We start from the raw sequence: 56797 nt of genomic DNA, 5'->3' as shown, positions 1-56797 counted from the left end.
CGCTTGCCGTAGAACGACAGCGACACCTTCGACTCGTCGGCCAGGTCGAAGGTCAGGTGGTCCGGACCCTCGGCGCCGATGCCCGAGCCGGTCGGGAACATCGACTTCGGCGCCTCCTTGAAGGCGATCGAGATGATCCGCATCCCCTCCGCCATGCGCTTGCCGGTGCGCAGGTAGAACGGCACGCCCGCCCAGCGCCAGTTGTCCACCCGTGCGCGCAGCGCGATGAACGTCTCGGTATCGGAGTCGGGGTGCACCCCCGGCTCCTCCCGGTAGCCGCCGTACTGCCCGCGCACGGCGTCTTCGGGGAGGATCGGCTCCAGCGAGCGGAACACCTTGTTCTTCTCCTCCGAGATCGCCCGGGGCTCCAGTGCCGTGGGCGGCTCCATCGCGACGAATGCCATGATCTGGAACAGGTGCGTGACCACCATGTCCTTGTAGGCCCCGGTCGGCTCATAGAACGCCGCCCGGGCGTCCAGGCCCAGCGACTCGGGCACGTCGATCTGGATGTGGTCGATGAAGTTGCGGTTCCAGATCGGCTCGAACAGACCGTTCGCGAAGCGGAACGCGAGGATGTTCTGCGCCGCCTCCTTGCCCAGGAAGTGGTCGATCCGGAAGATCTGCTTCTCCTGGAAGGTGCGGTGGATCTCGCGGTTCAGCGCCACCGCCGTCTCGAGGTTCTCACCGAACGGCTTTTCCATCACGACCCGTGAACGGGCGACGAGGTCCGCCTTGTCGAGCATCTCGATGACGGCGCTGGCCGCCCGCGGCGGCACGCTCAGGTAGTGCAGTCGCCGCACCCCGGTGCCGCCGAGCTCCTCCTCGGCGGCAGCGACCTTGGCCGCGAGCGCCTCGGGACCGGCCTTCTGCGACACGTACGACAGCAGCGGGGCGAACCGCTCCCACTGCTCGTCGCTGAGCTTGCGCGCACCGACCGCGGCGATCGAGTCCCGCGCGAACGTCCGGAAGTCGTCGTCGCTCATCTCCTCCAGCGACGATCCGACCACCCGGATGCCCGCGGTGAACCCCGACACGGCCAGGAACGCGATGCCGGACAGGAGCTTGCGTCGGGCCAGGTCGCCGGTCGCTCCGAAGAGCACGATGACGTGGGGTCCGGCCTCTGGCGCGTCCTGCTTTCCGCGGGCGGTCCGGCCCGGATAGGCGATCTGCTGAGCGGCGGCCTTCGGATCGGGACGGGACGCAGGGGCGGCCTGGCCGCGCTTGGCTGTCGGGGGCATGTCGGTTCTCCTGGAGGGTTGTCGGATGGGTCGGCGGGGATCAGCCGTGGTCCGCCTTGCGGCCGCCGGCCTCGAGGACGTCGCCGGCGGCGCGCTCCTGGTGGCCGCCGAACTGCAGGCGCATCGCGGAGAGCACCTGGTTGGCGAAGCGGTCCTCGTCGCGCGACGCGAACCGTTCGAACAGGGATGCCGCCAGCACCGGCACGGGGACTCCGATGTCGACGGCGGCTTTCACGGTCCAGCGCCCCTCGCCCGAGTCGGAGACCCGCCCGGCGAGCCCGTCGAGGGTGGGGTTGTGCTGCAGCGCCGCCGCGGTGAGGTCGAGGAGCCACGACGAGACCACCGATCCGCGCCGCCACAGCTCGGCGACCTTCGCGGTGTCGATCGGGAACTGGTAGTACTCCGGCTCCTCCAGCGGGGCCACCTCGGCGGAGTGCTCCGCCTCGCGCACCCCGGCGTCCGCGTTGTCGAGGATGTTGAGGCCTTCGGCGAAGGCGGCCATGATGCCGTACTCGATGCCGTTGTGGACCATCTTGACGAAGTGACCGGCGCCGCTGGGACCGCAGTGCAGGTAGCCCTGCTCCTCGGGGGCCAGCTCGCCCGTGCGGCCGGGAGTGCGCTCGATGTCGCCGGCGCCGGGAGCGATCGTCCGCAGGATGGGATCGACGTGCGCGACGGCATCCGCCGGGCCCCCGACCATGAGGCAGTAGCCGCGCTCCAGTCCGAAGACGCCGCCCGAGGTGCCGATGTCGAGATAGTGGATGCCGCGCTCGCGCAGGGCGGCCCCGCGGCGCACGTCGTCGCGATAGTTCGAGTTGCCGCCGTCGATGAGGATGTCGCCCGGTTCGAGCAGCTGCGAGATCTCGTCGACGATGCCCCCGGTGAGCGAGGCGGGCACCATCAGCCAGACCACGCGCGGGCCGTCGAGCTTGGCGACGAGGTCGGCGTAGCTGTCGGCGCCGGTCGCACCCTCCGCGGCGAGGGCGGCCACGGCGGCCGGACTCACGTCGTAGACCACGCACTCGTGTCCGTTGCGCATCAGGCGACGGACGATGTTCGCCCCCATCCGACCCAGACCGACCATTGCCAACTGCATGTGCTGCTCCTCGAAGCCTCGATGGGGCGGCGACTGCGTGCGCGAACGCCCGCGCAGCCCCGACTGACACCCAGCGTGCCCGACCAATCCCGGCGCGGTCAAGGAATTCGCCCAGAGAACCTGTGACCGATCACGCCCCCGACGTCAAGGGATGCGGTGCAGCCACTCGTCGGTGGCGAACTTCGACACCACGAGCGCCTCGGCCTCGGCATATTCCTCCTCGGTGATATGACCGGGGACGGCGCCGTAGAGCCGGGTGAACGTGTCCTTGAGGCGCTCCAGGATCGCCTCGCGCGGCAGCCCGGTCTGGCGGCGGAGCGGATCGACGCGCTTGGCCGCCGACACCGTGCCCTTGTCGCTGAGCTTCTCGCGCCCGATGCGCAGCACCTCGGTCATGACCTGGCCGTCCATGTCGTAGCTGAGCGTCGCGTGGTGGAGGACTCCCCCGCCGGCGAGCCGCTTCTGCGCGGCGCCGCCGATCTTGCCCTCCGGTGAGGCGATGTCGTTGAGCGGCTGGTAGGTCGCCTCGATGCCGAGCGAGCGCAGAGCCTGCAGCACCCAGTCGTCGAGGAATGCGTACGAGTCGGCGAAGGTGAGACCGGCCACGAGGGATGCCGGCACGTACAGCGAGTAGGTCACGATGGCATCCGCCCCCATGAGCATGGCCCCGCCGCCGGAGATGCGCCGCACGACGTCGTAGCCGTGGCGCGCAGCGCCCTCGGGGTCGACCTCGTTGCGATACGACTGGAACGAGCCGATCACGACGGCCGACTCGTTCCATTCCCAGATGCGCAGCGTGGGGCGTCGGCGCCCGTCGCCCACCCGCGCGGTCAGCACCTCGTCGAGCGCGAGGTTCATGCGCGCCGAGACGGCCGGCTCGTGCACGATCTCCCAATCCAGGTCTCGCCACGCCGGCGCCGTCACGAGCGCCCGGCGCACGGCGGTGCCGACCGACTCGGGCGTGAAGCCGAGCAGCTGCGCGCCGTCGGGGAGCGCGGCGCGCACGGCTGCGGCGATGGCGGGCACGTCGGCCGTGACGGGCAGGCCGTTCACGGCCGCGTCGATGTCGGCGAGAGCCTCGTCGGGCTCGAGGAAGAAGTCGCCCGCCAGCCGGAAGTCCGCGATGCGACCGTCGCGCTCCTCGAGGTCGACGACGACCAGCTTTCCGCCGGGGACCTTGTACTCGCCATGCATGGCCCCAGCCTACGGCCGGGCGCCCTGCACCCGCCTGCGCCCGCCCGCACCCGCCTACACCTGCGCGAGACATCAACGGCGCACCGAGACTGCACGCTGAGCATGCAGTCTCGGTGCACCAGTGCAGTCTCGCCGGCGGGCGCCGTACCGCGTCGACGAAGACCGTCACGCCATGTATCCGCGCTCGGTCATAACAAGCTCACTCTGCGCGCACGGGGAACCGGGCGTCGAGCCAGGCGACGAGGTCGGCGCGCACCTCGTCCTGCACCACGTCGTTGAAGATCTCGTGCCGCGCGTCGGGATAGACGAGCGTCGTGACGTCGGTGAGCCCGGAGCGCTCGCGGTAGGCGGCGGCCAGCCGATGCACGCTGCGGGGCCCGCCGACGGTGTCGTCGCGGCCGACCAGGAGCAGGATCGGCACGTCGCGGCCGAGATCGGCACGGGGCCTGCCGACGAGCCGGGCGGTGTCGATCGGACCGAACAGCTTCGCCAGCGGCGTCGTGGTCGTCAGCGGGTCATCGAGGAAGGCCCTCCCGACGGCGAGGTCGCTGGCGAGCCACTCGGTGCCCATGGCATCCTTCGCCTTCCAGGGCGCGTTGAGGTCTCCCGAGTTGAGCGATCCCGGCCAGCGCAGCGCCGAGCCCGACAGCACGACCGCGTCGTACGCCTCGGGGTGACGGTCCAGGAGCACCTGCGCGAGGAACGACCCCCACGAGTGCCCCAGCAGCACGAGCGGCACTCCGGGGTTCTCGGCGCAGATCAGCTCGGTGAACTGCCAGCACGCGGCCACCGCGGCGCGCAGGCCACCCGGTCCGAGCCTGCCGAGCTTCGCGGCATCGCCGTCCCACTGCTTCATGCCGGTGCGCCCGTGGCCGCGATGGTCGTCCGCGTACACGGTGTAGCCGGCGGCGTTGAGCGCGGCGATCGTCGCGCCGTATCGCCCGGCGTGCTCGCCGACGCCGTGGAGCAGCTGAACGATCGCGCGCGGTGCGTCCACGGGGTGCACGTCGTAGACGATCGCGATGCCGTGCGCATCGATGAACTCCGCCATGCGCACGAGTCTACGACGCACCCCCGACGCGGACGACGGGGAATGCAGGGCCTCCGATTTTGCTTAGCAATGCTAATGAGCTATGCTAACGAATACATGGATGCCGACCCCTCCGCCCAGCTCGCCGCCGAGGCCACGGAACTTCGCATCGCCACCTTCCGGCTCGCCCGGCGCCTTCGCGCCCAACGCGCCGTCGACACGATGAGCGACGGCCAGTACGCGGTCCTCGCGACCCTCACCGTGCACGGACCGCTCGCGCTCGGCGAGCTCGCCGAGCGCGAGCACGTCTCCGCGCCCTCGATGAACCGCACGGTGAACTGTCTGGAAGGGGCCGGCTACATCACCCGCACGCCCCACGCCGACGACCGGCGCAAGGTGACGATCGCCCTGACCGACACCGGGCGCGCCGTGGTCGCCGAGACCGCACGGCGCCGCGACTCGTGGCTCGCGGCATCGCTCGGCGAGCTCAGCGACCAGCAGCGCGCGGCACTGGCGGCCGCCGTCGCCGTCATGCAGGAGGTGGCGGCCCGATGACCTCGATGTTCCGCTCGTTCGCCGAGTACAACTACCGGGTCTGGTTCGTCGGCGCGTTCGTCTCCAACATCGGCACGTGGATGCAGGCGACCGCCCTCAGCTGGGTCGTGCTGACCGAGCTCACGAACAACGACGCCGGGGCCATGGGCGTCACGATGGGCCTGCAGTTCGCCCCGCCGCTCCTGCTGGTGAGCGTGACCGGCTGGGTGGCCGACCGGTTCGACCGGCGGCGGCTGATGATGATCACCCAGTCGGTGCTGCTCATGCTCGGCACCGCGATCGGGACGATGCTGCTGCTCGGGGCCATGACCCTGCCGCTGATGTACGCCTTCGCGCTCGCACTCGGCGTCGCGGGGGCTTTCGACACCCCCGCCCGACAGGCCTTCGTCTCCGACCTCGTCTCGCGCACCGACGCGTCCAACGCGGTCGCCCTCAACTCGGCATCCTTCAACGGCGCACGCATGATCGGCCCGGCCGCCGCCGGGCTCGTGATCGTCGCGGTCGGCACCGGCTGGGTCTTCCTGCTCAACGGCGTCACCTTCGTCGCGATGATCGTCGCCCTCGCGCTGCTGCGTCCCGGCTCGCTCGTCCCGCGCGTGCGCGCACCCGGCGCCGCGCGCCTCGCCGACGGCTTCCGCTACGTCGCGGGACGGCCCGACCTGCTCGTGATGTTCGTCATGGTCTTCCTCCTCGGCGCATTCGGCATGAACTTCCCGATCTTCGCCTCCACGATGGCCCTCGAGTTCGGGAGGGATGCCGACGGCTACGGCCTGCTGAGCTCCATCCTCGCGGTCGGCTCGCTCGCGGGGGCCCTGATGGCCGCGCGGCGCGAGCGCGCTCGCCTGCGCCTGGTCGTCGCCGGCATCGGCCTGTTCGCCGCGGCAGCGGCCGTCGCGGCGGCCATGCCGACCTACTGGCTGTACGCCGTGACCCTCATGGCCACCGGCTTCGCGGTCGTGACCGCGCTCACCACCGCCAACGGCTACGTACAGACGACCACCGACCCGGCACTGCGCGGCCGCGTGCTGGCGCTGTACATGGCGATCCTGATGGGCGGCACCCCGCTCGGGGCGCCGATCGTCGGCTGGGTCGCGGCGGAGTTCGGCCCGCGCACCGCGATGCTCGTGGGCGCGGCCGCCGCGGCCGTCGCGTGCGCGGTCGGCGCCGTCTGGATGCTGGCATCCGGGCGACTCCATCGGCACGAGTCGCGCCGCTTCGCCCTCACGATCGACCTCACCCGCCCCCTCGAGATCGTCGACCCCGAGGCGTTCAGCGACGAGGTGGCCGCGACCACCCCGATCGGCCTGCCCGCAGAATCCGCGCCGCACCGGTCGCGACGCTCGCGGAGCAGGCCGCTCATCCGCGCCAGGGGTCGATGACTCTCAGTCCGAGGCCGGCGAAGTCCCCGACGTTGCGCGTGGCGAGAGCCGCGTCATGGGCCAGACACACCGACGCGATCTGAGCGTCCGCGACGTCGATAGGGCGGCCCTGCCTGCGGCGCAGCTCGATCACATGGGCGAACGCGAAGGCTCCGGCAAGGTCGAAAGGCAGCACCCGCCCCGCGAACTCGTGCTCCAGCAGCAGGTCGAGAGCATCCTGGAGCTCGATGCGGCGGCGCCCCGGCGGCAGCACCGAGATGGCGCTGGCGACCTCGGCGACGACAGTCGCGGTGAGATACACCTCGGATTCCATGACCTCGGCCAGCCATGCCGTGACCCGACCGTCGGGGCGGCGCCTGCGCGCCTCGGAGACGACGTTCGTGTCGAGGACGATCACGACGACTCCGGGCCGACGATCCGTCCCGCTGCCCGGTCGCGCGCCACGTCTTCGGGCGAGACGGCCCAGTGCGAGGTGCGATCGGGCAGGAGCGCATCGACATCGTCGTCCCACCATGCTCCGGTCTGTTCCAGCCTCTCGCGCATGCGCCGGTACCACGCCCCCGGTTCGTCGGCGGGCTGATCGCGCACCGCTTCCGCGAGGATCGAGCGCACCTCCGCCTCCATGGAGACCCCTTTCTCGGCGGCCCGCACGCGCAGCCTCCGTTTGACCTCGTCGTCCAGGTCACGAATCGTCACTGTCGCCACGATCTCCTCCTCGCGCACGGCTGACTGCGTTGCAATCAATGCTAGCGAGGTGTCTCGGGCGCGGCCAGCCTAGCCCGATGCCGTCCGCCGGTGGGGCCGAGAGAGCAGACCGGGGACAACTCGCGCGAGAACGCCGCCTGTGGAGGAGTCCGTGCCTGCGGCGGCGTCTCAGCCGCGCGTGGACTCCCGCACGACGAGCTCGGGCTGGAACCGCACGGAGCGCTCGTCGCCGCCGTCGTGCGCGCGTCGACGCAGCAGCAGGTCGACCGCCGACGAGCCGATCGTTCGTGCCGGCTGACGGATGGAGCTCAGCGGAACCAGCGCGGCCGCCGCGAACTCGATGTCGTCGTAGCCGATGAGCGCGATGTCGCGCGGAACGCGGATCCCACCCACCGCGACGAGCCCCTGCAGCAGCCCGACGGCGAGCAGATCGTTGGCGGCGAAGATCGCGTCGGGGCGCCGGGCGGGCGGGCGGGTCGCGATCTCCTCCCCGGCGGCCCGACCGTGCAGCACCGTCAGAGAGGGCAGCTCGACCACCTCGAGCGTCGCATCGGCGCCCACGGCCGTCCGCGCCCCCTGCAGACGATCGGCCACCTGACGGATCGAGCGGGGTCCGCCCACGAAGGCGATGCGGCGCCGTCCGGACTGCAGCAGGTGGGACGCCGCGAGCCGGCCCCCCTCGACGTCGTCGACCGAGACCGAGTCGAACCGCTCCCCCGGCACGTCGCGATCGACGAGCACGAGCGGGAGGCCGGCGTCGCGCACGCGGCGCAGGCCGGTCACGTCGTCGGATGCCGGGGTCACCAGCATCCCGTTCACGCGCTGCTCCCGGAACAGCTCCAGGTGGGCCGCCTCGCGCGACGGCGTCTCGTCGCTGTTGCCGACGAGCACGGTCAGCCCGGCCTCGGCGGCCCGCGCCTGCGCGCCCCGGGCGACCTCGGCGAAGAACGGGTTGCCGATGTCGGGCACGACCAGGCCGATGCTGCGGCTGCGGCCGGCCCGGAGCTGACGGGCGGCGTCGTTGCGCACGAAGCCGAGCTCGTCGATCGCGCGCAGGACGCGCTCGACGGTCGCCGGCGCCACCTTCGCGGGGTGATTGAGCACGTTCGAGACGGTGCCGACCGAGACGGATGCCGCGGCCGCGACGTCCCGCACGCTCACCGCCATCGCGCCTCCCCGGTTTCGAGGATACGTCCGGCGGAGGGTCTCAGTGCAGCTCGATCGTCTCGACGGCGCGGATGCCGTCGCGGATGAACCGATTGGCGTGCGCGGCGAGATCGTCGGAGTCGGTCCACAGATTGCGCCAGATGCCGAGGGAACGGGTGAGCTGCTCGTCGACGACGGCGCTGGAGAACGACTCGAAGACGATCGGGCCGTCATAGCCGATGCGGTGCAGTGCCCGGAAGAGGCTGTCGAAGTCGACCGATCCCGAGCCGAGGTAGCCCCGATGGCTCTCGCCGATGTGCACGTAGCGAAGCCGATCGCCGCCATCGAGCACGGGCTCGAACATGCCCGACTCCTCGATGTTCATGTGGTACGTGTCCAGGTGCAGGTGCACGTTGTCATTGCCCACCTCGTCGAGGAATGCGAGCCCTTCGCGCGCCGTGTTGCACACGTTCGTCTCGTACCGGTTCACGATCTCCAGCGACAGCTGCACGCCCGCGCTGCGCGCGTAGTCGCCGAGTCGCGACAGCGCCTCGGCGCTGTTGCGCCTGCCCTGCGCGGTGGCCGGCGCGAAGTACTTCTGCAGCGCCGAGTAGATGACCCCGCACAGGTCGGTGCCGCCGACGGCCGCGACGACGTCGATCGCCCGGGTCAGCAGCTCCTCGCCGCGCCGAACGACGGCGGCGTTCTCACTGGAGAGGTCCGTGGCCGCCGAAAGCCCGAGCGACCCGGTCATCTCGATGTCGTGGTCGGCGAGGATGCGGGCCGCGGCGCGCTCGTCGAAGGAGAACGGATCCATGAGCGGCATCTCGATGAAGTCGAACCCGGCCCGCTGCACCCCCTCGATCGCGTTCGCGATGCCTCGTTCGTCGAAGCGCCCCGAGAAGACGAATCCGTGACAGCCGATGCGCGTCATCCTTGCCTACCTTTCCTCGGTCCCCGCGGAGACCTTTCCTTGATCGTCGCCCGCGCGCGGTGCCGCCGGCGCCGCGTCGGGAAGGCTCTTCGCCTTGCGGCGCAGCTGCGTGCGGCTCAGCAGCGCCGAGCCCACGAGCACGAGGCCGAGCGCGAGCAGCTGCACCTGGGCGCCGTCGTTGCCCGGCACCACCAGGAGGATCGCCGCGTTCAGCCACACGATGAGCAGCGCCGACAGCAGGATGCCGGACAGGCGGCCGATGCCGCCGGTGATCGCGACCCCGCCGAGCACTGCGATGGTGATGGCCGGCAGGGCCATGCCCGGTCCGCTGGTGCCCGCATCGGGCCGGGCCGAGGCGAACTGGGCGACCGTGTAGACCGCGACCAGGCCCGAGACGGACCCCGCCAGGGTGTAGGCGAGCATGCGGGTGCGGCGCGTGTCGATGCCGGCCCACTGCGCGGCGGTGTCGTTCGTGCCGATCGCGTAGAGGCGACGGCCGTAGGTGGTGCGGTTCAGCAGGAACCACGCGGCGACGGCCACCGGGAGCAGGAAGGTGAACACGCCCAGCGGCACCAGCGGCAACGAGCCCCCGATCAACGGGATCTCGACCGCTTTGGCGGCGCCGTACAGGTCGCGGATGGCGTCTCCGGAGATCGGCTTCTGGTTGCTGACGACGAGCGCGAGCGACCGGTAGGCGTAGAACGTCGCGAGCGTGGTGATCAGCGCCGGGAAGCCCACGTACGCCGTCAGATACCCGTTGACGGCCCCGAGGAGCGTCCCGGTGACCACCGCCAGCAGCACCGCGAGCGGCAACGGCAGACCGGCCTGCTGGTACAGCATTCCGAAGACGATGCCGCAGAGGGAGACCATCGCCCCGACCGACAGGTCGATGCCGCCCTTGCCCGAGGTGATCACGACCAGCTCGGCCAGCGCCAGCAGCGCCAGCGGCACGTAGGCGATGAGCGTCGAGGCCAGGTAGTCGCTGTCGAACCGACCGCTGGTCATGCCCACGCCGTCGAGGATCGCCATGACCACCAGGAGCACGACGATGAGTCCGAGCAGCAGCATGCCGCGTTCTTTGACGTTGCTCGCGAGCCAGAGCCTCGCGCGCTCGGCGACGCTCGGCGCGCCGGCCCGCCCGGTGGTCTCGACGGCGTTCATGTGCGCCTCCTGGCTCGTTCGCGGATGAGATCGGTGCCGACGGCGACGATGATGAAGACGCCGACGAACAGGTAGGACAGCTGCGAGGGCCACCCGAGCTGGGTCACCCCGGTGATGACGGTCTGCACGAGGATCGCGCCCAGGAGCGTCCCGATCACGCTGCCGCGCCCGCCCATGATCGAGGTGCCGCCGATCACGACCGCGGCGATGACCTGGAGCTCCTTGCCCGCGCCGACGGACTGGTCGAGCGTCGAGGTACCGGTCGCGATCACCATGCACGCGGCGAGCCCGGAGAACAGGCCGGTGGCCGCGTAGACCGACACCAGACGGGGCTGCACGTTGATGCCGGCGAGCCGCGCCGCGTTCGCGTTGCCGCCGATCGCGTAGAGGTTGCGACCCGGGCGCGTGTAGCGCAGGAACCACCACGCCGCGACCACGACCACGACGGCGATCACGAAGGAGTGCGGCACCCCGAAGGTCTGCCCGGCGGCGCCGCGCCCGAAGAAGGCGAGCGTGGCGGGGATGCCGTTCACCGTCGACGAGTCGAACACGCGCAGTCCGATGAACTGGAACAGGTTCGCCGTGCCGAAGGTGATGATGATCGGGTGCACCTTGCCGTAGGCGATGAGCGCGCCGTTGACAGCGCCGAGCACGAGGCCGATCGCCATGGCCATGGCCACCGCGACCAGCAGCGGCACGTCGGCCGCCACGAGCGTGCGCGCGGTGATCACCGCCGAGACCATGATCATGCCGGCCACCGACACGTCGATGCCCGCGGTGATGATGACGCACGTCATGCCCACGCCGATCAGCGCGATCGGGGACACCTGCACCAGCAGCGGACCGATCGAGCCGGGGGTGAGGAACGACGGGGTGAACACCGCCAGGAGCGCCCACAGCGCGCCGATCACGACCAGGAGCACGATCTCCTGGCCCGTCACCATCGGCGGGAGGATGCGGCGGAGGTCGACGCCCGACCGGTCGCCGCGTGCGGGGCTTTCGATCACGCTCATGCTGCGTCCTCCTCGTCGGTGGCCCCGGCCGCCGCGGCCAGCAGCTGCGCCTGGGTGGCGCCCTGTCCGAACTCGCGGGCGATCCGCCCAGCGCGGAAGACCAGCACCCGGTCGGACACGCGGATGACCTCGGCCAGATCGGTCGTGATCACCAGGATCGCGGTGCCCTGGTCGGCCAGCTCGCCGATCAGGCGGTGGATCTCCTCCTTGGCTCCCACGTCCACTCCCTGCGAGGGCTCGGCGAGCACGAGGAGCTCGGGCTTTCGGACGATCTGGCGCGCGAGCACCACCTTCTGCGCGTTCCCGCCCGACATCGCCGCGATCGGCTGCCGCTCGGTCGGGGTCTTCACGGCCAGGCGCTGGATGAGCTCGCGGGCGATGGTGCGCTCACGCGCGGGAGCGACCCAGCCGCGCAGCCGTCCGAGCAGGTCCAGCGATCCGATCGAGATGTTGAACGCGATGGACTGGAACGAGAACGCCCCCTGCGCCGCGCGGTTGGCCGGCAGCATCCGGATGCCGCGCCGCTGGGCCGCCGCCGGCGTGCGCACCGGATCGGCGCTGCCCACCACGCGCAGGGTGCCGCCGGTCGGGCGGCGCATGCCGTACGCGACCTCGCCGACCTCCGCAGCCCCGGAGCCGACCAGCCCGTAGAGCCCGACGACCTCGCCGGCGCGCACCTGCAGCGAGACGTCCGCGAAGTGGCCGTCCAGCGACAGCGCGTCGAGCTCCAGGAGCGGCTCGCCGAGCGACCCGGTGACGCGGGTCCCGTCGCTGAGCTCGCCGCCGACCATGTGCTCGACGATCTGACGCACGCTGAGCTCATCGATGGGCTTGGTCATCACCGTCTGCCCGTCGCGCATGATCGTGACGGTGTCGGTGATGCGGAACAGCTCGTCGAGCCGGTGCGAGATGTAGATGATCGACACGCCGTCGGCCGAGAGGCGCCGGACCACGCTGAAGAGCACCTCGATCTCGTTGTCGGTGAGGATCGCGCTCGGCTCGTCGAGGATGAGGATGCTGGCCTTGTCCAGCAGCGCCTTGGCGATCGAGACCTGCTGCTGCTGCGCGATCGACAGGTAGCCCAGCGGCTGCGCCGCAACGCGTCGGTCGAGGCCGACGAGGTCGAGCAGCTCGAGCATGCGAGGCGCCTGGGCGCCCCAGTCGATGACGGCGCCCTTGGTGAGCTCACGGCCGACGAAGAAGTTCTCCGCCACGGTGAGCTCGGCGAACAGCTGCGGTTCCTGGTAGACGGTCTGGATGCCGTGCTCGATCGCGGCGGCGGTCGAGCCGATCACGACCGGCGCGCCGTCGAGCTCGATGGTGCCCTCGTCGGCGTGCTCGGCCCCGGCGAGGATCTTGATCAGCGTCGACTTGCCGGCACCGTTCTCGCCGACGAGGGCGTGGACGCTGCCCGGCATCACGGTGATGTCGGCGTGCCGGATGGCGCGCACACCGCCGTACCGTTTGGCGATGCCGCGCATCCGCAGGCGCGGGGTGGGATCGGACATGATGCTCCCTGCATCGTGCGGCGTCGGCCGCGAGGTTCTGGGGGGTGCCGGGGTGCGGCGGCGCGCCGCACCCCGGCTGATCGTGCGATCCGAGGATCAGTAGTCGTACTCGGCGGCGTTCTCGGCGGTGAACACCATCGGCGGCCCGAGCAGCAGCACCTTGGAGTCCTCGTCGTACTCGACCGCGGGCAGAGCGTCGCTCACCTTGTTCGTCGCCTCGAATCCGGCGTCTTCGGCCAGCTGCACGCCCGCCCAGCCGGTGAGGTAGCCCAGCGCCTCGACGTCCCAGAGGATCGAACCGCTCGACGCGCCGGACTCGAGGTACGGGACCATCGACTTCGGCGTGCCCAGGCCCACGGTGAACACCTGCCCGATGCGTCCGGCATCGGTCACGGCCTGCGCCACACCGGGGGCGGACGAGGTGCAGACCCCGACCAGACCGGTCAGATCGGGGTGGGCGTTCATGAGGTCCGTCGCCATCGACGTCGCCGTGGCCTGGTCCTCGCCCGCGTAGACGACGTCCACGATCTCGGAGTCGGGGTAGGCCTCGGCGGTGTGCTCGCGCATCACCTCGATCCAGGAGTTGAGGTTCGCCGCGGTCTCGCCGCACGAGACGATCGCGTACTTGCCCGAGCCGCCCATCGCCTCCATCAGGGTGTCGACGAGCGTCTCGCCGATGCCCTCGCCGGATGCCTGGTTGACGAACACCTCACGCACCGAGTCGGGGGCGTCGGTGTCGGTGGTCGCGACGTGGATGCCGGCATCCTGCGCCTCCTGCAGGAGCGGGGCGAGCGAGTCGGGGTCGTTGGGCGCGACGAAGAGCACGTCGACGCCCTGCTGGATGTACGACCGGACGATGTCGGCCTGCGCGGCGGCGTCGGCCGTGGTCGGGCCCTGGTACAGCCAGGTGAAGCCGAGCTCGTCGGCCGCCTTCTGGCCTCCGGTGTTCATCGCCTCGAAGTAGGGGATGCCCTGCAGCTTCGGCACGAACGCGATGGTGAGGTCGTCGCCGCCGGCGGCGTCGCCCGAGTCGCTCTCGTCGTTGCGGGATGTGCAACCGGCCATGAGGACGGCCGTCGTCGCGGCGATCGCCACGACGGCGGAGATCTTGCGTGAGATCTTCATCGATGCTCCTTTTTGTTGGGTGTGTTGGTTGGGATGGACAGGCTGGGGACGGCTCACGGCCAGGCGGCGACCGCGGGCTCGGCCGCGCCGGACAGCGGGGCGAGCTCGACGTCGACGCCGAGGGCGCGCCAGAGGTCGGCGGTCTCGGCGTCGAGACCGTCGTCGGTGATGAGGCTCGTGACGGCGTCTGGGGGGCAGAAGGAGTGGAACCCGAATCCGCCCGCCTTCTCGGACGCGAAGACCGCGTGCACCTCGGTGCACGCGTCGACGAGCATGCGTTTGGTCGCGGTCTCGTCGAACGCGAACTCGAGCAGTCCACGCTCGACGGACAGGCCGGTCAGCCCGAAGAAGCCCTTGGAGATGCGGCCGAGTCCCGCCAGCTGGTCGAGGTTGGCCCCCACCAGTCCCGCCGACTCGTGCCGGACCGTGCCGCCGGGCATGAGGACGCGCGCTGTCGGGCGGCCCAGGAACAGCGTCGCCGTGGGCAGCGACGAGGTGACCACGACCAGGTTCTGCCGGTCGACGACCTCGCGGGCCACGAAGTAGGCCGTGCTGGAGGTGTCGAACGCGACCACGTCTCCGTGGGCGACGTGGCGCGCGGCGGCCACGGCGACCGCCTGCTTCGCGGCGACGTCGATCCGCAGTCGCTTGGGGAACTCCCCCTCGCGCAGTCCCGCACGAACGGCGCCGCCGCGGTTGCGGACGAGGTGGCCGCCCGCTTCGAGGTACTCGAGGTCCTTGCGGACGGTCACCGCCGACACCTCCAGGGTCGCGGCGAGCTCGTCCACCCGCACACTGCCCCGCTCGTCGAGGAGCTCGAGGATGCGCAGTTCGCGATGCCTCATCGGGCTCCTTCCTCGACGTCGCGGATGATGCTTGGTGGCATCCTATTCAGAGACTTTCGTTTTGTGCAAGCATCGAAAGATTTCGACAACGAAGTCGTTACGAAACCACCCTCGCCCCTTGAGCGCCCGCGAGGGCAGCGATACCCTTGAAACGATTCATGTCCCAAAGGAGATCGACATGGCCGCGCCGTTCACCGCGATCACGAACCTGCTGGAGCATCAGCGGATCGAACTGCCCAGCTGGGCGTTCGGGAACTCCGGCACCCGCTTCCGGGTCTTCACGACTCCGGGCACACCACGGGATCCTTTCGAGAAGATCGCCGACGCCGCCCAGGTCCACCGGCTCACCGCCCTCGCTCCGAGCGTGGCCCTGCACATCCCGTGGGACCGCGTCGAGGACTGGTCCGCCCTCCGCCGGCACGCCGAGGAGCTGGGAGTGAGCCTCGGCACGATCAACTCGAACACCTTCCAGGACGCCGACTACAAGTTCGGCGCCCTCACCCACGAGGACGACCGCATCCGCCGCAAGGCGATCGACCACCACCTCGAGTGCATCGACATCATGGATGCCACCGGGTCGCGCGATCTGAAGATCTGGCTGGCCGAAGGCTCGAACTACCCCGGGCAGAACGACATGCGGGCGCGCCAGGACCGCCTGCACGACTCGCTGCGGCAGATCTACGACCGCCTCACCGGTCCGCAGCGGCTCGTGCTGGAGTACAAGCTCTTCGAGCCCGCGTTCTATCACACCGACGTGCCCGACTGGGGCACGTCGTACGTGCACGTGTCCGCGCTCGGCGAGCGCGCCATGGTGTGCCTGGACACCGGCCACCACGCCCCCGGCACGAACATCGAGTTCATCGTCATGCAGCTGCTCCGGCTCGGCAAGCTCGGCGCGTTCGACTTCAACTCGCGCTTCTACGCCGACGACGACCTCATCGTCGGCGCCGCCGACCCCTTCCAGCTGTTCCGGATCCTCGTCGAGGTGATCCGCGGCGGGGGCCTCGGCAACCCCGACGTCGTCTTCATGCTGGACCAGTGCCACAACATCGAGGCGAAGATCCCCGGACAGATCCGCTCCGTGCTCAACGTGCAGGAGATGACCGCCCGTGCGCTGCTGCTGGATCGCGATGCCCTGACCGCGGCCCAGCACGCGAACGACGTGCTCGGCGCGCACGCCGTGTTCATGGACGCGTTCTCCACCGACGTCCGCCCCGCCCTGGCGGGCTGGCGCGAGGAGCGGGGCCTTCCCGCCGACCCGATGGCCGCCTACGCGGCATCCGGATACCAGGAACGCATCGAAGCCGAGCGCGTGGGCGGTGCCCAGGCGAGCTGGGGGGCCTGAGATGACCGTCGTCGACGAGCTGATCGCACGAAGCAACCGCCTGGGCGCCGACCCCCGGAACACCAACTACGCCGGCGGGAACACGTCGGCCAAGGGCGCATCCCCCGACCCGGCCACCGGCCGGCCGGTGGACCTCGTGTGGGTGAAGGGATCGGGCGGCGACCTGGGCACCCTCACCGAACGCGGGCTCGCCGTCCTCCGTCTCGATCGGGTGCGCGCGCTCGTGGACGTCTACCGGGGCCCGGACCACGAGGACGACATGGTCGCCGCCTTCGACTACTGCCTGCACGGCCGCGGCGGCGCGGCCCCCTCGATCGACACCGCGATGCACGCGCTCGTCGACGCCCCCCACGTCGACCACCTCCATCCGGACTCCGGCATCGCGATCGCGACCGCCGCCGACGGGCCGGAGCTGACCGCGCGCATCTTCGGGGACCGCGTCGCCTGGGTGCCCTGGCGGCGCCCCGGCTTCCAGCTCGGACTCGACGTCGCCGCGATCAAAGCGGCCCATCCGTCGGCGATCGGCTGCATCCTCGGCGGGCACGGGATCACCGCGTGGGGCGAGAGCTCCGAGGAGTGCGAGCGCAACTCCCGCTGGATCATCCAGACCGCCGCGACCTACATCGACCGGCACGGCGCCGCGGAGCCCTTCGGCGCCGCGCGCCCCGGCTTCGCGGCGCTGCCCGAGCCCGAGCGGCGAGCCAAGGCCGCGGCGCTGGCGCCGGTCATCCGCGGGCTCGTCTCGACGGACCGCGCCATGGTCGGCCACTTCACCGACAGCGACGTCGTGCTCGAGTTCCTCGCCGCCGAGAAGGCCCCCGCCCTGGCCGCGCTCGGCACCAGCTGCCCCGACCACTTCCTGCGCACGAAGGTCAAGCCGCTCCTGCTGGACCTTCCCGCAGGCGCCTCGGTGCCGGCATCCGTCGCCCGCCTGCACGAGCTGCACGAGGCGTACCGCGACGACTACCGGGCGTACTACGACGCGCACGCCACCGCCGACTCGCCGGCGATGCGCGGGGCGGATCCGCTCGTCGTGCTCGTCCCCGGTGTCGGCATGTTCTCGTACGGTGCGAACAAGCAGACAGCGCGCGTGGCCGGCGAGTTCTACGTCAACGCCATCAACGTGATGCGCGGGGCCGAGGCGCTGTCGACCTACCAGCCGATCTCGGATGCCGAGAAGTTCCGCATCGAGTACTGGTCTCTGGAAGAGGCCAAGCTGCAGCGGATGCCGCCGCCCAAGACCCACCAGGGTCGCATCGCCCTGGTCACCGGGGCCGCCTCCGGCATCGGCAAGGCCGTCGCCACGCGGCTGGCCGCCGAGGGCGCCTGCGTGGTCGTGGCCGACCTCGACCTCGCCGCCGCGCAGGCCGCCGCCGCCGAGCTCGGCGGCGCCGACGTCGCGATCGGGATCGCCGCGGACGTCTCCGACGCCGCCGCGGTCGCCGCGGCGATCGAGGCGACGGTGCTCGCCTTCGGCGGCCTCGACCTGGTCGTCAACAACGCCGGACTGTCGCTGGCAAAGCCCCTCCTGGAGACCACCGAGCAGGACTGGGACCGGCAGCACGACGTCATGGCCAAGGGCTCCTTCCTCGTCTCCCGCGCCGCCGCGCGCGTGCTCATCGACCAGGGCATGGGCGGCGACATCGTCTACATCTCGTCGAAGAACAGCGTCTTCGCCGGTGCGAACAACATCGCCTACTCCGCGACCAAGGCAGACCAGGCCCACCAGGTGCGCCTGCTGGCGGTGGAGCTCGGCGCCCACGGCATCCGCGTCAACGGGATCAACCCCGACGGGGTCGTCCGCGGGTCCGGCATCTTCGCGTCGGGGTGGGGCGCCGACCGGGCCGCGACCTACGGGGTCAAGGAGGAGGAGCTCGGCCAGTTCTACGCGAACCGGACGATCCTCCGGCGCGAGGTCCTGCCGCAGCACGTCGCCGACGCGGTGTTCGTGCTCACCGGACCCGAGCTGTCCCGCACGACCGGCCTGCACATTCCGGTCGACTCCGGCGTCGCGGCGGCGTTCCTGCGATGAGCGAGGGGGTGATCGCGGCGATCGACCTGGGCGCCACGAGCGGGCGGGTGCTCCTGGCCCGGGTGGGTTCCGACACGCTGACCTCGTCGACCGTCGCACGGTTCGCGAACGAGCCGGTCGCCACCAACGACGGACTGCACTGGGACATGCTCGCCCTCTACGACGCGGCCGTCCTCGGGCTGCGGACGGCCTTCCGCCAGGAGCCGTCGATCACCAGCATCGGGGTCGACTCGTGGGCGGTCGACTACGGGCTGCTGCGCGAGGGGCGCCTCCTCGGCGAGCCGTTCCACTACCGCGACGCGCGCACCGCGACCGGGGTGGAGCGCGTGCACGAGCGGGTGACGCACGCCGCGCTGTTCGCGCGCAACGGCCTGCAGTTCCTGCCGTTCAACACTCTGTACCAGCTGGCCGCGGAGCCGTCGGCGCTCCTCGGTGTCGCCGACACGGCTCTGCTCATCCCCGACCTCCTCTCGTTCTGGCTCACCGGCCGTGCGCGCGCAGAGCGCACGAACGCCTCCACGACCGGGCTTCTGCACGTCAGCAGCCGCGAATGGGACGACGAGCTCATCGCCGCCCTCGGACTGCCGCGCGGCATCCTCCCACCCCTCATCGACGCGGGCGAACAGGTCGGAACGCTCCTGCCCGGCGTCGCCGGGCGCATCGGCGCGCCCGACGGCACGCGGGTCACCGCCGTCGGCTCGCACGACACGGCATCCGCCGTCGTCGCGGTGCCGATGCGGCCGGAGGCCGCCGCCTACATCTCCTGCGGCACGTGGGGACTGGTCGGCGTAGAGGTCGAGCGCCCCGTGCTCACCGACGCGGCGCGCGAGGCCGGGTTCACGAACGAGGGCGGCGTGGACGGACGCGTCCGACTGCTGCACAACGTCATGGGCCTGTGGATCCTCAACGAGGCGGTGCGCGAGTGGGAGCGCGCCGACGGCGGGTCGATCGACCTCGCAGCCCTGCTGGCATCCGCACGAGATGCCCGCTGCGTGGTGTTCGATGCGAACGACCCGCGGTTCCTGGCCCCCGGCGACATGGTCGATCGCATCGACCACTGGTGCGACGAGCACGCCGTCGCACGTCCGCGCACGCGCCCCGAATACGTGCGGAGCATCGTCGACTCGCTGGCGGACGCCTTCGCCGCCGCGGTGTGGGACGCCGCGCGCCTCGGCGGGGTCGAGGTGACGACGATCCACCTCGTCGGCGGCGGCGCACAGGGCGAACTGCTGTGTCAGCGCACGGCCGACCGCGCCGGCATCCCCGTGCTGGCGGGCCCCGTGGAGGCGACCGCGCTCGGAAACGTGCTGGTGCAGGCCCGCGCGGCCGGGCTGATCTCGGGCTCTCTGGATTCGCTGCGCGACCTGGTCGCACGGACCCATCCGCCGCGGCGCTTCGACCCGCGGCGCTGATCGCGGCCGGGTCAGCTCCGGATGCCGACGCGCACCAGGTGCGCGTTCGCGAACCGCCCGTCGGGGTCGAGCCGCTCGAAGACGGCGCGCGCGTCGCCCAGGCGCGGGTGGACGGCCTCGAGGGCGGTGCGGTCGAACCCGTGCACCTTGCCCCAGTGCGGGCGGGCCGCGAACGGGCGCAGCGCCTCCTCGACGAACGGGATGACCGCGCCGACGCCGACCGGGTCCAGGCGCCAGGTGAAGTGGATGCCGACGACGTCGCGCTCGTAGGCGGGGCTGAGCCACAGCGTGTCACGGGCGGCGGTGCGCAGCTCGCTCGCGATGAGGCAGGGCCGGATGCGGTCGGCCTGGGCATGCACCGCCCGGAGCGCCGCCGCGGCATCCGTGCGGTCGACGAAGTACTCGGTCTGCAGCTCCTCCCCGGCGGAGGGCACCGCGTCGAGGCGGAAGTGCGGCAGGCGCAGCATCCACGGGCCCGGCACCCCGCCGCGGACCGTGAAGTTCTCCGCGTCGTCCGCCGAGGGGCCGGTGCGCCGCGTGCCGTCCAGCAGCGTGTCGGGAACGGGGTCGTCGTCGGTGTCGAGCCGGGTCTTGACCCACACCGGGCCGAGGTCGTCGGCATCCCACATGGTGAACGCCGACACGCTGTAGCCCGCGGAGGTCAGCGCGTCGAGGTCGGCGAGGGCCGCCCGCCACGTGATGCCGTCGTAGACGTCCTGGCGCACGCGGTAGGTCGGCTCGACGGCGAGGGTGAGGGCCACGACGACACCGAAAGCGCCCACGCCGACCACGAGGGCGTCGAAGTCGGGGTCGGCGGCGGTCGTGTCGTGCACGGCGCCGGCGGCATCCACCCAGCGCAGCGCGCGGACCGCCGACGACAGCACCCGGTTGCGGTCGCCCGAGCCGTGCGTGCCCGTGGCCGTGGCCCCGCCGACGTTGATGTGCGGCAGCGACCCCAGGTTGTGCAGCGCCCAGCCGCGCTCCTGCAGCCACAAGGCGAGCTCGCCGTAGCGGACGCCCGCGGCGACGGTCACCGTGCGCGCCTGCTCGTCGAGCGCGAGTTCGGGCGGCAGGCCCGTCACATCGATGAGCGTGCCCTCGGTGTCGGGGAGGTCGGTGAACGAATGCCGCGTGCCGAGGGCGTGCACCGGTCCGCTCGAGGAGGCGAGCAGCTCCTGCAGCTCGGCGACGCTGCCCGGCCGCACGATGCGCGCCGCGCGATAGGTGTGGCTGCCCGCCCAGTTCGTGGCCATGAGACCTCCTCCGACGGGCATCGTATCGCCCCGCCGCCGCCCGCTGCCCCGCCGCGCCCGCCCGCCGGCCGGCCCCGCCCGCCGCGCCCGCCGCCGCACGAAGTTCGGAGAGTCGCGCGAAGTTCGGAGGATTTCGCGCGGATGCGCCGAACTTCGCGCACTTCTCCGAACCTGGTGAGCGGGGCCAGGGGCGGGTCGGCGCGCGCCGACAGGGGCCAGGGGCGGGGGCGGGCGGCCGGGTCAGGCCTCGCGGGTGATCGTCACGCTCACGTGCAGGTCGCTCTTGAACGTGCCGGCGTAGACGCCGCGCAGGGGCGGCACGTCGGCGTAGTCGCGCCCGCGGCCCACCAGCACGTGCCGGTCGCCGATCTCGGTCACGTTCGTGGGGTCGAAGCCCTGCCAGACGCCGGCGAACCACTCCACCCACGCGTGCGACTCACCGGCAGCGGCAACGCCGATCTCGGCATCCGCCCGCGGATGCAGGTACCCGGAGACGTACCGGGCCGGGATGCCGACAGCCCGCAGCGCCCCGAGGGTGATGTGCGCCACGTCCTGGCACACGCCCTTGCGCGCCTGCCACGCCTCGTCGGCGGTCGACTGCACGCCGGTCACGCCGCGCACGTACTCGACGGCGTCGCCGAGGGCCGAGGCGATCGCCAGCGCCGCCTCGGCGGGTTCGTCGTGCTCGGCGGCGATCGTGCGGGCGAGGTCGACGACCTCGGCGTGCGGCTGCGTGCGCGGGGTCTGCGCGAGGTGCTCCACCACGTGGATCGACCGCTCCGCCTCGCGCTCCAGCCGGTCCCACGTGATGCCGGTGCGCTCCAGCGGTCGCGGGCGCACCTCCACGAGGGAGCGCGCCGTGATCCGCAGCGACGAGTGACCGGCCAGCACGTCGAACGCCGCCACCCGCGTGCCGAAGTAGTCGACGTAGTGGTTCACGCTCGTGGGCGGGTCGATGTCCAGCTGCGAGCTCAGCACGAACTGGCTGTCGGTGGAGCCGGGCAGCATGCGCGCCTCGTTGTACGAGGCGGCGACGTCGCCGGGGTAGCTGAACCCGGTGGCGTGCTCGATGCGCAGGCGCTTCATGAGGTCTCTCCGATCCAGCTCGGCTCGGCCTGGGTCGGGAAGAATCGCGCGCGGATGGCCTCGGATGCCTCGCGGGTGACCTCCTGGACCTGCTCCATGTGCGCGGGCAGCTCGTCGAGGATCTCCGCGAACGGGCGGTACTCGAGGTCGTTGCGGATGCGTCCGAGCGCTCGGAGCACCGTGTTGGAGTGACCGACCCGGTCGGCGACAGGGTCGATCGCGCTCATGCATTCCTCGGCGCGACGGATGGAGTGGATGATCGAGCGCGGGAACAGCCGGTCCAGCAGCAGGAACTCGGCCGCGTACTTCGCCCCGGTCACACCGCGATAGGTGCGCAGATAGGCCTCGTAGGCCCCGCACGAGCGCAGGATCGTCGTCCACGAGGGACCGGATGCCTCGGTGAGCGAGCGCGTCGCCAGGATGCGCGCCGTCATGTCGGTGCGCTCGATCGACCGCCCCAGGGTGAAGAACTGCCAGGCCTCGTCACGGCTCGTCGAGGAGTCGATGACCCCGACCGCCAGTGCGGAGCGCTCGCGCACCCACTTGAAGAAGTCGTGCACCTTCTCGTTGTTGAGCTTTCGCGGCATCCGCGCGTACGTCGTGTTGAGCGTCTCCCACAGGTCGGTGGAGACGATCTCGCGCGCGCGACGGGCGTTCTCGCGCGCCCCCTGGAGCGAGTACGCGATGCTCGACGGGTTGTTGCGGTCGACGGCGAGGCGGGCGAGCACGTCGCCGCGCGTCACGCGCTCCTGCGCCGCCGCCGGGAAGGAGCCCATGACCGACAGCAGCGAGCGGCAGGCGATGTCCTCGTCGATCCACGGGTCCTCCAGCAGCAGCTGGAGGTGCACGTCGAGGATGCGCGCGGTGCCGTCGGAGCGCTCGATGTAGCGCCCGATCCAGAACAGCGACTCGGCGATGCGGCTCAGCATGTCGGCGCACCTCCCTGCTGCTGCTGCTGTTGCTCCTGCTGCTCGATGCGGGACCGTGGCCGGTCCTGCGGCGAGAAGCTCGGCTCGGCCTGCTGCTCGTAGATGATCGGGATCGCCTGGGTCGGCGTGGCCTGCTCGTCGACGAGGTTTCCGACGTCCTTGGTCGTGCCGTACTCGACCGGTGCGGGGGCGGCACCGCCGACGATCCAGGTGTCCTTCGATCCGCCGCCCTGGCTGGAGTTGACCACGAGCTGGCCCTCCGGCAGCGCGACGCGGGTGAGTCCGCCGGGGAGCACCCAGACGTCGTCGCCGTTGTTGACCGCGAAGGGGCGCAGGTCGGCGTGACGCGGGCGCATGCCGTCCTCCACCAGCGTCGGGATCGTGGAGAGCATGACGACCGGCTGGGCGATCCAGCCGCGCGGATCGGCCTTCAGGCGCCGGCGGAGCCGGTCGAGCTCGGACCTGCTGGCATCCGGACCCACGACCAGCCCCTTGCCGCCGGAGCCGTCCACGGGTTTGACGACGAGCTCGTCGAGCCGGTCGAGCACCTCCTCCAGCGCCCCCGGATCCTCCAGCCGCCACGTGTCGACGTTCTTCAGCAGCGGCTGCTCGGCGAGGTAGTAGCGGATGAGGTCGGGGACGTACGTGTAGAGCAGCTTGTCGTCGGCGACGCCGTTGCCCACCGCGTTGGCGATCGTGACATTGCCCAGCCGCGCGGCGAGCATGAGGCCGGGGGCGCCCAGCATCGAGTCGGCGCGGAACTGAAGCGGGTCGAGGAAGTCGTCGTCCACGCGCCGGTAGATGACGTCGACGCGCTTGGGCCCACGGGTGGTGCGCATGAAGACGCGGCCGCCGACGCACAGCAGGTCACGGCCCTCGACCAGCTCGACGCCCATGAGCCGGGCCAGCAGGGTGTGCTCGAAGTAGGCGGAGTTGTACACCCCCGGCGTGAGCACCACCACGTTGGGGTCCTCGACTCCGGGCGGCGCGGAGGCGCGCAGGGCCCGCAGCAGCTTGTTCGGGTACTCGCCGACCGGGTGCACCTGCATGGACAGGAACAGCTCGGGAAGCGTCTGGGCCATCACGCGCCGGTTGGAGATCACGTAGCTCACGCCGGAGGGCACGCGGACGTTGTCCTCGAGCACCCGCATCTCGCCGTGCTCGTCGCGGATGAGGTCGATGCCGGCGACGTGGATGCGCACGCCGTTGGCGGAGTGGATGCCGGCCGCCTGGCGGTAGAAGTACTGCGACGAGGCGATGAGCTTGGCCGGCAGCACGCCGTCGCGCACGCAGTGCTGATGCCCGTAGGCGTCGTCGAGGAAGGCCTCCAGCGCCCGCACGCGCTGGGCGACGCCGGCCTCGATGCCCGTCCACTCCGCGTGGTCGATGACCCGCGGCACGGCGTCGAGCGGGAACGGCCGCTCCTCGCCGGCGAAGTCGAACGTCACACCCTGCGCGAGGTAGGAGCTGGCCAGCGACTCGGTGCGGCCCCGCAGCTCCTCCTGCGTCATCCTCGCGAGCGCGTGGTAGAGCTCGCGGTACGACGCGCGCGCATCGGCGGTCGCGCCGGCGTGGGCCGGCTCGTGGAACATCTCGTCGAAGGCGGGAACGCCGGAGGGGGTCTTCCGCGGTGCCAGCGTGGAACCGTAGCCGTCGAACAGGTCACCCATGCGCACGAGCCTAGTGGCCGGAATGTTACCGGGACATGACCGCGCCGAACGTTGCCCTCTGTTCGCGAGACCTCAGGTCTGCACCGTTTTCAACGTCAAAGCGTTGCAGACGGGAGGTTTCGCGAGGGCCGGATGGCGGCGGGCGCGGGGCGAGGGGCTCAGGGGGCTCAGGAGGCGCGCGAGGCTCAGGAGGCGCGCGAGGCTCAGATGACCTCTTCGCTCCACGGATCGGGGATGCCGTGGCGATGCGCCGTGATCGAGATCGCCTGCTCGCGCAGGAACGGCAGCAGCTCGAGGCGACCGGCCGTGGTGACCTCGTCGGCGAAGACGGGGAGGTCCGCACCGCCGGCGAGCGCGTCGACGATCGCCCAGCGCACCGTCGCGACCGCCCCCGGGGGGCCGATCAGCCGCACCCGCTCCGCACGCGGCGGGATGCCGTCCTCGTCCGCGTCGTCGGTACCGGGATCGGGCCGCGCCGGCGCGGCCGTCAGGCGCTGGATCCACTCCTCGTCGGTCTCCACGAACACCGGCACGCGGTGCTCGCCGAGCACGCGGCGCACCGAGGAGGCGAGCCCCGACGCCGAGCTGAGCGTGAACGGCGACCCCGCCCGCACCGCCGCGACGACCACGCGCAGCACGCGGTGCCACTCGGCATCCGTCGTCGCCCGGATGCCGACAGGCACCGGCCGATAGCGGAACAGATTCCGCTCGACGCCGAGCTGGGAGACGTCGCGCACCTGGCCGTACTCGCGGCTCCAGGCCAGCGCATCCGATAGGGCGCCGCGACGCAGCCACTCGAACCCGTCGTAGCCGAGCGTGGGCTGGGCCGCCTCGATGACCTCGGCGATGCGCGAGTCGAGGCCCCTCAGGTGCAGCGTGGAGGACTGCGAGCCGCCGCTCGAAGCCCGCCAGGAGCCCAACCCGACCAGCCGGTTCGGGCCTCCCGTCTTGCCGCCCGCGCCGCTGCCGCCGAAGGGCTGGCGCTGCACGATCGTCCCGGTCGTGTCGCGGTTGACGGCGAGGCTCCCCGCCGGGGCGCGCTCGAGCCAGACCGCGAGGTCCTCGGCGTTCTGCGTGAACAGCCCCGCCGCCGCGGCCGGGCCCGCCTCGTCGAGCAGCTCCAGCGCGCGGTCGAGCGAGGGCGCGTGCATGAGGGCGAGCACGGGGGCGAGGAACTCCTCCCGGTGCATACGGGATCCCGGCTGCACCCCCACGCGGATGCCGGGGGTCCACAGCCGCCCGGCCAGGGCGGGACCGGCATCGTCGACCCGGCGCGGCGCGACCAGCCAGCTCTCCCCCTCGGCCAGGGTCGTCAATGCCCACTCCGCCGTCCCCCGCGCAGGCTCGGCCATCGGCCCCACGTCGGTGCGGGGGTCGGTGGGAGCGCCGACGCGCAGCGCCGCGGTGGCATCCACGAGCTGCCGCACGAATCGCTCCGACCGCGCGACCGACCCGACGAGGATCGCCAGCGACGCGGCGGAGCGCTTCTGCCCGGCGTTGCCGAAGGCGCTGCGCACAAGGCTCGAGGCGGCGAGGTCGAGGTCGGCGGAGGGCATGACCACGACGGCGTTCCTGCCGCCGGTCTCGGCCTGCAGCACCAGTTCGGGTCGCCACGAGCGCAGCAGCGCCGCCGTCTGCTCCGAGCCGTGCAGGAGCGCGCGGTCGAGGTGCGGATGGGCGACCAGCGCGCGCCGCAGCTCCTCCGTCGCGGGAACGGCGAGCGTCAGCAGCGCGCGCGAGACGCCCGCAGCCCAGAGCGCCTCGGCCACGACCGCCGCGGCGCGCACCGCGCCCGGCGCCGGGACGAGCACGACCCCCGAGCCGGCGGCGAGGGCGGCGAGCGCGCCGGCGGCGGGGCTCGCGATCGACCGGCCCTGCTCGGATGCCACGAGCGTGACCCGCGCGGGCACGAACACCGCCCCGCTGACCCGGTCCAGCTCCTTCGCGGTGGCGGCATAGTAGGCGGCGAGGTCGACCGCCTCATCGATCTCCGCGTCGGCCTCGGCGAGCACGGTGCCCGGCTCGGACGCGGCGACCTCGATGAGCATGCCCCGACGCTCCTGCAGCGCCCGTGCCGCGGCCAGCAGCACGGTCGCACGCTCTGCAGCGGGTGTCGCGCCCCACGCGGCCGCCGCCTCCCGCGTGCCGGTGACGGCCGCCTCGAGCGCCTCGGCGTCGGTGATGCGGGCGGCCTCGGCCACGGCATCCCCGGCCGTCGAGTCCGCCGCACGGGAGAGGGCCTCGCGCGCGCGCTCGCGGGTCTCGGCCGAGGTCGGGTCGGTTGCCGGCACGTTGCGGAAGCCCGGCGCGCCCAGCGCGGGGGCGGACGACTCGCGCGGCGAGAACACCGCGGTCTCGACGAAGGCGTCGCCGCCGAACAGCTGCTCGACGCCGGCGGGTTCGAGCGGCTGCGTGTCGGCGGCGGCGGCCGCAGCGATGCCGAGGACGGCCTGAGTGAGTCCAGGGTCGGACGACGACGTCGGGGTGCGGAGGATGCCGGTGTCCACCGCCCGGGCACGGCGGCGGCCGGAGCCGAGACCCGGATCGCCGGCGCGCGCCAGCGCGGCAAGGAGGCGCTCGCCCTCGCGCGCGGACAGCTCGGGGTCGGCGGAAAGCTCCGCGGCCGCGCCCAGCACGCTCCGTCCGGCGGCGTCGTGTTCGAGCCGTCGCACGAGGTGCCCGATCGCCGCGTCGAGCTCGTGCGGCTGCGCGGCCGGCACGTGCAGCACGACCTGCCCGGTCTCGCGCGCCACCGCGGCCGTCTGGCCCTGCGCGACGCCCGACAACTGCTCGATCTCGACGTCGGCGCGCACCCCGCGCTCGCCGGCGAGCTCCCATGCGTAGGCGACGTGCACGAGGTCACGGGAGGCGACACCGACCCGCACGGCGGCGGTGTGCTCGGGGCGCAGCGCCTCGTCGAGGCAGCGCACGTGGTTCGCCTCCGCGTCCAGCGGCGCGTCGTACACCGCGGGAGTCCAGCCGTGCAGCGCGGCATCCACGCCCTCCAGCGCGAGGTTCGCGTCTTTGACGAGGCGCACGGCGATGCGTGCACCGCCGTCGGCGACGCGTCGTCGCGCCCACGCGGTGAGCTCGCGCAGGACGGCGTGCACGTCGGGGAACGCCGTCGGCAGGGCGACGCCTGCCTCGAAACCGGCCAGGCGCGGATCCTCCAGCAGGCGCGTGAACACCGCGATCGTGAGGTCGAGGTCGCGGTAGGCCGTCACGTCGAGGGTGATCATCGTGCCGCTTTCGTGCGCGGCGAGGAAGAGGGGCAGCAGGCGCTCGGCGACCTCCGCGACGGACTCCTCGAACCCCCACAGCGAGGCGCCCGGCGCGATCGAGGGCAGCGTCACGGTCACCTCGTCGACGTCGTCGCGCCCGACGAGGTCGTGGATGCCGTCGAGCCGGCGCCGAGCGGCATCCTCGCCCAGCACGACCTCGCCGAGCAGGTCGACGTTCAGCCGCGCCCCGCCCTCGCGGAGCTTCGCGAGGGCGGGCCCGAGCTTGTCGGGACGCGCATCGACGACGAGGGGCCCGACCAGCTCGCGCAGCACGCGGCGCGCGATCGGCACGGTCGGCGCGGGCAGGATCGGGGCGACCGCACCGCCGAGCCGCACAGCCCCGCGCAGATACCAGGGCAGGAGCGCGGGCACGAGCGGGGCCACGCGGCCCAGGTTCGCCGCCGCGGCGGCCAGGCTCTCCGGGCGCATCACGCCGTCGACGAATCCGACCGCGAACGGCAGGCCGTTCGGGTCTCTGAGCACCTCGGCCAGCCGCGCCGCCCCCCGGCTCGTCTCGGTCCCGGCGGCCTCGACCGCCCAGCGCTGTGCGAGGGCGACCGCCCGCTCCGCGGTGCTCGGCTCGGGGGTGCCGGGCTCTGCGGGGTCGGGCTCCAGGGTGCCGGGCTCTGCGGGGTCGGGCTCCGCGGGGGGTGTCGCGGGGGCCCCGGCGACGTTGTCTTCGGCGGGCGTCTCCTGCATGGCACCAGCCTATGGGCGAGGAGCGCGCGCCCGGGCGCCCGCCCCGGCAAGAGCCCGATGTCACCGCCAGAGACTGGGCGCGGCATCCCTCGTCGACGGCAGCGCCGACGCGGCGGCCCAGTCGGCGACCCACGCCGGCAGGGGCGGCAGGTCGTCGGGCCGTCCGAGCGCGGCGAACAGCTCGTCGTTGCCGACGATGCCGCCGCCCCGGCGCAGGAAGCGCGCCCGGACGATCATCTCGGCGTAGACCTCGCCGTCGACCACGGCGCGGTGGATGAGGTAGACCGAGCGGTCGTCGTGCCCGTAGAGTCGCGACTCCACAGTGAAGGGCTGCCACAGCGTCAGCGACTTGCGGAAGGTGATCGTCTCGCTGGCCACCACGGCGTACCAGCGGTGGGCGCGCATGGCGTCCCAGACCCCGGTCCGGATGAGCAGGTCGAACCGGCCGAGGTCGAACAGTGAGGCGTAACGGCCGTTGTTCATATGGCCGAGCAGATCGAGGTCGGTGGGGAGCGTGCGCAGTCGCACGCGACCGACGGCATCCGGCGCGACCTGCCCGCGACGGGCCCTCAGCACCCTCGCCCGCACGATCGTCAACAGGGTGCGCCAGATCACGTTCACGATGAGCGATGGTAGCCCGGCACCGACCCGACCGAGGATTCGTTGTCGGGCGGCCACAGGCCGATCCGCCGATTTCGTGCCGCGAGAGCGGCGGCGTAGAGTCGCCCCATGGAAGCCGAAGTGCAGACGGATGTCGTCGTCCGCCCGGTGCGCGACGTGGATGCCGAGGCTCTCGGGCGCGTCCATGCCGCCTGCTGGCATGAGACCTATGACCATCTCATCAGTCGCGCCGCGCTGGAGAAGGTCTCGCCCAAGCGGCTTGCCGAGCTGTGGACGCACTGGGCCAGTCAGGGCGAGGACTTCCGCATGGTCGCCGCGCTCGCCGGTGGTGAGATCGTCGGCTTCGCCGGGTCGGGGCCTGCCCGCGACAAGGACGCCCCCGCGTTCCGCGAGCTCTACTTCATCTACCTGCTGGATGCCTGGCACGGCACCGGCATCGGCCAGCGGCTGTTCGACGCCACGATCTTCGCCGGCGAGGCGGCCTATCTGTGGGTCGCCGACGACAACCCTCGCGCGCACCGCTTCTACGTGCGCAACGGGTTCGCGCTCGACGGCGCGGTGCACACCGAGCCCTTCCTCGGCGAGACGCTGACCGAGGTCCGCTTCGTCCGCTGACCCCGGGCGCTCCCCCTCCCCCTGCCCCCCTCCCCCTGCCCCCGAGGGTGCCACTTCCCCCCACGAGGGTGCCACTTCCCCCCGGCGAGGGTGCCACTTCCCCCGCGCGAGGTTTCGCGAGACCTCACATTCGCAACGTTTTCCACGCCGAACCGTTGCAAACGCGAGGTTTCGCGAGGCATCCGGTTCGCAGCGTCTTCGCGCGCGGGTCACCGCCCGCTGACGGTGCCGAACAGCCGGGCGATCGGAGCGATCAGCAGCGGTCGTGCGGCGACCCAGCCCGCGGCGACGACGATCATGGACGCGATGAAGATCCAGAAGCCGGTCCAGTTCACGGCATCCTGCCCCCCGTACATGTGATTGAGGTTGCGCAGGGCTCCGGTCGCGAACACGAGCGTCACGTGCACGACGATGAACGCGACGAAGTACACCATGACCGGGAAGTGCAGCGCGCGCGCCCACTCCACCGGGTAGGCGCGGTTGAGCGCGGGCACGTTCCTCGGCCACAGGCCCGACATGCGGTACCCGGTGACCGCGGCCAGCGGCGCAGCGACGAACACGGTCGTGCAGTAGGCGAGCTGCTGCAGGCTGTTGTAGTTGACCCAGCCGTTCTCGGTCGGCCAATCGAGTGACACGTACTGCAACACCGCGGAGAGGGCGTTGGGGAAAACCTCCCAGCTGGTCGGGACGATCCGCATCCACTGCCCGGTCGCGAACAGCAGCACGACGAAGACGAACCCGTTCACGAGCCACAGCACGTCGAGGGCCTGGTGGAACCACAGCGCGAGGCTGATCTTGCCCTTGCGGTCGCGGCGCGGCATCCAGAACTCGGTCGGCCGCTTTTCGGTGCGCACCCGCAGGCCCGAGCGGATGATGAGCACCATCAGGAACACGTTGAAGAAGTGCTGCCAGCCGAGCCAGGCCGGGATGCCCACCGGCGCCCCAACGGGCAGGGGATATTCGCCGGGATAGGTCGCGAGAAACCCCCGGAGCGGGTCGACGCTGACCAGCCACCGCACGGCCAGCACCGCCATCGCCGCGGCGTAGACGAGGGCGAGGCCGCCGACGACGACTGCGCCGGCCCACTGGACGCGCGTGTACGGTCCGATCCGGCGCTGCGGAGCGGGCGCGACCGGGCGAGCGGATGCCGCCCTCCCGGGCCACACCGTGCGGGTGTACGGCAACGGCGCGACGGGCGCCGGTGCGGATGGCCGCTCCGGCGGCAGTGCGAGCGTGGGTGACGGAGCATCGCCTGTCGGGGCAGGACGTTCCGGCTCGGCGACGACCCGTCCCGGTGCTGCGGGTGATGCGGGCGCCTGGAGCGGAGCCGTCTGCGGTGCTGCGGGCACGGCGGTCGCCCGGTGCGGAGCCATCGGCTGTGCCGCGGGCGGGGGCGATTGCGCTTCTGATAGCGGTCGTGGGTGCCGGGGCGTTTGCGGGGATCGCGGTGCTGAGGGCGTCCGCGGCACCGTCCCGGCCGGTGGCCAGGGATCCGCCCCGGGATGCCGCGGCAGCCCTCGCCGCAACGCCACCCCCGCGAGGGTGCCAGTTCCCTCCGCGAGGGTGCTCGTTCCCTCCACGAGGGTGCCGGTTCCCACCACGAGGGTGCCACCTCTGCCCACGACCGCGCCAGCCGGCGCCGTAGGCGTCTCGGCAGAGCGCGCAGTGTCGAGATCAACGACCCTCACGATCGGCCACGGCTCGCCGCCTCGCGTGCGCGGCAGGCCTCGCCTGAGTCGAGTCGGCACTGGAACACCGTCGTCAGCGAGGCGAGCAACTGGCACCCCCGCGGGGAGAACAGGCACCCCCGCAGGCGAAACAGGCACCCCCGCGGGCGAAACAGGCACCCCCGCGGGGGGCCACGGCTCGCCGCCGCGGGCCCGCGGCAGACCGCGGCGCAGGGTCGGCCCCGACGCGCCCACGGCTAGTCCTTCTTCGCCCGCAGCGCCGCGATCAGCTGCGGCACGACCTGGAACACGTCGCCGACCACCCCGAAGTCCGCGATGCCGAAGATCGGCGCCTCGGCGTCCTTGTTGACCGCGACGATCGTCTTCGCGGTCTGCATGCCCGCACGATGCTGGATGGCCCCGGATATGCCGAGTGCGACATACAACTGCGGCGACACCGAGACCCCGGTCTGCCCGACCTGGTACGAGGAGGGAACCCACCCGGCATCCACCGCCGCGCGCGAGGCGCCCACGGCCGCACCCAGCACGTCGGCCAGCTCATCGACGAGCGCGAACGCCTCGGCCGACCCGAGTCCGCGCCCGCCCGAGACCACCTTCGCCGCGCCGCGCAGCTCCGGTCGTGACGACGTCGCAGGCGCTGCCTCGAACGATTCGACCGCCGCCGCGGGCGCGCCGGATGCCGTGACGTCGAGCGCGACGGTGCGAACCTCCTGCGCGGCGGCCCGGGCATCGATCGAGCCCTGACGCATGGTCACGACCGGCGCGCCGAAGGTCGGCGCGGAGGTGACCTCGTAGGCACCGCCGTACACGGAGTGCTGCGCGAGCACGCCCTGGTCGTCGCGGGTCACGCCGACTGCATCCACCAGCAGGGCCGACCGCGTGCGCGCAGCGAACCGACCCGCCACGTCGCGCCCCTCGACGGAGTTGGAGATCAGCACCGCGTCCGGCTCGACCACGCGCGCTGCCGCGACGAGCGCGTCGACGACCGGCACCGTGAGGGCATCGCCCGCCGCGTCGGCGACCAGCACGACGGCTGCGCCCAGCGCCGCGGCCTCGGCGGCGAGCGCGTCTCGTCGCTCCGGCGCGCTCACGACGACCGCGACCGGCGTGCCGATCGATGCGGCGGCGCCCAGCAGCCCCGCCGCCGACGCCGCGAGGCTGCCGGCGGGAGTGGCCTCGAGCAGGACGAGAGACGAGTCCGTGGCGAAGTCGCTCATCACGCCAGCCTGTTCTCGATCAGGTACGCGGCAATCCTCTCGCCGGCGTCGCCCTCGTCGACGATCTTGACGCCCGCGCCGCGGGGCGGCTTCTCGGACACCGCGGTCATGATCGCCCGCGGGACGCTCAGGTCCTCGGCATCCACACCCAGGCCTTCGAGCGACACGGTCTCGAACGGCTTCTTCTTCGCCGCCATGATCCCCTTGAAGTTCGGGAACCGCGCGTCGGGCAGCGCTTCGGTGATCGAGATCACGGCGGGCAGAGCGCTCGTGACCCGGGCGGATCCGCCATCCGTCGCACGCGTGCCGGCCACGACGCCGTCGCCGATCTCGACCGCGGCCAGCGCGGTCAGCTGCGGCACTCCGAGCAGTTCCGCCAGCATCGCCGGTATGACGCCGCCGCTGCCGTCGGTGGAGACGTTGCCGGTGATCACGAGGTCGAACCCCACCCGGCGCACCGCCGCGGCGAGCACCTCGGCGGTCAGGCCGAGGTCGGCGCCGACCAGACCCTCGTCGACGACCTGCAGCGCGGAGCCCGCGCCCATCGCGAGCGCCTTGCGGATCGAGGTGACCGCGGACTCGGGCGACATCGACACGACGACCACCTCGGTGCCCGGATGCCCGTCGGCGTACGACAGCGCGACCTCGAGCGCCCGCTCGCCGATCTCGTCGAGCACCCGGTCGCCCGCCGCGCGATCGGCCAGGCCCGTCTCGAGGTCGAGTCTGCGGTCGCCGTAGGTGTCCGGCACCTCCTTGACGAGCACGACGATCTTCATTCCGCCTCCTCTCCCGAGTCTATGCAGCGGTCCCGTCAGCGGTGCCGGAAGACGGGCGGGCGCTTCTCACGGAAGGCGGCCATGCCCTCCTTCTGGTCGTCGAGGGCGAACAGGGACGTGAAGACCTGCCGTTCGAAGCGCAGCCCCTCGGATGCCGTCGTCTCCTGCGACGCGCGCAGCGCCTCCTTCGCGGCGTACACGACCGGCAAGGACCGCGCGGCGATCGCCTCGGCCGTCTTCGCGGCCTCGTCGAGCAGGTCGGCCGCGGGCACGACGCGGGAGACGAGACCCGCCCGCTCGGCCTCGTCCGCCTCCATCGAGCGCCCGGTCAGCACGAGGTCGGCCGCCTTGTAGTAACCGACCGCGCGCGGGAGCCGCTGCGTGCCGCCGAGACCGGGGATCACGCCGAGCCCCACCTCGGGCTGGCCGAATCGGGCGGTGTCGGCGGCGAGGATCACGTCACACATCATCGCGAGCTCGCAACCGCCGCCGAGCGCGAAGCCGGCGACCGCGGCCACGATCGGCGTGCGAACCCGACCGAACTCCTCCAGGCCCGCGAAGGGGTTCTGCAGCGCCATGTCGCGCATGCTCCTATCGGCCATCTCCTTGATATCGGCGCCCGCCGCGAAGGCGCGCTCCGATCCGGTCACGACGATGCAGCCGATGCCCTCGTCGGCATCGAACGCGGTCGCCGCCTCGGCGAGCTCACCCACCAGCACGGAGTTGAGCGCGTTGAGCGCCTCGGGCCGGTTCAGGGTGATCCAGCCGACCCGCCCGCGGGTCTCGACGAGGATCGTGGTGTACTCGGTCATGGGCTCATCGTCGCAGAAGGTGCCGGCCGATGATGACGCGCATGATCTCGTTCGTGCCTTCCAGGATCTGGTGCACGCGCAGGTCCCGCACGACCTTCTCGATGCCGAAGTCCTGCAGGTAGCCGTAGCCGCCGTGCAGCTGCAGCGCCTCGTTGGCGACCCGGAAGCCCACGTCGGTCGCGAACCGCTTGGCCATGGCGCACTGCATGGCCGCATCGGGCGCGTGCGTGTCGTAGGCGTGCGCGGCCTCGCGCACGAGCGCCCGGGCCGCCTGCAGCTCGGTGGCGAGGTCCGCGACCGCGAAGACGACGGCCTGGCGCTCGGCGAGCGGCTCGCCGAACGTGAACCGCTCGTGCACGTAGCGGATCGCGCGGTCGAGCGCCCACTGCGCGCCGCCGAGAGAGCACGCCGCGATCGACAGGCGACCGCCGTCGAGCCCGCTCATGGCGAGCGAGAACCCCTTGCCGAGCTGTCCGAGCACAGCGGATGCCGGGACCCGCACCCGATCGAAGATCACCTGCCTCGTCGGCTGCGCGTTCCAGCCCATCTTCTTCTCGGCCGGGCCGAACGAGAGCCCTTCGGCCTCGCCGGGGACGAGGAATGCGGTGATGCCGCGGGCGCCCGGCTCGCCGGTGCGGGCCATCACGACGTAGACCGCGGCCTCTCCGCCGCCGGAGATGAACTGCTTGACCCCGGTGAGGACGAACTCGTCGCCGTCACCGATCGCCGTGGTGACGATGGCCGCGGCATCCGACCCCGCGCCCGGCTCGGTGAGGCAGTAGGCGCCGAGGTCGGTCATGTCGACCAGTCCGGGCAGCCACCGCCGGCGCTGCGCTTCGGTGCCGTAGGCGTCGATCATCCACGCGACCATGTTGTGGATCGAGATGTACGCGGCGATGGTCGGGTCGCCCTGAGCCAGCTCTTCGAAGACGGCGACCGCGTCGGTGCGGGTGAGCTCGGTGCCGCCCACGTCCTCGCGCACGACGATGCCGCCGAGCCCGAGCTCTCCGGCCGCGCGGAGCACGTCGCGCGGGAAGTGCTTCGCCTGGTCCCACTCCAGGGCGTGCGGGGCGAGCTGCGACTGTGCGAACTCCCGCACGGCGGCGATGATCGCGGCCCGGTCCTCGTCGCTGAGCGGTGCAGGAGTGACAGTCATGCTCATTCGATCACGTCCTCGTGAGACATCGTGATGGCGTCATGCGTGCCGTGGTGGGCACGTCGCCATTCTACCCGGGCGCCTTCGGCAGGGCCGGGGGAATGTCGGTGGCCGCGAAGTCCTGCCCGACGTAGAGCAGCGGGTCGCCCGTGACGGTTGCGAGCGCGTAGCTGAAACAGTCACCGAGGTTCAGCTGCGCGGGATGACCGCTCCCCCGCCCGTAGTCGCGGTAGGCCTGCCGCGCGATGCGCGACTGCTCCGAGTCGAACGGCACGGTCTCGACGCCCCACGTCTGAAGCAGTCGATCGACCTTGCGATGCACCTCGACGCGCCCGTATCGCTGCACCACCGCGGTCAGCTCGACGAGCGTCACCGCCGAGATACGCGTCGCGGGCGACACGGCGAGCGCCTCCGCAACGGCATCGCCCTCCGGCTCCCGTTCGAGCACGGCCATGACCGCGGAGGTGTCGACGATCACCGCGGCACTCCCCGCTCGTCGTAGAGCTCATGGCGCTCGAAGTCACGCCAGGAGCCCTCGACCCCCTCGATGTCGTGGCGGATGTCGCGCACGAGATCCGCCGCTCGCCGCCGGCGATCGACCTCACGCGTTCGGACCCCGTCGGCGGCGAGCTGGTCGAGGCGGGCTCGCACGGCCTGTTCGATCGCGCTGGTCTTGTTCACTCCCGTGAGCGCGGCGAGCTCGTCCACCAGCGCGACCGTGCGCTCGTTCTTGATGTTGAGACCCATGGGTGTATTCTACCCTGCGATAGGTATATATCTACCCCGAACGGATCACAGCCGCTCGACGATCGTGGCGTTGGCCATGCCGCCGCCCTCGCACATCGTCTGCAGGCCGTAGCGACCGCCGCCGACCTCCAGCGCAGCGACGAGCGTGCCGAGCAGACGCGTGCCCGACGAGCCGAGCGCATGGCCGAGCGCGATGGCCCCGCCCCACGGGTTGAGGCGGGCGGGGTCGGCGCCGAGCTCCGCGGACCACGCCAGCGGCACGGAGGCGAACGCTTCGTTCACCTCGTACACGTCGAGGTCGTCGATCGACAGTCCGCTGCGTTCCAGGATGCGCCGGGTCGCCCGGATGGGCCCGGTGAGCATGAGGAGAGGATCGTCGCCGACGACGGAGAACGAGTGGAACCGCGCGCGGGGGGCGAGCCCGAGAGCGGATGCCGTCTCCTCGGCCATGATCAGCACCGCCGAGGCGCCGTCGGTCAGCGGCGACGAGCTCCCCGCGGTGATGCGCCACTCCAGGTCGGGGAAGCGCGCGGCGGCCTCGTCGGTGCGGAACGCGGGCGGGAGGCCGGCGAGCGCCTCGGCGGTCGTGTCGGCGCGGATCGTCTCGTCGACGGCGACCCCGCCCACCGGGAGAAGTTGCGAGGCGAAGCGGCCTGCGGCCGTGGCATCCGCCGCCCGCCGGTGGGACTCCGCCGCGTAGGCGTCGAGCCGCTCGCGGGACAGGTTCCAGCGCTGGGCGACGAGCTCCGCCGAGACGCCCTGGTTCACCAGGCCCGCGGGGTAGCGCTCGCGCTGCCGCAGCGAGACGGGCGACCCGCCGGCGGCCACCGAGGCGCCCAGCGGCACGCGGCTCATCGACTCGACGCCGCCGGCGATCACGATGTCGTAGGCCCCGGCGATGACCCCCTGCGCGGCGAAGTGCGCGGCCTGCTGGCTCGAGCCGCACTGCCGGTCGATCGAGACCCCCGGGACGGTCAGGGCGAACCCGGCCGCGAGCACGGCCTGTCGCGCGACGTTCATGCCCTGCTCGCCGACCTGGCTGACGCATCCCCACAGCACGTCGTCGACCTGTGCGGAGTCGAGGCCGTTGCGCTCCAGGAGCGCGGAGAGCACGTGCGCGGACAGGTCGACCGGATGGATGCCGCTGAGCGCGCCGCCCGGTTTGCCGCGCCCCGACGGGGTGCGGATCGCGTCGACGATGACGGCTGTGCGCATGGCGTCCTCCTGCCGTCAGCGTAACCCCGCGGCCGATCTCCGGGGCCGGGGCTCCGACGCCCTTCTGCCCGTCGGCGCCGCCCGAATCAGGCCCGCACGCAGGCTGGTTTCACCCGGCGAGCGCCGAAAGCACCCCGAAGACCTCATCCAGCCTTCGTCCGGGACGCTTTTCGTCGCCGCACCGGCCGGACGGGGTGCGGATCGCGTCGACGATGACGGCTGTGCGCATGGATCAGTCCTCCTCGCTGCCCGTCACCGGGAGGTTGCGGCGCCCGATGCGCTCCCGGGCCGCGACGTGATGGTCGATGGGCGAGGCGGACAGGACCGTCTGCACCATGGCGGTCAGGAACTGTTCGGGGCGGATGTCGGCGGGCACCGCGTCGAGGTCGATGCGCACTGCGGCGGCGGGATCGTCGTCGTCCCACGTCGCCAGGGCCAGCCCGGTCGCGGTGTAGCCGTTGCCCGCGGCCAGCACGTCGCGGAGCTTGCGCATCATGTCGACGGTCTTCTCGAACGCGGCCGGCTCGTGGTCGAGGATCGTCGAGCGCTGCACGAAGAAGAACCCGACCGCAGCCAGCGGATAGCGGCTGCGGAGGTTCCCCGCGTCGCCGTAGGCCTCCTCGAACCGGTTGGGGAGGTTCTTGCCGAACGACGAGACCTGGGTCTTCGTGCTCACCAGCAGCTCCGGCCCCCGGTCCCAGCGCGACATCACGACGTCGACCTGCTTCACGTAGGCGCGGCCGAGGATGTTCGCCGAGCTCGGCGCCACCGCCGGCATGCGCGCCACCCGCGCGCGCACCTCGTCGGCGAGGGTCCGCGGCAGCCGCTCCAGCAGCGCGGCGACGTCGCGCGGAAGGATGCGGGGGCGCTCCGGCCGCGGCCACACCTCGTCGCGCGCGAAGCCCGCCCGGCGGAGCTCATACGCCAGCCACGCGTCGACACCGTTGGCGAACGCGCCGGAGGCGGCGACCTTGCCCGCCGCGACCGGGATGGTCAGAAGAGAGCCGAGCAGGTCATAGTCGGGCGCGTACCGGGGCGCCTCGCCCGCCGCGTGCGCCCAGGGGTCGGTCGGCGGCGCCTGCGCGAGCACGGCGTCGAACGGGGAGAACGAGTCGGTCACGGCGCGCCGCCGGCAGGCTCCGCGCCGCGGGCGACCCGACGCGCGTGCAGCTCGCGACGCGCCGCCCTCAGCCGATCCAGCTGCGCGGGGGCGAGGGCGAACCCGGCGCCGCCGAGCGCGTCGTCCACGAGCACGGTCGCTGCGAGCAGGTCGCCGCTGGCGAGGGCGCGGCGCACGCCCGGGCGCACGGCCCGCAGCTCGGTCGCCGCGGCGCGCACCACGGCAAGAGACGGCACGAGCAGCGCATCGGCCTCGCGCGGCTCGATCTTGAGCATGCCGCCGCCGTAGGACCGCCCGACCAGCTCGGCCGACAGCAGGGTCGTGGAGTTGAGCGCCGCGACCGGCAGCAGCGCGCCGCCGAGCGCCTTCGCCTCGTGGGCGAGGTAGACCCCGTGCACGCTGTTGAGGTGGTGCGCACGGGCCCGGTTGCTCGTCAGGCGCGGGGTGTCGGCGTTCATGTAGGTGAGGAACAGGTCGGGGGGCGGGACCAGCGGCACCCGCCACCACGGCGTGCGCACGCGGCACTTGTAGGCGAGGTCGACGCCGGCCCGGTGCCCGGCCTGGATGTAGCGCCGCGCCGCGGCGGACGGCTCCGCCGCGGGCCGGAAGAGCGAGGTCGCCCTTCCCATCGCACCGAGCTCACGCATCCGGGTCGCGGTCAGGCTCAGCCCGCGCAGGTGCCGGCTTCCCGGCGGGGACAGCGGCACGAGCTCGTCGGCGCCGAGCCGGAGCTCGTCGGCGCGCTGCGGGCTGAGGCAGAAGAAGGCGTTGTTGCCGGTGACCGCGCCCAGCGTCGTTTCGCCCCAGTCCCCGAGCGGCGCGAATGTCCCACCTGCCGCGACCGCCGCATAGGCGTCGCGCGCGTCGGCCCGGAGCATCGAGGCGGTCCACTTCGCCGATGCGTCGTCGGGCGTCCACCGGTGGCTCGGCACCGCCTGGCCCAGCGCCTCGGCCGAGCGCACCTGGGTGATGGTCGCGTGACCCGCCCGCCCGCTCCGGTAGCCGTCGGCCATGACCAGCACGACCTCCTCGAGCACGCCGGGGAACACGCGCTCCTCGAAGAGCACGAGCTGCAGCTCGGCGAACTCCTCCAGGAGGAACCTCCGCACCGGGGCGGCGTAATTGACCGACAGCACCTCGGCCGGAATGACCAGGCCCAGCCGCCCGCCGCGGCGCAGGAACAGCGCCGAGTACACGACGAAGGCCGCCCAGCTCGACGCCAGCGCGCTCAGCCGCACTCCGGCGGCCAGCGCCGCCGCCCGCCCGGCGCTGCGGGAGCGGCCGGTGAAATCTTGGTAGCGGACGTAGGGGGGGTTTCCCACGACCGCGTCGACGTCGCCGGTGGGGGCGACGTCGAAGAAGTCGGCGACCTGCACCGTCGCGCGCCCGCCGACGGCGGTGACCAGCCGTCGCGCGGTCTCGGCCGAGTCCGCGTGCAGCTCGACGCCCCGCAGCTGCGCCGCCATGTCACCGGTGTGACCGAGCCGCTGCAGCCGCCGCGCCGCCGCCGTCAGGAACGCGGCCTCGCCGCACGAGGGCTCCAGCACCCGGTCGTGCGGACTGCGCACCGCCCATTCGGTCAGGTGACGGGCGACCGCGGGCGGCGTGAAGAACGCGCCGCGCGCCTTGCGCAGCTCGGGGGTATCGATCACGGGTGCCGTCGCCACGGAATCATCCTCACCGCCACCTCCGACATCGGCCACCGCGAGCCTACGCGCTCCCGGCATCCTCGTCGCCGATCGACACCTCGGATGCCTCGGCTTCACGCGGGGGGCGTCCTCGCGGCCGCATCGGCCGGGCATCGCGCGGCAGCCTGCCGGCGCGACGAAGCGCATCGCGCAGCAGCAGCTCGATCTGGGCGTTGACGCTGCGCAGGTCGTCGGCCGCCCACCGCGCGAGCGCGTCGTGGACAGCCGGATCGAGTCGCAGCGGGAGCTGCTTGCGTGTACTCAAGAGGGGTAGAGGGTCCCGGTGTTGACGATGGGCGAGGTCGGCTGATCGCTGCACAGCACGACGAGGAGGTTGCTGACCATCGCGGCCTTGCGCTCGTCGTCGAGGTCGACGATGTCACGGTTCGCGAGGTCGGCCAGCGCCAGCTCGACCATCCCCACCGCGCCCTCGACGATGCGGCGGCGCGCGGCCACGACGGCGTTGGCCTGCTGGCGGCGAAGCATCGTCTGGGCGATCTCCTTGGCGTAGGCGAGCTGGCTGATGCGCACCTCGACGATGTCGACGCCGGCAAGACCGACCCGCACGGCGACCTCGCGGGCCAGCTCGGCGGCGACCACGTCGGTGGAGCCGCGCAGCGACTGCTCGCCCTCGTGCGAGGAGTCGTACGGATAGGAGGTCGCGGTGTGGCGCAGCGCCGATTCGGCCTGCACGTGGACGAACTGCTCGCAATCGTCGACGGCGTAGACCGCCTTTGCCGTGTCGGCGACCTGCCACACGACGATGGCGGCGATGTCGACCGGGTTGCCGTCGGCGTCGTTGACCTTGATCGTCGCGGTCTCGAAGTTGCGCACGCGCACGCTCACGCGCTTGCGCAGCGCGAACGGCACGACCAGCGACATGCCCGGCCGGCGCACCGTGCCGATGTACCGCCCGAAGAACTCGACGGCGTACGCGTCGCCCGGCGCGACGATGACGAGGGCGGTGAGCAGGAGCGCGCCGAGCACACCGATCGCCACGTACAGCGCGGCGTACGTCTCGGGCAGGGTGAACCCCAGATACACCGCGACGCCGACCAGCGTGAGCCCGATCAGCCCCGTGACGATGCCGTCGATGCGCCAGGCCGGGCGCTCGGAGATCTGCACGCCGGTGCCGCCCACGACGGCGGACGGCTGCGGGTCGGTGACGCTCATGGGGACTCCTTCGTCGGGGAAAGTGATATCACTTTACCCCACGCGTGCCGCATCAGTCCCCGACGTGCCGCTCCTCGGGTCCGTCGTACTCCGACAGCGGCCGGATGAGGGCGTTGCGCGACAGCTGCTCCATGATGTGGGCGGTCCAGCCGGTCACGCGCGCCGCGACGAACAGCGGCGTGAAGGTGAGCGTGTCGAAGCCGATCAGGCTGTAGGCGGGCCCGGAGGGGTAGTCGAGGTTGGGGTGGATGCCCTTGCGGGCGACGAACTCGTCGGCGAGAGCGTCGTAGAGCGCCAGCACGTCCGGCCGGTCGTAGTGGGCGACCAGAGTGTCCAGCGCCGCCTTCATGGTCGGCACGCGCGAGTCGCCGTGCTTGTACACGCGGTGGCCGAAGCCCATGATCTTGCGCTTGTGCGCGAGAGCCTCATCCAGCCACGGCACGACGTTGCCGGCATCCCCGATCTCGTCGAAGATGTGCAGCACGGCCTCGTTCGCCCCGCCGTGCAGCGGGCCCTTGAGCGCACCCACCGCACCGACCACGGCCGAGTGCAGGTCGCTCAGAGTCGACGCGATCACGCGCGCCGTGAACGTCGAGGCGTTGAAGGAGTGCTCGGCGTAGAGGATCATCGAGCGGTTGAACGCGTCGACCACCACGGCATCCGGCTCCACGCCGAAGGTGACCCAGAGGAAGTTCGCGGCGTAGTCGAGGTCGTCGCGCGGCGCGACGGGCTCCTGGCCGCGACGGCGGCGCTGCCCGTAGGCGACGATGGCGGGGAGGGCGGCGAACAGGCGGATGCTGCGCTGCAGGTTCTCGCCGGGGGTGCCGCTCGCGTCGAGCACAGAGCCGATGCCGGCGAGGTCCGCCGCGCCCAGCGCGCTCAGGGCCGTCCGCACCTCGTCCATCGGGTGCACGTCGAGCGGCAGCAGGTCGATCACGGCCTTCACCTCGGGGGCGAGCGCGCGATGGGCGCGCTCGACGGCCCGCAGCGCGGCGAGCTGCTCGTCGGTGGGCAGCTCCCCGTGCCACAGCAGGTGCGCGACGGCCTCGAACGGCTGCGTGGCGGCGAGCTCCTGCACGGGGTAGCCCCGGTAGAGCAGGCTATTGGTCTCGGGGTTGACCTTCGAGATCGCGGTGGAGTCGACGACGACGCCGGCGAGACCCTTCTTGATGTCGGTCACACTCAGTCCTTCGTGATCTGGAAGTTGAAGACGTCCTGGTCGAACCTGTTGTACTGCTCGTAGTCGACGAGGTCGTAGAGGTCGGCACGGTGCTGCATCTCGCCGAGCCTTCCGGCGAGGTGTCCCTCATCGATCAGCGTATCGAGTGCGCGGTCGGCCGCGCCCATCGCGAGCCGCAGCAGTGAGACGGGCCAGATGACGAGGTTCACCCCGGCATCCCGCAGCTGGTCGACCGAGAACAGGTCGCTCTTGCCGAACTCGGTCATGTTGGCCAGGATCGGCACGTCGAGGGCTGCGCGCATCGCCTCGAACTCGGCGAGCGTGCGCATCGCCTCGGGGAAGATCGCGTCGGCACCGGCGTCGACGAGCGCCTTCGCCCGGTCGATGGCGGCATCCAGCCCCTCGACGGCACGGATGTCGGTGCGCGCCATGATCAGAAAGTCCGGGTCGCGGCGCGCGTCGACGGCGGCGCGGATGCGGCCGGTCGCGGTGGCGGTGTCGACGACGGCCTTGCCGTCGAGGTGACCGCAGCGCTTGGGGTTGACCTGATCCTCGAGGTGGCAGCCGGCAAGGCCCGCGTCCTCCAGCGTCTGGACCGTGCGGGCCACGTTCATCGGCTCGCCGAACCCGGTGTCGGCATCGATGAGGGCGGGAAGGTCGGTCATCCGGGCGATCTGCTGGCCGCGACCGGCGACCTCGGTCAGCGTCGTGAGGCCGATGTCGGGAAGGCCCAGGTCGGCCGACAGCACGGCCCCGGAGATGTAGACGCCCTCGAAGCCCTTGCGCTCGATCAGCCGCGCCGACAGCGGGTTGAACGCGCCCGGGAACCGCAGCAGCTCGCCGGAGGCGAGCCCCTCGCGCAGCAGCCGGCGCCTCTCGGCCGGCGTCGTGGTGGCGTAGAGCATCAGTTGCCTCCCTCGCCGTGACCATAACTCAGGCAGAAGCGCCTCGCGGCCGCGCCGAAGGCCACCCCAGACGGCAATCTGCCTGAGTTATGCGCAGCGGCGGCCATCAGAACAGCCCCTTCGGTCCGGATGCCACGACCCCGGGCCGCGCGAGAATCGACAGCCGCCGGACCTCGTCGGCGGTGAGCTCGGGCAGGCGCTCGGCGAGGTCGAGGAACCGCTCGATCTCGGCCGGCTCCAGCACGGGCTCGGCGAGCAGGCGGAACTTCCGCACGTAGTCGGCGCGCGCGAACGGCCGTGCGCCCAGCGGGTGCGCGTCGGCGACGGCGATCTCGTCGACCAGCACCGATCCGTCCGTCAGCCGGATCTCCGCGCGCCCGCCGAACGCCTTCTCGGCCGGGTCCTCGGAGTGGTAGCGGCGGGTCCACTCCGGGTCCTCCGCGGTCGTGACCCCGTGCCACAGGGCGACGGTGTCGGGCCGGGCCGCACGCTCCGGCAGGTACGAGTCGACGTGGTGCCAGCCGCCGTCCTGCAGGGCGACCGCGAAGATGTACGGGATCGAGTGGTCGAGCGTCTCGCGCGAGGCGTGCGGGTCGTACTTCTGCGGATCGTTCGCCCCCGACCCGATCACATAGTGCGTGTGGTGCGAGGTGTGCAGCACGATCGACGCGACGTTCGCCGGGTCGGCCAGCTCCGGCCGCTCGGTGTGGAGGCGGCGGGCGAGATCGATCCACGCCTGCGCCTGGTACTCGGCGGAGTGCTCCTTCGTGTAGGAGTCGAGGATCGCGCGTTTGGCCTCGCCCGGGGCGGGAAGCGGCACGTCGTACGCGGCATCCTTCCCGTCCAGCAGCCACGCGATCACACCGTCCTCGCCCTCGTAGATCGGCGACGGGCTCGTCTGCCCGCGCATGGCGCGGTCGACGGCCTCGACCGCCAGCTTGCCGGCGAAGGCCGGCGCGTAGGCCTTCCACGTGGAGATCTCGCCCTTGCGCGACTGGCGCGTCGCGGTCGTGGTGTGCAGGGCCTGGCCGACCGCCTGGTAGATGGTGTCGGCATCCAGCCCCAGCAGGGTCCCGATGCCGGCGGCGGCGGAGGGACCGAGGTGCGCGACGTGGTCGATCTTGTGCCGGTGCAGGCAGATCGCGCGCACGAGGTCGATCTGGATCTCGTAGCCGGTGGCGATGCCGCGGATGAGCGCCGCCCCGTCTGCGCCCACGTGCTGGGCGACCGCGACGATCGGCGGGATGTTGTCGCCGGGGTGCGAGTAGTCGGCGGCGAGGAACGTGTCGTGGTAGTCGAGCTCGCGCACCGCGACGCCGTTGGCCCACGCGGCCCACTCCGGGCTGGTGCGGCGCTCGAGCGCGCAGCCGAACACGGTCGCCCCCGTGGCGGGGGCCGGGTGGTCGAGGGCCTGCTGGCGCGCCGCGACGACGGGCGCACGGGTGAGGGATGCCGCGGCCACCGCCGCGTTGTCGATCACGCGGTTCACGATCATCGCGGCCACGGCGGGCTCCACGTCGACGGGGTCGGCGGCGACCTCGGCGATGCGCCAGGCGAGCTGCTCCTCGCGCGCGAGGTTCTCGTCGCTGCGGTGGACGCGGACGTGGTGCGTGACGGTCATGCTGCTCCCTGTGCGGTGAGTGTGGTGATGTGGTCGAGGTCTGCGGCGGCGTCGAGCGAGGTGAGGATGCTCGCGAGCGCGTTGTGCAGGTGCACGTGGGTGGCATGTGCGGCGAGGTCCGCGTCGGCCGCGGCGATCGCCGACGCGATGAGGCGGTGCTCGGCGACCGAGGCGGCGAGCCGGGCAGGGTTGTCGCGAGCGAGCCGCCGCACCCGGACGAGATGCGTGCGGACGCTCCGCAGGCTCGCGGTCAGGTAGTCGTTGGACACGGAGGCATCCAGCGCCGCATCGAACCGCGCGATGAGCGCGTAGTAGGCGTCGAGCGCATCTTCGCCCGCGAGCTCCGCGGCCGATGCTGCCGTCGATTCGGTCGCGGCGAACTCGGCGGCGAGCGCGGCGAAGGTCGCGGCATCCGCCCGCACCGCCGCGAGCCGCGCCGCGGCCTCCTCGAGCGCGCGGCGCACCTCGAACAGCGCGCGGATGTCGTCGCGGTCGATCCCGGTGACCACCGTCACACGCGGCGACTGCTGCGTCACGAGCCCGTCGGCGGCCAGCCGGCCGAGCGCCTCGCGCAGTGGCGTGCGGCTCACGCCGAGGCGGGATGCCTGCTCCACCTCGCCGAGCACGGCACCGGCCGGAAGTGTCCCGGACTGGATCTCGTCGAGGAGGGTCGCATACGCGCGATCGCTGGCCCGCATGTCCCTCCCTCGATCGGCGACACGCCCAGTGTATACACTATGCGCTCGCCGCGTCGATTCTTCGGACGAACTCCCGCGTGATCGTATACATCGACCGCACCCAGTCACTGCCTGAGCGGCGAGTCACTGCCTGAGCGGCGAGTCACTGCGCCCCAGCGCAGTGACTCGCCGGTTGGGCAGTGACCCGTGAACCCAGGCAGTGGTGCTCGGCACTCCTGCTCGACCGCCCGCTACGCCTCCGGCTTCGCCACCGCGATCGTCACCTCGCTGCGCGCGCGTCCGGACGACACCGCGACGGTGTGCTCGCCGGGCTCGAACGCGACCCAGGCCTCGGAGCCGTCGGCGACGTCGGTGCCGTCGACCGACCAGACGAGCTTCTCGGCACCGGACCCCCCGGTCGCAGAGGCCCACAGTCGGAGCTCTTCGCCCGCGGCGTACGTGTAGCCGTCGCGCGGATGCAGGATCGCGAGCGTCGGGTCCTGCTCCGGCACCGCGATGCGCACCGGCTCGGACTCGGTCGAGTGGAACCCGTCGTGCGCGACGACCTGCAGGAAGCCCTCACCGGACGGGATGCGACCGGCCTCCAGCTTCAGCCCGGGCTCGGTCAGCTCGGTCTCGATCGCCGACCACGTCTCGCCGTCCGGCGACCAGCGCAGCCAGAACGACGACGCATCCGACTCCCAGCGCAGCGTCATCCCGCCGCGCCGGTCGATCCGGGGCTCGGCGAGCTGGATCCGCGGCGGCTCGGCCGGGGCCTCGCGCCGCCACACGGCCTCGCCGCGCTGCACGATCTCCAGCACCGCACCGGGCCCGACGTCGGGAAGGAACGCCTGGCCCACGTACCGCAACGGCGGGCGACCCGATGCTCCTGCGCAGCCGCCGCATCCGCTCGCCGACGTCGTGAGGCGCACGACGGCGCCCTCCGCGATCACGGTGCCCTCGGCATCCCGCAGCCGCACGGTGTACGGCGTCGCGCCGGCGGCCGGAAGCTCCGGATGCGCGGCGGTGCGGACCACGGCGACCTCGTCTTCGCGCAGCACGTTCTCCTCGACCCGGATCACGACCGACACGACGCGCTCACGCTTCGTCGGAGGGAACACGGGCAGCTCCAGTTCGCGCTCGAAGGGCGGCGGGTCGGGGATCGGGATGCGGGGGATCTGCAGCTCTTCCCACACGAGATCCTTCCACCACGGGTGGTCCATGCCAACGGTCGTGGGCGTGAAGCTCGCGTTGTTCGTGAGCCGTCCGTAGTGGTACGGCGAGATCCACTTCGGCGATGCGTAGCCCATGATGTCCTGGAACACCGCCGGCGACATGACCGTCCCGGTGTTCACGTCGAGGCCGTACTCGCCGTCGTGGCCCTGCGGTGTGTTCGGCGGATCGTACGGCTCGTACGCCGGGAAGTTCGGATCCGGGTTCGGGGCCCCGCCCGAGGGCGCGTGCTGGAGCCCGGCCGCATGGCCGGCCTCGTGCGCCAGTGTCGCGGGCTGGTTGATCGGTCCGACGGCGACCCCACCACCGCCGCATCCGCCGACGGGGCCCATCGGGGTCCCACTGGGCAGCAGGCCGTAGTAGATCCACCCCGGCTGGTTGCCGTCGGCCGTACGCACGTTCGCGACGCGAGCATGCAGCGCGTCCCAGGGCGCCCCGCATCCGGATGCCGGGAACGTCGCCGTCTGCAACGGAGCGGTCTGCGTGAGGTTCCCCGCGGCGCGGAACTGCGCGGTCGACTGCACCGGGAACAGCGCCAGCGCCGTCCCCGACATGTTCTGCAGATCGGTCACGGTCGGAGCGGCCAGGGTGAGGTTCGGCGCGTTCGGCGCCGTGCTCGCCGGGCCGTTGTAGCCGATCATCACGCCCGCGAGCCGCAACGTCTGGCGCAGGGTCACGGACGCGTCGAGCGTGCGCTCGACGGTGCGCGAGCCCATCGTCACGCGCACGACGAAGCGGAGCGTGCCGATCATCTGGTCCGCGGGGATCACGAAGTTGACCGTGTTGTTGATGCTCCCGCGGATCGTCGCGTAGTCCGAGCCGAACAACGACGGCGCGGAGGTCGCGGACGACCCGTGCGGCGTCAGGGTCGTCACCGGCACGAACAGGAACCCCGCCGCGCGCCGACGCAGCTCGAGCGTCGCGGTGATCCCCGATCCCCCGAAGATGCTGCGCACGTAGACGCGCACCCACGCGGGCTTGTTCGCCACGAGCCGCAGGGCGTTGTTCGCCTGCCGGTCGGCGGGATCGGTGAGATGGTCGTCCGCCTCGTAGAACTGCACGGCCTGCGTCACCTCGATGCCCTCGATGAACAGCGCCAGCCGGCCGATGAAGCTCTCCGTCACCCCGTCGATCCGCAGATCCTCGATCGTGTCCTTGATGCCCATGGCATTGCCCCTTTCGTCCTTGGTCCTCGCAGCTGAGGAGCCGGACCACGCCGCCGTGATACCCACGGCCCTCGGGCCGCGCCCCTGCGCCCCCGCGCATCCGCGCCTCCCCGGGCCCCCCGCGAGTCACTGCCTCCGCGCGCGAGTCACTGCCCAAACCGCCAGTCACTGTGCTGGAGCGCAGTGACTCGCCGACAGGGCAGTGACTCGCGGAGGCTCGGGGCGGGGGGGAGGCTCCGGGAGGCTCGGGGGGCTCCGGGAGGCTCGGGGGGCTCCGGGAGGCTCCGGGGGCGGTCCCGCGACCTCGACCAGGGCGGTGCCGCACCGCCGCGCGACGCTTAAGTGGGCGCGTTCGGTCGGGCCGGCGGCATCCGCGCGACCGAATGCGCCAACTGAGGCGCGAGTCTTGCGCCGCTCTCGCGAGTTCATGCACGATATTCATAAGTTTGTGAATCAGGCGTAGCATCGCGCGCATGAGCGATGTCATCCTCACCCGCGGCCTGCGCAAGCACTACGGCCGCACGCACGCCCTCGACGGCCTCGACCTCAGTGTCACCGTGGGGCAGGTCCACGGCTTCCTCGGCCCCAACGGCGCCGGGAAGACCACGACCATCCGCATCCTCCTGGGCCTCGCCCGCAAGACCAGCGGCGAGGCGACCGTCTTCGACCGCGATCCGTGGCGGGATGCCGTGACCCTCCACCGCCGCATCGCCTATGTCCCCGGCGATGTCAGCGTGTGGCCGAACCTCTCCGGCGGCGAGGCGATCGATCTGCTCGCGCGTCTGCGCGGCGCACGGACGGGCGACGCCGCATACCGCACGGAGCGCGAGCGCCTCATGACCGTGTTCCAGTTCGATCCGCGCACGAAGGGCCGCGCCTACTCCAAGGGCAACCGCCAGAAGGTGGCGCTCATCGCCGCCTTCGCGGTGCCCGCGGAGCTGTACGTGCTCGACGAGCCCACGAGCGGGCTCGACCCGCTCATGGAGGTCGTGTTCCGCGACGAGATCGCCCGGGTCCGCCGCACCGGCGCCACCGTGCTGCTGTCCAGCCACATCCTCTCCGAGGTGGAGCTCCTGTGCGACCGCGTCTCGATCATCCGGGCAGGACGGATCGTGGAGTCCGGCACGCTCGCGGAGCTGCGGCACCTGACCCGCACCGAGGTGTCGTTCGAGGCGACGGATGCCGCGGCGCTCGACGGCCTCGCCGCCACCCACGACGCGTCGTTCGCCGACGGGCGCGTCCGCTTCACCGTGGACAGCGACGCGGTGGCATCCGTATTGCCCCTCCTCGCGAGCCGCGACGTGCGGGGCCTGCGCATCGAGCCGCCATCGCTGGAGGAGCTGTTCCTCCGGCACTACGGCGACGCCCTGGAGGGAGCGCGGCCATGACCGCCCTGCTGCGCGCGCGGATGCGGCGCGACCGCGTGCAGGTGCCCCTGTGGATCGCGGGCACGGCGCTGCTCGCCGCGGCCGGCTACGCCGGCGTCGTGCAGTCGTACGGCACCGTCACCGAGCGCCAGGAGATCCTCGCGGCGGTGATGGCCAACCCGGTGATCCTGATGTTCCGGGGGCTGCCGTCGGGTACGTCGGAGGGCGCCTTCCTCGCGTTCGAGGTGCTCCCCGGGCTGGCGATGCTCGCGGCCCTCATGAGCTCCTTCCTCGCGGTGCGGCACACTCGCGGCGACGAGGAGGCGGGGCGCGCCGAGCTGGTGTCGGCGACTCCGGCCGGGCGCACCCTGCCCGCCGTCGCCACCCTGGTGCACGGCCTCGTGGCGAACGTCGCGCTCACGGCGCTCACCGCGCTCGCGCTCATCGCCACGGGTCTCGACGTGCCCGGGTCGCTCTTCACCGGCGCCGCCTCGGGGGCCACGGGCGTCGCGTTCCTCGGCCTGGGGCTCATCGCCGCACAGCTGATGCGAACGTCGCGCGGGGCGAACGCGCTCACCGTGTGGGCGCTCGTGACGCTCTTCCTCGTGCGCGGCATCGGCAACGCCGCGGGCACGCCCAGCGACGACCTCACGCGCATCGACAGCTCGTGGATCGCCTGGCTCTCGCCCTTCGGCTGGGCCGAGCAGACGCGTCCCTACGACGCGGACGACGTGTGGCCGGTCGCCCTCGGCGTGGCGGTCGGCCTGGCACTGGCCGTCGCCGCGATCGCGCTGCAGTCGGTGCGCGACCTGGGCGCGGCGCTCGTCCCGGCCCGGCGCGGTCGCGCACGGGCGCGTGCGACGCTGTCGTCGCCGCAGGCGCTGGTGTGGCGGCTCGGCTCGGGCGCGCTCGTCGGCTGGGTCCTCGGCGGTGCGCTCACCGGCATCCTGGCCACGACCCTGAGCGCCGTCGCCGTCCGGATAGCGGGCGAGAACCCGGCCGTGTCGGAGGTCTTGGAGCGAATCGCCCGCGCGGGCTCTCTCGACGAGGCCGTGATCACCGTGTTCTTCACGATGCTCGGGATCCTCGCCGCGTGCGCCGCCGTGCAGACCCTCGCGCACGCGCGGCAGGAGGAGGCGCACGGCACCGCGGAGCCGGTGCTCGCGACGCCGGTCGGACGCGTCCGATGGCTCGCGGGGTACCTGTCCGTCGCGACGGGGGCGGTGGTCGTCGTCGTCGGCGCGGCGGTGGTGGCCGGATGCCTCGCCCTGACCGCCGCGGGCGGGGAATCGGACCTGTACCGCGTCGTCGTCATCACGGGCCTGGGGCAGGTGGTCGCGGCATCCGTCTTCGTCGTCGTGACGGCGCTCGTGTTCGTCCTGCTCCCCCGCGCGACGATCGGCGTGGCGTGGGCGCTCGTCGTGGTGGGGGCGATGCTCGGGCTGTTCGGACCGCTCTTCGGCCTGCCGGAGTGGGCCGGCGAGCTCTCGCCGTTCGCCGGCGCGCCGACGGTGTCGGGCGGCGACGTCGACCTGCGCGGGCTGTGGTGGCTGCTCGGCGCGGTCGCCGTGGGCGGCGCAGCGGCGCTCGCGCTCATGCGCCGCCGCGAGCTGGCGCCCGGCGGATAGGGTGGCGGCGATGGAAGATCACCGCGCGCTGGAGCCCGCCGAGCAGGCGGCGGCGGTGATGGCGGCCGCCGGCATGCCGCGCATGGCCGCACGCGTGATGATGGCCCTCGTCGCGGCGCCCGACGGCGGCTACACCGCCGCCCAGCTCGGCGAGCGGCTCGGGGTCAGCGCCGCCGCGGTGTCGGGCGCGGTGCGCTACCTGCAGCAGCTGCACTTCATCCAGCGCCGGTCGCGGCCGGGAGACCGGCGCGACCGCTACGAGCTCGTGCACGACACGTTCTACGCGTCGGTGGCGACGAACGTGCCGGTGTACGAGCGCATGGCGGACTACATCGACCTCATCGCGGTGGAGCACGCCGACGACCCCCGGGCGCACGACCGGGCGCGGGAGCTGGCCGGGTTCTTCCGGTTCATGGCCGCACGCATGCCGCAGCTCATCGGCGAATGGCAGGCGACCCGCGCCGAGGGGTAGCCGGGGTGGGCGGCTCCTTGCGCCGCCGCCTGGCGGCGGCACGAAGTTCGGAGAGTCGCGCGTACTTCGGAGGATTCGGGCGAAATCGTCCGAACCCCGCGCGGTTCTCCGAAGTTCATGCAGCGGGCGCGACGGGTGACGGCGGATGCCGGGGCCGCAGGCGCGGCGGCGGGGCGATGCCGCGCGCGGCGCGGGTGGGCATGGGCACCGGCCGCGCGGCGCGGGCGCGCGGGTGACGAGCCGCTAGCGTGGAGCGGGTGACGGCATCCACTCGCTACACCGTGGCCACCGACGGCGCCTGCAAGGGCAACCCGGGACCGACCGGATGGGCGTGGGTCGGCGAGGACGGGCACTGGGCCGCCGGCGCCCTCCCGCAGGGCACCAACAACATCGGCGAGCTCCTCGGGCTGCTGCACGCCATCGAGGACCATGCCGACATCGAGCAGCTCGTCGTGCAGGCCGACTCGAAGTACGCGATCGACACGTACGCGTCGTGGATGGACGGCCATCGCCGCCGCGGCTGGAAGACCTCGACCGGATCGCCGACCAAGAACCGCGACATCCTGGAGCAGCTCATCGCGGTGCGCGATGAGCGGCGCGCGGCCGGCCTGCCCGACGTCGTACTCGAGCACGTGCGCGGCCACCGTGGGCACGTGCTCAACGAGTGGGCCGACGAGCGCGCCGTGCGCGCCGCCGAGCACGCCGCGCAGGGGAAGGCGAGCGCCTGGTCGTCACTGGGCGGGGTCCACCCGCAGCTCGACGTCTCCGCCGCGCCCACGAAGAAGGCACGCTGAGCCCCGCTCCCGCGCCCGAGGAGCCCCGTCGAGCCTCGCGCTCCCGCGCCCGAGGAGCCCCGTCGAGCCTCGCCCCTTCCCTCGAGTCACTGCCCAAATGCCGAGTCACTGTATTGCAGCGCAGTGACTCGGCATTTGGACAGTGATTCGGCAAGGAAGGCAGTGACCCAGGAAGGTGCGAAGGCGGGAAGGTGGGAGGGTGCAGAGCGGGATGCCGGGGCGACCCGGCATCCCGCACCCCGAAAAGGCGAAGCGCGCTCAGGCCGGGCGGGACTTCGGCGACACCTCCGCGGTGAGCGCGGGGTCGGTGACCGCGACCGGCGCGAGTGCCGCATCGATCGCCGCCTTGACCTCGGCGTCGAGCACGACGCCCGACGCACGCACCGAGTCCTTCAGCTGCTCGGGACGCGACGCGCCCACCAGGGCCGCCGAGACGTTCGGGTTCTGCAGCACCCACGCGATCGCCAGCTGCGGCATGGTCAGACCCGCCTCCTGCGCGATCGGCTTCAGCTGCTGCACCGCGGTGAGCACGTCGTCGCGGAGGAAGCGCTTGATGAAGCTCGCACCGCTCTTCTCGTCGGTCGCGCGCGAGCCCTCGGGCACCGGGGCGCCGGGCAGGTACTTGCCGCTCAGCACGCCCTGCGCCATCGGCGACCACACGATCTGCGAGATGCCGAGCTCCTGAGACGTCGGCACGACGGTGCCCTCGATCACGCGCCACAGCGCGGAGTACTGCGGCTGGTTCGACACCAGCTGGAAGCCGAGCTCGGTCGCCAGGGCGTGCCCGGCACGCAGCTGCTCGGCCGTCCACTCCGACACCCCGATGTAGAGCGCCTTGCCCTGCCGCACGATGTCGGCGAAGGCCTGCATCGTCTCCTCGAGCGGGGTCTCGTAGTCGTAGCGGTGCGCCTGGTAGAGGTCGACGTAGTCGACGTCCAGTCGGCGAAGCGACCCGTGGATGCCGTCGAGGATGTGCTTGCGCGACAGCCCCTGGTCGTTCGGGCCCTTCGGCCCGATCGGCCAGTAGACCTTCGTGAAGATCTCCAGCGACTCGCGGCGCTGGCCCTGCAGCGCCTTGCCGAGGACGACCTCGGCGGCGGTGTTCGCGTAGGTGTCCGCGGTGTCGAACGACGTGATGCCGAGGTCGAGCGCGGTGTGCACGGTGGCGATGGCGGCGGAGTCGTCGACCTGCGAGCCGTGGGTCACCCAGTTGCCGTAGGTGATCTCCGAGACCTTGAATCCGCTGTTGCCGAGATAGCGATAGTTGACCATTCACCCACGCTAATACGCGTGCGGGTCACGGTGCCTCGGCATCCCCCGAATGCTCCCCGGAGACCGCATCGGGAAGCGCCGGCGGTGGCGGGAAGGCCTGGCGACGCCGGGCGCGTTCGGTCGTGGCATCCGACACCACATGCTCGTGCAGGTACTCGCGCAGATACGGCAGGGCGATGTCGACGACGCCGTGCCGCACGGGGTAGATCAGCCCCGCGTCGAGCAGCCGCTGACGGTAGACGCCCATGTACCGCGGCTCGACGCCGAGGGTCCGGCGCAGATCGGCGACCTTGGCGGGGCCGGGCGAGGCGGCGATTGCCGCGAGCACGGTGCGGTCGGTGTTGGACAGGTCGCGCAGCGACGGCTCCAGGATGTGCGAGCCCATCGTGCGCCGCGCCTTGCGGTACGCGCCGTGCACGTCGGCGAGCGAGATCTCGGGGTTCTGCGGGTTCGCCCGCCACGCGAGGTCGCCGATGAGCTGTGCCAGGAACGGATAGCCCTGGGTGCCGGCCGCGGCATCCGCGAGCGAGCGGTCGTCGATGCTGCGGCCCGCGTCACGGATCGGCTTGCCGATCGCGGTGAGGACGTCCTCGTAGTCGAGGAAGTCGAGCAGTTGGCGGGAGGCGCGGCGCAGGAAGGTGAGCGACCGGGCCGCCAGCAGGTCGGTGATCGCCGAGCCGAGGCCGGCGCCGACGAACGCGACCTCGCGGTCCTGCCGGATCGCGTGCTGCAGCTCGGCGACGAAGTGCTCGAGGTCCTCGCGCGCGGCGAGGCTGATCTCATCGAGCGTGAACAGGATGCCGCGTCCGTCGAGCAGATCGGTGATGTCGGCGATCTGCGTGCGCAGCGTCGGAACACCGTCGTTCTTGCCGACGAGCTGCGTGGTGACGGAGGCTCCGGCGAAGCCCGCAGCGGTCACGCGGCGCTCGGGCGGCCCCGTCAGGTCGCGCAGCACCCGCGGGAGGTGGGACTCGCTGATGCGCGCCGCGAAGCCGGGCGTGGCCGTCTCGGACACGACGACCCACCCGCGGCCGCGCGCGACATCCTCGAGCGCGTTGACCATCACGGTCTTGCCGACGCCACGCAGCCCCTCCAGCAGGGTGACCCGCTCCTGTCCCCAGCTGCCCAGGTCGATCGCGTCGCCGAAGTCGCGGAGCAGTGCGTCGCGGCCGACCAGGACGGGCGGAGTCTTGCCGAACCCGGCACGGAAAGGGCTGTCGTTGCTCACAATGCCTTTATACCATTTAGATTCTTTAGATATGACGGACTGTCTTTAGATATCGGTGCGGACTGACTCGCGATCGCGTGCCGGGTCTCAGCTCACGAGGAGATGTCGATTCCGCAGGAGCGGATGCCACGATCATCCGCTCGGCATCCGACATCGCCTCGTTCGGACGATGCCGCGGAGCCCGGACTACGCTTGGGCGGCGACCCGCTGGTCCTCCTCGGTCGCCACGAGCTGACCGCAGGCGCCGTCGATCTCCTTGCCGCGCGTGTCGCGGAGGGTCGTCGGGATGCCGGCGGCGTTGAGCCTGCGCACGAACTCGTCCTGCACCGGCCGCTCGGATGCCGTCCACACCGACCCCGGCGTCGGGTTCAGCGGAATAGGGTTGACGTGCACCCAGCCGCGGCCGCGGGCGTTGAGCTTCTCGGCGAGGAGGTCCGCCCGCCACGCGTGGTCGTTCATGTCCTTGATCAGCGCGTACTCGATCGAGACGCGGCGGCCGGTCTTGTCGAAGTATCCGCGGGCCGCGTCGAGCGCCTCGTCGACCTTCCAGCGCGAGTTGACCGGGATGAGCTCGTCGCGCAGCTGGTCGTCCGGCGCGTGCAGCGACAGCGCGAAGGTCACCGGGATGTCCTCGGCGGCGAGCTTCGTGATCGCGGGGACCAGCCCGACGGTGGAGACCGTGATGCCGCGCGCGCTCATGCCGAGCCCGTGCGTCTTGTCGGTCATGACCCGCACCGCGTGCATCACGCGCGCGTAGTTGGCCAGCGGCTCCCCCATGCCCATGAACACGATGTTCGTCACGCGCTCGGCGTCGTGGCCGACCCTGCGCGGATCGCCCAGCTCGCCGTCGGCGATGACGCGGTTGGCGCGGACGACCTGCTCGACGATCTCGGCGGCGGACATGTTGCGCGTGAGCCCCGCCTGCCCCGTGGCGCAGAACGGGCAGTTCATGCCGCAGCCGGCCTGCGAAGAGACGCACAGCGTGATGCGGCCCGGGTAGCGCATGAGCACCGACTCGACGAGCGCGCCGTCGTGCAGCTTCCAGAGGAACTTGATCGTGTCGCCGCGGTCGGTCTGCAGACGCCGTACCTCGGTCAGCAGGGGCGGGAGCATGCCTGCGACGAGCTCGTCGCGGACGGATGCCGGCAGGTCGGTCATCCGCGCCGGGTCGGACGTGTAGTGCGTGAAGTAGTGCTTCTCCAGCTGCTTCGCGCGGAACCCCGGCATCCCGAGCTCTGCGACCTTCTCGATGCGCTCCGCGGGCGTGAGGTCGGCGAGGTGCACGGGCGGCTTGCCGCGCTTGGGGCTTGCGAACTGCAGGAGCGGCCGGCCCTCGGCATCCTTCTGCTGCGACCAGCCCTCGGTCCGCGGCCGCACCTGGCGCGCGGGCGCGGTCCGCGCGCGGGTCTCGCGTGCCTCGGGCGCGGTCCGCGCGCTCGCCGGCGTCGCGGCACGGGCGGCACCGGACGCAGGGGTGCGCGGAGTCTCGGTCATCCGTCCAGGGTACCGAGCCGCACCTGCACGAAAGCCCCGCGCCCGGCGCCCGGCCCACGCGAGTCACTGCCTTCCCACGCGAGTCACTGCCCCCGCGTCGAGTCACTGCCCTCCAGTCCAGTGACTGGCACCTAAGGCAGTGACTCGCGGGGCAAGACAAGGACTCGCGGGGTGTGGCCGCGACCCGGGCCACGTTGGCGGGCCGGGCGCGCGGGCCAGAGGGGCGGGCCGGGCCGCTAGCTGTTGTGTCCCGTGAGGTTGGTGACGTTCGGCGGGTCGGTGGGTAAGGGGTGAGG

General features: G+C 72.0%; 49 protein-coding genes (1 of these 49 cut by a window edge). 10 read left to right on the top strand and 39 right to left on the bottom strand.

Annotated features, from left to right (window positions below; translation table 11 throughout):
* The 4 genes from zwf to QM641_RS04045 all read right to left on the bottom strand — a co-directional run.
* Window positions 1-1238 carry the 5' portion of a glucose-6-phosphate dehydrogenase gene (gene zwf, locus QM641_RS04060; RefSeq protein ID WP_415113707.1) on the bottom strand. It extends 301 nt beyond the left edge of the window, so only the first 1238 of its 1539 coding nucleotides appear in the window; its start codon is at window positions 1236-1238; its stop codon lies beyond the left edge, outside the window.
* Between the two features lie 40 nt (window positions 1239-1278).
* Window positions 1279-2334 carry a phosphogluconate dehydrogenase (NAD(+)-dependent, decarboxylating) gene (gene gnd / locus QM641_RS04055; RefSeq protein ID WP_415113705.1) on the bottom strand — a complete coding sequence of 352 codons (1056 nt, stop codon included), beginning with the start codon at window positions 2332-2334 and terminating at the stop codon, window positions 1279-1281.
* A gap of 144 nt (window positions 2335-2478) precedes the next feature.
* A complete protein-coding gene (locus tag QM641_RS04050) occupies window positions 2479-3528 on the bottom strand; it encodes a biotin/lipoate A/B protein ligase family protein (RefSeq protein ID WP_415113703.1) in 1050 nt (349 codons plus the stop codon).
* Between the two features lie 199 nt (window positions 3529-3727).
* Window positions 3728-4579: an alpha/beta fold hydrolase gene (locus tag QM641_RS04045; RefSeq protein WP_415113701.1), complete on the bottom strand. Its 852-nt coding sequence runs from the start codon at window positions 4577-4579 to the stop codon at window positions 3728-3730.
* A gap of 75 nt (window positions 4580-4654) precedes the next feature.
* Between QM641_RS04045 and QM641_RS04040 the strand changes: the two genes are divergently transcribed.
* Together QM641_RS04040 and QM641_RS04035 are read left to right on the top strand one after the other, a co-directional pair.
* Window positions 4655-5113, top strand: coding sequence for a MarR family transcriptional regulator (locus QM641_RS04040; RefSeq protein WP_415113699.1), 459 nt, complete (start codon window positions 4655-4657; stop codon window positions 5111-5113).
* A complete protein-coding gene (locus tag QM641_RS04035; protein ID WP_415113697.1) occupies window positions 5110-6492 on the top strand; it encodes an MFS transporter in 1383 nt (460 codons plus the stop codon). The genes QM641_RS04040 and QM641_RS04035 overlap by 4 nt, the downstream gene beginning before the upstream one ends.
* Here the strand turns inward: QM641_RS04035 and QM641_RS04030 are convergent.
* From QM641_RS04030 to QM641_RS03990, 9 genes are all read right to left on the bottom strand, one after another.
* The gene (locus tag QM641_RS04030; RefSeq protein WP_415113695.1) at window positions 6470-6889 is read right to left on the bottom strand and encodes a type II toxin-antitoxin system VapC family toxin; all 420 of its coding nucleotides are present in this window, start codon (window positions 6887-6889) and stop codon (window positions 6470-6472) included. The genes QM641_RS04035 and QM641_RS04030 overlap by 23 nt on opposite strands.
* Window positions 6886-7197 (bottom strand): FitA-like ribbon-helix-helix domain-containing protein, encoded by a 312-nt coding sequence (locus tag QM641_RS04025; protein WP_415113693.1) that lies wholly within the window; start codon window positions 7195-7197, stop codon window positions 6886-6888. The genes QM641_RS04030 and QM641_RS04025 overlap by 4 nt, the downstream gene beginning before the upstream one ends.
* Before the next feature lie 168 nt (window positions 7198-7365).
* The gene (locus QM641_RS04020; RefSeq protein ID WP_415113691.1) at window positions 7366-8364 is read right to left on the bottom strand and encodes a LacI family DNA-binding transcriptional regulator; all 999 of its coding nucleotides are present in this window, start codon (window positions 8362-8364) and stop codon (window positions 7366-7368) included.
* 40 nt (window positions 8365-8404) lie between these two features.
* Window positions 8405-9277, bottom strand: a complete 873-nt coding sequence (locus tag QM641_RS04015; RefSeq protein WP_415113689.1) for a sugar phosphate isomerase/epimerase family protein — start codon at window positions 9275-9277, stop codon at window positions 8405-8407.
* A gap of 6 nt (window positions 9278-9283) precedes the next feature.
* Window positions 9284-10438 carry an ABC transporter permease gene (locus QM641_RS04010; protein ID WP_415113687.1) on the bottom strand — a complete coding sequence of 385 codons (1155 nt, stop codon included), beginning with the start codon at window positions 10436-10438 and terminating at the stop codon, window positions 9284-9286.
* Complete coding sequence (locus QM641_RS04005; RefSeq protein ID WP_415113685.1) at window positions 10435-11451, bottom strand: ABC transporter permease; 1017 nt, start codon at window positions 11449-11451, stop codon at window positions 10435-10437. The genes QM641_RS04010 and QM641_RS04005 overlap by 4 nt, the downstream gene beginning before the upstream one ends.
* A complete protein-coding gene (locus QM641_RS04000) occupies window positions 11448-12959 on the bottom strand; it encodes a sugar ABC transporter ATP-binding protein (protein ID WP_415113683.1) in 1512 nt (503 codons plus the stop codon). The genes QM641_RS04005 and QM641_RS04000 overlap by 4 nt, the downstream gene beginning before the upstream one ends.
* A gap of 96 nt (window positions 12960-13055) precedes the next feature.
* Window positions 13056-14084, bottom strand: a complete 1029-nt coding sequence (locus QM641_RS03995) for an autoinducer 2 ABC transporter substrate-binding protein (protein WP_415113681.1) — start codon at window positions 14082-14084, stop codon at window positions 13056-13058.
* Window positions 14085-14137: 53 nt separating this feature from the next.
* Window positions 14138-14929, bottom strand: coding sequence for a DeoR/GlpR family DNA-binding transcription regulator (locus QM641_RS03990; protein WP_415113679.1), 792 nt, complete (start codon window positions 14927-14929; stop codon window positions 14138-14140).
* A gap of 178 nt (window positions 14930-15107) precedes the next feature.
* Between QM641_RS03990 and rhaI the strand changes: the two genes are divergently transcribed.
* The 3 genes from rhaI to QM641_RS03975 are packed head-to-tail and all read left to right on the top strand — an operon-like array spanning window position 15108 to window position 19718.
* Window positions 15108-16274 (top strand): L-rhamnose isomerase, encoded by a 1167-nt coding sequence (gene rhaI / locus QM641_RS03985; protein ID WP_415113677.1) that lies wholly within the window; start codon window positions 15108-15110, stop codon window positions 16272-16274.
* A gap of 1 nt (window position 16275) precedes the next feature.
* A complete protein-coding gene (locus QM641_RS03980; RefSeq protein ID WP_415113675.1) occupies window positions 16276-18306 on the top strand; it encodes a bifunctional aldolase/short-chain dehydrogenase in 2031 nt (676 codons plus the stop codon).
* Entirely contained in the window at window positions 18303-19718 is a 1416-nt protein-coding gene (locus QM641_RS03975) for a rhamnulokinase (protein ID WP_415113673.1), read from the top strand. Before QM641_RS03980 ends, QM641_RS03975 begins: the two co-directional genes overlap by 4 nt.
* Window positions 19719-19729: 11 nt before the next feature.
* Here QM641_RS03975 and QM641_RS03970 read toward each other — a convergent pair whose 3' ends face one another.
* The 6 genes from QM641_RS03970 to QM641_RS03945 form a co-directional block, all read right to left on the bottom strand.
* Entirely contained in the window at window positions 19730-20971 is a 1242-nt protein-coding gene (locus tag QM641_RS03970; protein WP_415113671.1) for an FAD-binding protein, read from the bottom strand.
* Between the two features lie 240 nt (window positions 20972-21211).
* Window positions 21212-22057, bottom strand: coding sequence for a transglutaminase family protein (locus QM641_RS03965; RefSeq protein ID WP_415113669.1), 846 nt, complete (start codon window positions 22055-22057; stop codon window positions 21212-21214).
* On the bottom strand, window positions 22054-22986 hold the full coding sequence (locus QM641_RS03960) for an alpha-E domain-containing protein (RefSeq protein WP_415113667.1): 933 nt from the start codon (window positions 22984-22986) through the stop codon (window positions 22054-22056). Before QM641_RS03960 ends, QM641_RS03965 begins: the two co-directional genes overlap by 4 nt.
* Window positions 22980-24656 carry a circularly permuted type 2 ATP-grasp protein gene (locus QM641_RS03955; protein WP_415113665.1) on the bottom strand — a complete coding sequence of 559 codons (1677 nt, stop codon included), beginning with the start codon at window positions 24654-24656 and terminating at the stop codon, window positions 22980-22982. Before QM641_RS03955 ends, QM641_RS03960 begins: the two co-directional genes overlap by 7 nt.
* A gap of 203 nt (window positions 24657-24859) precedes the next feature.
* Window positions 24860-28636 carry a proline dehydrogenase family protein gene (locus QM641_RS03950; RefSeq protein ID WP_415113663.1) on the bottom strand — a complete coding sequence of 1259 codons (3777 nt, stop codon included), beginning with the start codon at window positions 28634-28636 and terminating at the stop codon, window positions 24860-24862.
* Window positions 28637-28696: 60 nt separating this feature from the next.
* Complete coding sequence (locus QM641_RS03945) at window positions 28697-29257, bottom strand: thioesterase family protein (RefSeq protein WP_415113660.1); 561 nt, start codon at window positions 29255-29257, stop codon at window positions 28697-28699.
* A 108-nt stretch (window positions 29258-29365) separates the two neighbouring features.
* Here QM641_RS03945 and QM641_RS03940 point away from each other — a divergent pair, with 108 nt between their 5' ends.
* Window positions 29366-29872: a GNAT family N-acetyltransferase gene (locus QM641_RS03940; RefSeq protein WP_415113658.1), complete on the top strand. Its 507-nt coding sequence runs from the start codon at window positions 29366-29368 to the stop codon at window positions 29870-29872.
* 209 nt (window positions 29873-30081) lie between these two features.
* On the opposite strand, the gene QM641_RS03935 is transcribed toward QM641_RS03940, so the two are convergent.
* From QM641_RS03935 to QM641_RS03855, 17 genes are all read right to left on the bottom strand, one after another.
* Window positions 30082-31038, bottom strand: a complete 957-nt coding sequence (locus tag QM641_RS03935; RefSeq protein WP_415113656.1) for a cytochrome b/b6 domain-containing protein — start codon at window positions 31036-31038, stop codon at window positions 30082-30084.
* Window positions 31039-31796: 758 nt separating this feature from the next.
* Window positions 31797-32777 carry an electron transfer flavoprotein subunit alpha/FixB family protein gene (locus QM641_RS03930; RefSeq protein ID WP_415113654.1) on the bottom strand — a complete coding sequence of 327 codons (981 nt, stop codon included), beginning with the start codon at window positions 32775-32777 and terminating at the stop codon, window positions 31797-31799.
* Window positions 32777-33553 carry an electron transfer flavoprotein subunit beta/FixA family protein gene (locus tag QM641_RS03925; RefSeq protein ID WP_415113652.1) on the bottom strand — a complete coding sequence of 259 codons (777 nt, stop codon included), beginning with the start codon at window positions 33551-33553 and terminating at the stop codon, window positions 32777-32779. The genes QM641_RS03930 and QM641_RS03925 overlap by 1 nt, the downstream gene beginning before the upstream one ends.
* A gap of 35 nt (window positions 33554-33588) precedes the next feature.
* Window positions 33589-34365, bottom strand: coding sequence for an enoyl-CoA hydratase (locus tag QM641_RS03920; RefSeq protein ID WP_415113650.1), 777 nt, complete (start codon window positions 34363-34365; stop codon window positions 33589-33591).
* A 4-nt stretch (window positions 34366-34369) separates the two neighbouring features.
* Window positions 34370-35527 (bottom strand): acyl-CoA dehydrogenase family protein, encoded by a 1158-nt coding sequence (locus tag QM641_RS03915; RefSeq protein WP_415113648.1) that lies wholly within the window; start codon window positions 35525-35527, stop codon window positions 34370-34372.
* A 64-nt stretch (window positions 35528-35591) separates the two neighbouring features.
* Window positions 35592-35999, bottom strand: coding sequence for a type II toxin-antitoxin system VapC family toxin (locus QM641_RS03910; RefSeq protein WP_415113646.1), 408 nt, complete (start codon window positions 35997-35999; stop codon window positions 35592-35594).
* Window positions 35996-36268 carry a type II toxin-antitoxin system VapB family antitoxin gene (locus QM641_RS03905; protein ID WP_415113644.1) on the bottom strand — a complete coding sequence of 91 codons (273 nt, stop codon included), beginning with the start codon at window positions 36266-36268 and terminating at the stop codon, window positions 35996-35998. Before QM641_RS03905 ends, QM641_RS03910 begins: the two co-directional genes overlap by 4 nt.
* 45 nt (window positions 36269-36313) lie before the next feature.
* Window positions 36314-37483 (bottom strand): thiolase family protein, encoded by a 1170-nt coding sequence (locus QM641_RS03900; protein WP_415113642.1) that lies wholly within the window; start codon window positions 37481-37483, stop codon window positions 36314-36316.
* Window positions 37484-37715: 232 nt separating this feature from the next.
* Window positions 37716-38603 (bottom strand): hypothetical protein, encoded by an 888-nt coding sequence (locus tag QM641_RS03895; RefSeq protein ID WP_415113640.1) that lies wholly within the window; start codon window positions 38601-38603, stop codon window positions 37716-37718.
* Entirely contained in the window at window positions 38600-40270 is a 1671-nt protein-coding gene (locus QM641_RS03890) for an Eco57I restriction-modification methylase domain-containing protein (protein ID WP_415113638.1), read from the bottom strand. The genes QM641_RS03895 and QM641_RS03890 overlap by 4 nt, the downstream gene beginning before the upstream one ends.
* A gap of 43 nt (window positions 40271-40313) precedes the next feature.
* A complete protein-coding gene (locus tag QM641_RS03885; protein WP_415113636.1) occupies window positions 40314-40556 on the bottom strand; it encodes a hypothetical protein in 243 nt (80 codons plus the stop codon).
* Entirely contained in the window at window positions 40553-41464 is a 912-nt protein-coding gene (locus QM641_RS03880) for an SPFH domain-containing protein (RefSeq protein ID WP_415113634.1), read from the bottom strand. The genes QM641_RS03885 and QM641_RS03880 overlap by 4 nt, the downstream gene beginning before the upstream one ends.
* 52 nt (window positions 41465-41516) lie before the next feature.
* A complete protein-coding gene (locus tag QM641_RS03875; RefSeq protein WP_415113715.1) occupies window positions 41517-42650 on the bottom strand; it encodes a bifunctional 2-methylcitrate synthase/citrate synthase in 1134 nt (377 codons plus the stop codon).
* Window positions 42647-43549 (bottom strand): methylisocitrate lyase, encoded by a 903-nt coding sequence (gene prpB, locus QM641_RS03870; protein WP_415113632.1) that lies wholly within the window; start codon window positions 43547-43549, stop codon window positions 42647-42649. The genes QM641_RS03875 and prpB overlap by 4 nt, the downstream gene beginning before the upstream one ends.
* A 106-nt stretch (window positions 43550-43655) precedes the next feature.
* Window positions 43656-45170: an MmgE/PrpD family protein gene (locus QM641_RS03865; RefSeq protein WP_415113630.1), complete on the bottom strand. Its 1515-nt coding sequence runs from the start codon at window positions 45168-45170 to the stop codon at window positions 43656-43658.
* Window positions 45167-45868: a GntR family transcriptional regulator gene (locus tag QM641_RS03860; protein ID WP_415113628.1), complete on the bottom strand. Its 702-nt coding sequence runs from the start codon at window positions 45866-45868 to the stop codon at window positions 45167-45169. The genes QM641_RS03865 and QM641_RS03860 overlap by 4 nt, the downstream gene beginning before the upstream one ends.
* A 230-nt stretch (window positions 45869-46098) precedes the next feature.
* A complete protein-coding gene (locus QM641_RS03855) occupies window positions 46099-48246 on the bottom strand; it encodes a M66 family metalloprotease (RefSeq protein WP_415113626.1) in 2148 nt (715 codons plus the stop codon).
* Window positions 48247-48719: 473 nt separating this feature from the next.
* Here QM641_RS03855 and QM641_RS03850 point away from each other — a divergent pair, with 473 nt between their 5' ends.
* The 4 genes from QM641_RS03850 to QM641_RS03835 all read left to right on the top strand — a co-directional run bounded on the left by QM641_RS03850 (window position 48720) and on the right by QM641_RS03835 (window position 52507).
* Window positions 48720-49634 (top strand): ATP-binding cassette domain-containing protein, encoded by a 915-nt coding sequence (locus tag QM641_RS03850; RefSeq protein ID WP_415113624.1) that lies wholly within the window; start codon window positions 48720-48722, stop codon window positions 49632-49634.
* Window positions 49631-51241, top strand: a complete 1611-nt coding sequence (locus QM641_RS03845; RefSeq protein ID WP_415113622.1) for an ABC transporter permease — start codon at window positions 49631-49633, stop codon at window positions 51239-51241. Before QM641_RS03850 ends, QM641_RS03845 begins: the two co-directional genes overlap by 4 nt.
* A gap of 10 nt (window positions 51242-51251) precedes the next feature.
* Entirely contained in the window at window positions 51252-51713 is a 462-nt protein-coding gene (locus tag QM641_RS03840) for a GbsR/MarR family transcriptional regulator (RefSeq protein WP_415113620.1), read from the top strand.
* A 257-nt stretch (window positions 51714-51970) separates the two neighbouring features.
* The gene (locus QM641_RS03835; RefSeq protein WP_415113618.1) at window positions 51971-52507 is read left to right on the top strand and encodes a ribonuclease H family protein; all 537 of its coding nucleotides are present in this window, start codon (window positions 51971-51973) and stop codon (window positions 52505-52507) included.
* Window positions 52508-52765: 258 nt separating this feature from the next.
* On the opposite strand, the gene QM641_RS03830 is transcribed toward QM641_RS03835, so the two are convergent.
* From QM641_RS03830 to rlmN, 3 genes are all read right to left on the bottom strand, one after another.
* Window positions 52766-53779, bottom strand: coding sequence for an aldo/keto reductase family protein (locus tag QM641_RS03830; protein WP_415113616.1), 1014 nt, complete (start codon window positions 53777-53779; stop codon window positions 52766-52768).
* Between the two features lie 25 nt (window positions 53780-53804).
* A complete protein-coding gene (locus QM641_RS03825) occupies window positions 53805-55007 on the bottom strand; it encodes an AAA family ATPase (protein WP_415113614.1) in 1203 nt (400 codons plus the stop codon).
* Between the two features lie 186 nt (window positions 55008-55193).
* On the bottom strand, window positions 55194-56501 hold the full coding sequence (rlmN, locus tag QM641_RS03820) for a 23S rRNA (adenine(2503)-C(2))-methyltransferase RlmN (RefSeq protein WP_415113612.1): 1308 nt from the start codon (window positions 56499-56501) through the stop codon (window positions 55194-55196).
* Window positions 56502-56797: the final 296 nt, after the last annotated feature.

Source organism: Microbacterium sp., assembly GCF_047605725.1.
GTDB lineage: Bacteria > Actinomycetota > Actinomycetes > Actinomycetales > Microbacteriaceae > Microbacterium.
Note: the sequence above shows the minus strand (reverse complement) of the source record. Positions and strands in the feature narration are given on the sequence as shown.

Excerpts from the sequence above, each read along its gene's own strand:
- QM641_RS04015 (WP_415113689.1), bottom strand. The coding sequence starts at position 9,277 with ATGACGCGCATCGGCTGTCACGGATTCGTCTTCTCGGGGCGCTTCGAC.
- gnd (WP_415113705.1), bottom strand. The coding sequence starts at position 2,334 with ATGCAGTTGGCAATGGTCGGTCTGGGTCGGATGGGGGCGAACATCGTC.
- QM641_RS04010 (WP_415113687.1), bottom strand. The coding sequence starts at position 10,438 with ATGAACGCCGTCGAGACCACCGGGCGGGCCGGCGCGCCGAGCGTCGCC.
- QM641_RS03930 (WP_415113654.1), bottom strand. The coding sequence starts at position 32,777 with ATGAGCGACTTCGCCACGGACTCGTCTCTCGTCCTGCTCGAGGCCACT.
- QM641_RS04045 (WP_415113701.1), bottom strand. The coding sequence starts at position 4,579 with ATGGCGGAGTTCATCGATGCGCACGGCATCGCGATCGTCTACGACGTG.
- QM641_RS03850 (WP_415113624.1), top strand. The coding sequence starts at position 48,720 with ATGAGCGATGTCATCCTCACCCGCGGCCTGCGCAAGCACTACGGCCGC.
- QM641_RS03880 (WP_415113634.1), bottom strand. The coding sequence starts at position 41,464 with ATGAGCGTCACCGACCCGCAGCCGTCCGCCGTCGTGGGCGGCACCGGC.
- QM641_RS03845 (WP_415113622.1), top strand. The coding sequence starts at position 49,631 with ATGACCGCCCTGCTGCGCGCGCGGATGCGGCGCGACCGCGTGCAGGTG.
- QM641_RS03830 (WP_415113616.1), bottom strand. The coding sequence starts at position 53,779 with ATGGTCAACTATCGCTATCTCGGCAACAGCGGATTCAAGGTCTCGGAG.
- QM641_RS03865 (WP_415113630.1), bottom strand. The coding sequence starts at position 45,170 with ATGACCGTCACGCACCACGTCCGCGTCCACCGCAGCGACGAGAACCTC.
- prpB (WP_415113632.1), bottom strand. The coding sequence starts at position 43,549 with ATGCTCTACGCCACCACGACGCCGGCCGAGAGGCGCCGGCTGCTGCGC.
- QM641_RS03840 (WP_415113620.1), top strand. The coding sequence starts at position 51,252 with ATGGAAGATCACCGCGCGCTGGAGCCCGCCGAGCAGGCGGCGGCGGTG.
- QM641_RS03955 (WP_415113665.1), bottom strand. The coding sequence starts at position 24,656 with ATGGGTGACCTGTTCGACGGCTACGGTTCCACGCTGGCACCGCGGAAG.
- QM641_RS04040 (WP_415113699.1), top strand. The coding sequence starts at position 4,655 with ATGAGCTATGCTAACGAATACATGGATGCCGACCCCTCCGCCCAGCTC.
- QM641_RS04005 (WP_415113685.1), bottom strand. The coding sequence starts at position 11,451 with ATGAGCGTGATCGAAAGCCCCGCACGCGGCGACCGGTCGGGCGTCGAC.
- QM641_RS03900 (WP_415113642.1), bottom strand. The coding sequence starts at position 37,483 with ATGCGCACAGCCGTCATCGTCGACGCGATCCGCACCCCGTCGGGGCGC.
- QM641_RS03905 (WP_415113644.1), bottom strand. The coding sequence starts at position 36,268 with ATGGGTCTCAACATCAAGAACGAGCGCACGGTCGCGCTGGTGGACGAG.
- rhaI (WP_415113677.1), top strand. The coding sequence starts at position 15,108 with ATGGCCGCGCCGTTCACCGCGATCACGAACCTGCTGGAGCATCAGCGG.
- QM641_RS04035 (WP_415113697.1), top strand. The coding sequence starts at position 5,110 with ATGACCTCGATGTTCCGCTCGTTCGCCGAGTACAACTACCGGGTCTGG.
- rlmN (WP_415113612.1), bottom strand. The coding sequence starts at position 56,501 with ATGACCGAGACTCCGCGCACCCCTGCGTCCGGTGCCGCCCGTGCCGCG.
- QM641_RS03925 (WP_415113652.1), bottom strand. The coding sequence starts at position 33,553 with ATGAAGATCGTCGTGCTCGTCAAGGAGGTGCCGGACACCTACGGCGAC.
- QM641_RS03915 (WP_415113648.1), bottom strand. The coding sequence starts at position 35,527 with ATGAGCATGACTGTCACTCCTGCACCGCTCAGCGACGAGGACCGGGCC.
- QM641_RS03960 (WP_415113667.1), bottom strand. The coding sequence starts at position 22,986 with ATGCTGAGCCGCATCGCCGAGTCGCTGTTCTGGATCGGGCGCTACATC.
- QM641_RS03965 (WP_415113669.1), bottom strand. The coding sequence starts at position 22,057 with ATGAAGCGCCTGCGCATCGAGCACGCCACCGGGTTCAGCTACCCCGGC.
- QM641_RS04020 (WP_415113691.1), bottom strand. The coding sequence starts at position 8,364 with ATGGCGGTGAGCGTGCGGGACGTCGCGGCCGCGGCATCCGTCTCGGTC.
- QM641_RS03975 (WP_415113673.1), top strand. The coding sequence starts at position 18,303 with ATGAGCGAGGGGGTGATCGCGGCGATCGACCTGGGCGCCACGAGCGGG.
- QM641_RS03970 (WP_415113671.1), bottom strand. The coding sequence starts at position 20,971 with ATGGCCACGAACTGGGCGGGCAGCCACACCTATCGCGCGGCGCGCATC.
- QM641_RS03855 (WP_415113626.1), bottom strand. The coding sequence starts at position 48,246 with ATGGGCATCAAGGACACGATCGAGGATCTGCGGATCGACGGGGTGACG.
- QM641_RS03950 (WP_415113663.1), bottom strand. The coding sequence starts at position 28,636 with ATGCAGGAGACGCCCGCCGAAGACAACGTCGCCGGGGCCCCCGCGACA.
- QM641_RS03920 (WP_415113650.1), bottom strand. The coding sequence starts at position 34,365 with ATGACCGAGTACACCACGATCCTCGTCGAGACCCGCGGGCGGGTCGGC.
- QM641_RS04000 (WP_415113683.1), bottom strand. The coding sequence starts at position 12,959 with ATGTCCGATCCCACCCCGCGCCTGCGGATGCGCGGCATCGCCAAACGG.
- QM641_RS03980 (WP_415113675.1), top strand. The coding sequence starts at position 16,276 with ATGACCGTCGTCGACGAGCTGATCGCACGAAGCAACCGCCTGGGCGCC.
- QM641_RS03990 (WP_415113679.1), bottom strand. The coding sequence starts at position 14,929 with ATGAGGCATCGCGAACTGCGCATCCTCGAGCTCCTCGACGAGCGGGGC.
- QM641_RS04050 (WP_415113703.1), bottom strand. The coding sequence starts at position 3,528 with ATGCATGGCGAGTACAAGGTCCCCGGCGGAAAGCTGGTCGTCGTCGAC.
- QM641_RS03860 (WP_415113628.1), bottom strand. The coding sequence starts at position 45,868 with ATGCGGGCCAGCGATCGCGCGTATGCGACCCTCCTCGACGAGATCCAG.
- QM641_RS03995 (WP_415113681.1), bottom strand. The coding sequence starts at position 14,084 with ATGAAGATCTCACGCAAGATCTCCGCCGTCGTGGCGATCGCCGCGACG.
- QM641_RS03940 (WP_415113658.1), top strand. The coding sequence starts at position 29,366 with ATGGAAGCCGAAGTGCAGACGGATGTCGTCGTCCGCCCGGTGCGCGAC.